The sequence below is a fragment of the Kangiella japonica genome, assembly GCF_039523535.1.
GTDB lineage: Bacteria > Pseudomonadota > Gammaproteobacteria > Enterobacterales > Kangiellaceae > Kangiella > Kangiella japonica.
Genome location: NZ_BAAAFM010000001.1, coordinates 57,672 through 115,342 on the forward strand (window position 1 = coordinate 57,672; position 57,671 = coordinate 115,342).

General features: G+C 43.1%; 58 protein-coding genes, 1 tRNA gene, 2 other RNA genes and 1 other annotated feature (2 of these 62 cut by a window edge). Of the genes, 18 read left to right on the forward strand and 43 right to left on the reverse strand.

Annotation, left to right across the window (positions count from 1 at the left end; all coding sequences use genetic code 11):
* The 3 genes from ABD128_RS00220 to ABD128_RS00230 form a co-directional block, all read left to right on the forward strand.
* Positions 1-516: the final stretch of a cupin domain-containing protein gene (locus ABD128_RS00220; protein ID WP_343985042.1), read on the forward strand. 636 nt of this gene lie to the left of the window's left edge; 516 of the gene's 1,152 nt are visible here — the last part of the coding sequence; the start codon falls outside the window, past its left edge; the stop codon is at positions 514-516.
* A gap of 42 nt (positions 517-558) precedes the next feature.
* On the forward strand, positions 559-1,923 hold the full coding sequence (locus ABD128_RS00225) for an MATE family efflux transporter (protein WP_343985044.1): 1,365 nt from the start codon (positions 559-561) through the stop codon (positions 1,921-1,923).
* 181 nt (positions 1,924-2,104) lie between these two features.
* Positions 2,105-2,707 carry an epoxyqueuosine reductase QueH gene (locus ABD128_RS00230; protein ID WP_343986520.1) on the forward strand — a complete coding sequence of 201 codons (603 nt, stop codon included), beginning with the start codon at positions 2,105-2,107 and terminating at the stop codon, positions 2,705-2,707.
* A gap of 49 nt (positions 2,708-2,756) precedes the next feature.
* Here ABD128_RS00230 and ABD128_RS00235 read toward each other — a convergent pair whose 3' ends face one another.
* From ABD128_RS00235 to ffs, 14 genes are all read right to left on the reverse strand, one after another.
* Complete coding sequence (locus ABD128_RS00235; RefSeq protein ID WP_343985046.1) at positions 2,757-3,479, reverse strand: Slp family lipoprotein; 723 nt, start codon at positions 3,477-3,479, stop codon at positions 2,757-2,759.
* A 118-nt stretch (positions 3,480-3,597) separates the two neighbouring features.
* Positions 3,598-4,293 (reverse strand): tRNA (adenosine(37)-N6)-threonylcarbamoyltransferase complex dimerization subunit type 1 TsaB, encoded by a 696-nt coding sequence (gene tsaB, locus ABD128_RS00240; RefSeq protein ID WP_343985048.1) that lies wholly within the window; start codon positions 4,291-4,293, stop codon positions 3,598-3,600.
* Between the two features lie 7 nt (positions 4,294-4,300).
* Positions 4,301-6,289: a DNA repair helicase YoaA gene (gene yoaA / locus ABD128_RS00245; RefSeq protein ID WP_343985050.1), complete on the reverse strand. Its 1,989-nt coding sequence runs from the start codon at positions 6,287-6,289 to the stop codon at positions 4,301-4,303.
* A 22-nt stretch (positions 6,290-6,311) separates the two neighbouring features.
* Positions 6,312-7,304 (reverse strand): ferrochelatase, encoded by a 993-nt coding sequence (gene hemH, locus ABD128_RS00250; RefSeq protein WP_343985052.1) that lies wholly within the window; start codon positions 7,302-7,304, stop codon positions 6,312-6,314.
* A 36-nt stretch (positions 7,305-7,340) separates the two neighbouring features.
* Positions 7,341-7,997, reverse strand: a complete 657-nt coding sequence (gene adk, locus ABD128_RS00255; RefSeq protein ID WP_343985054.1) for an adenylate kinase — start codon at positions 7,995-7,997, stop codon at positions 7,341-7,343.
* A 231-nt stretch (positions 7,998-8,228) separates the two neighbouring features.
* On the reverse strand, positions 8,229-8,603 hold the full coding sequence (locus tag ABD128_RS00260) for a VanZ family protein (protein ID WP_343985056.1): 375 nt from the start codon (positions 8,601-8,603) through the stop codon (positions 8,229-8,231).
* A 106-nt stretch (positions 8,604-8,709) separates the two neighbouring features.
* The gene (locus ABD128_RS00265) at positions 8,710-9,135 is read right to left on the reverse strand and encodes a hypothetical protein (protein WP_343985058.1); all 426 of its coding nucleotides are present in this window, start codon (positions 9,133-9,135) and stop codon (positions 8,710-8,712) included.
* A 173-nt stretch (positions 9,136-9,308) separates the two neighbouring features.
* Positions 9,309-11,210: a molecular chaperone HtpG gene (htpG, locus tag ABD128_RS00270; protein ID WP_343985060.1), complete on the reverse strand. Its 1,902-nt coding sequence runs from the start codon at positions 11,208-11,210 to the stop codon at positions 9,309-9,311.
* 129 nt (positions 11,211-11,339) lie between these two features.
* Positions 11,340-11,720, reverse strand: coding sequence for a hypothetical protein (locus tag ABD128_RS00275; protein ID WP_343985062.1), 381 nt, complete (start codon positions 11,718-11,720; stop codon positions 11,340-11,342).
* Complete coding sequence (locus tag ABD128_RS00280) at positions 11,713-13,332, reverse strand: S41 family peptidase (RefSeq protein WP_343985064.1); 1,620 nt, start codon at positions 13,330-13,332, stop codon at positions 11,713-11,715. The genes ABD128_RS00275 and ABD128_RS00280 overlap by 8 nt, the downstream gene beginning before the upstream one ends.
* A 125-nt stretch (positions 13,333-13,457) precedes the next feature.
* On the reverse strand, positions 13,458-14,057 hold the full coding sequence (recR, locus tag ABD128_RS00285; RefSeq protein ID WP_343985066.1) for a recombination mediator RecR: 600 nt from the start codon (positions 14,055-14,057) through the stop codon (positions 13,458-13,460).
* A 231-nt stretch (positions 14,058-14,288) separates the two neighbouring features.
* On the reverse strand, positions 14,289-14,618 hold the full coding sequence (locus tag ABD128_RS00290; protein ID WP_343985068.1) for a YbaB/EbfC family nucleoid-associated protein: 330 nt from the start codon (positions 14,616-14,618) through the stop codon (positions 14,289-14,291).
* Positions 14,619-14,668: 50 nt separating this feature from the next.
* Positions 14,669-17,116: a DNA polymerase III subunit gamma/tau gene (gene dnaX / locus ABD128_RS00295; RefSeq protein ID WP_343985070.1), complete on the reverse strand. Its 2,448-nt coding sequence runs from the start codon at positions 17,114-17,116 to the stop codon at positions 14,669-14,671.
* A 241-nt stretch (positions 17,117-17,357) separates the two neighbouring features.
* An RNA gene (gene ffs, locus ABD128_RS00300) (signal recognition particle sRNA small type) lies at positions 17,358-17,454 on the reverse strand.
* A 275-nt stretch (positions 17,455-17,729) separates the two neighbouring features.
* On the opposite strand from ffs, the gene rimK reads away from it, so the two are divergent.
* Both rimK and ABD128_RS00310 read left to right on the forward strand, forming a co-directional pair.
* On the forward strand, positions 17,730-18,644 hold the full coding sequence (rimK, locus tag ABD128_RS00305; protein ID WP_343985072.1) for a 30S ribosomal protein S6--L-glutamate ligase: 915 nt from the start codon (positions 17,730-17,732) through the stop codon (positions 18,642-18,644).
* Between the two features lie 51 nt (positions 18,645-18,695).
* On the forward strand, positions 18,696-19,109 hold the full coding sequence (locus ABD128_RS00310) for an ATP-dependent zinc protease family protein (protein ID WP_343986523.1): 414 nt from the start codon (positions 18,696-18,698) through the stop codon (positions 19,107-19,109).
* 33 nt (positions 19,110-19,142) lie between these two features.
* Here the strand turns inward: ABD128_RS00310 and ABD128_RS00315 are convergent, their stop codons facing one another.
* From ABD128_RS00315 to ABD128_RS00325, 3 genes are read right to left on the reverse strand one after another with little or no spacing between them, the layout of a single operon-like run.
* Complete coding sequence (locus ABD128_RS00315) at positions 19,143-19,286, reverse strand: hypothetical protein (RefSeq protein WP_343985074.1); 144 nt, start codon at positions 19,284-19,286, stop codon at positions 19,143-19,145.
* A gap of 25 nt (positions 19,287-19,311) precedes the next feature.
* Positions 19,312-19,452 (reverse strand): hypothetical protein, encoded by a 141-nt coding sequence (locus ABD128_RS00320; protein WP_343985076.1) that lies wholly within the window; start codon positions 19,450-19,452, stop codon positions 19,312-19,314.
* A 25-nt stretch (positions 19,453-19,477) separates the two neighbouring features.
* Positions 19,478-19,618: a hypothetical protein gene (locus ABD128_RS00325; RefSeq protein WP_343985076.1), complete on the reverse strand. Its 141-nt coding sequence runs from the start codon at positions 19,616-19,618 to the stop codon at positions 19,478-19,480.
* A 34-nt stretch (positions 19,619-19,652) separates the two neighbouring features.
* On the opposite strand from ABD128_RS00325, the gene ABD128_RS00330 reads away from it, so the two are divergent.
* Positions 19,653-19,743, forward strand: a tRNA-Ser gene (locus tag ABD128_RS00330).
* Between the two features lie 26 nt (positions 19,744-19,769).
* A non-coding RNA gene (locus ABD128_RS00335) (RtT sRNA) lies at positions 19,770-19,908 on the forward strand.
* Positions 19,909-19,966: 58 nt separating this feature from the next.
* On the opposite strand, the gene egtD is transcribed toward ABD128_RS00335, so the two are convergent.
* From egtD to cysK, 4 genes are all read right to left on the reverse strand, one after another.
* On the reverse strand, positions 19,967-20,902 hold the full coding sequence (egtD, locus tag ABD128_RS00340; protein ID WP_343985078.1) for an L-histidine N(alpha)-methyltransferase: 936 nt from the start codon (positions 20,900-20,902) through the stop codon (positions 19,967-19,969).
* A 9-nt stretch (positions 20,903-20,911) separates the two neighbouring features.
* Positions 20,912-22,237, reverse strand: a complete 1,326-nt coding sequence (gene egtB, locus ABD128_RS00345) for an ergothioneine biosynthesis protein EgtB (protein ID WP_343985080.1) — start codon at positions 22,235-22,237, stop codon at positions 20,912-20,914.
* A gap of 36 nt (positions 22,238-22,273) precedes the next feature.
* Positions 22,274-23,077: a PhzF family phenazine biosynthesis protein gene (locus ABD128_RS00350; protein ID WP_343985082.1), complete on the reverse strand. Its 804-nt coding sequence runs from the start codon at positions 23,075-23,077 to the stop codon at positions 22,274-22,276.
* 131 nt (positions 23,078-23,208) lie between these two features.
* Positions 23,209-24,174, reverse strand: a complete 966-nt coding sequence (gene cysK / locus ABD128_RS00355) for a cysteine synthase A (protein WP_343985084.1) — start codon at positions 24,172-24,174, stop codon at positions 23,209-23,211.
* Positions 24,175-24,410: 236 nt separating this feature from the next.
* Between cysK and ABD128_RS00360 the strand changes: the two genes are divergently transcribed.
* Positions 24,411-25,421, forward strand: coding sequence for a LysR substrate-binding domain-containing protein (locus ABD128_RS00360; protein WP_343985086.1), 1,011 nt, complete (start codon positions 24,411-24,413; stop codon positions 25,419-25,421).
* A gap of 128 nt (positions 25,422-25,549) precedes the next feature.
* Here ABD128_RS00360 and ABD128_RS00365 read toward each other — a convergent pair whose 3' ends face one another.
* A complete protein-coding gene (locus tag ABD128_RS00365) occupies positions 25,550-26,326 on the reverse strand; it encodes a ferredoxin--NADP reductase (protein ID WP_343985088.1) in 777 nt (258 codons plus the stop codon).
* A 350-nt stretch (positions 26,327-26,676) separates the two neighbouring features.
* Here ABD128_RS00365 and metJ point away from each other — a divergent pair, with 350 nt between their 5' ends.
* Positions 26,677-26,985, forward strand: a complete 309-nt coding sequence (gene metJ, locus ABD128_RS00370; RefSeq protein ID WP_343985090.1) for a met regulon transcriptional regulator MetJ — start codon at positions 26,677-26,679, stop codon at positions 26,983-26,985.
* A gap of 58 nt (positions 26,986-27,043) precedes the next feature.
* Here metJ and ABD128_RS00375 read toward each other — a convergent pair whose 3' ends face one another.
* The 4 genes from ABD128_RS00375 to ABD128_RS00390 form a co-directional block, all read right to left on the reverse strand.
* Positions 27,044-27,877, reverse strand: a complete 834-nt coding sequence (locus ABD128_RS00375; protein ID WP_425545669.1) for a class I SAM-dependent methyltransferase — start codon at positions 27,875-27,877, stop codon at positions 27,044-27,046.
* 122 nt (positions 27,878-27,999) lie between these two features.
* A complete protein-coding gene (gene nadA, locus ABD128_RS00380) occupies positions 28,000-29,055 on the reverse strand; it encodes a quinolinate synthase NadA (protein ID WP_343985095.1) in 1,056 nt (351 codons plus the stop codon).
* A 176-nt stretch (positions 29,056-29,231) separates the two neighbouring features.
* Positions 29,232-30,359, reverse strand: a complete 1,128-nt coding sequence (locus ABD128_RS00385) for a M14 family metallopeptidase (protein ID WP_343985097.1) — start codon at positions 30,357-30,359, stop codon at positions 29,232-29,234.
* An 83-nt stretch (positions 30,360-30,442) separates the two neighbouring features.
* A complete protein-coding gene (locus ABD128_RS00390; protein WP_343985099.1) occupies positions 30,443-31,696 on the reverse strand; it encodes a chalcone isomerase family protein in 1,254 nt (417 codons plus the stop codon).
* Positions 31,697-31,971: 275 nt separating this feature from the next.
* Between ABD128_RS00390 and ABD128_RS00395 the strand changes: the two genes are divergently transcribed.
* Together ABD128_RS00395 and ABD128_RS00400 are read left to right on the forward strand one after the other, a co-directional pair.
* A complete protein-coding gene (locus ABD128_RS00395; protein WP_343985101.1) occupies positions 31,972-32,661 on the forward strand; it encodes a winged helix-turn-helix domain-containing protein in 690 nt (229 codons plus the stop codon).
* Positions 32,661-34,100: a sensor histidine kinase gene (locus ABD128_RS00400; RefSeq protein ID WP_343985103.1), complete on the forward strand. Its 1,440-nt coding sequence runs from the start codon at positions 32,661-32,663 to the stop codon at positions 34,098-34,100. The genes ABD128_RS00395 and ABD128_RS00400 overlap by 1 nt, the downstream gene beginning before the upstream one ends.
* Here ABD128_RS00400 and ABD128_RS00405 read toward each other — a convergent pair.
* From ABD128_RS00405 to dapA, 3 genes are read right to left on the reverse strand one after another with little or no spacing between them, the layout of a single operon-like run.
* Positions 34,097-34,861, reverse strand: a complete 765-nt coding sequence (locus ABD128_RS00405; RefSeq protein WP_343985105.1) for an MBL fold metallo-hydrolase — start codon at positions 34,859-34,861, stop codon at positions 34,097-34,099. The two genes, ABD128_RS00400 and ABD128_RS00405, sit on opposite strands and share 4 nt — an antisense overlap.
* Positions 34,861-35,943: an NlpB/DapX family lipoprotein gene (gene bamC / locus ABD128_RS00410; protein WP_343985107.1), complete on the reverse strand. Its 1,083-nt coding sequence runs from the start codon at positions 35,941-35,943 to the stop codon at positions 34,861-34,863. Before bamC ends, ABD128_RS00405 begins: the two co-directional genes overlap by 1 nt.
* The gene (gene dapA, locus ABD128_RS00415) at positions 35,918-36,808 is read right to left on the reverse strand and encodes a 4-hydroxy-tetrahydrodipicolinate synthase (protein ID WP_343985109.1); all 891 of its coding nucleotides are present in this window, start codon (positions 36,806-36,808) and stop codon (positions 35,918-35,920) included. The genes bamC and dapA overlap by 26 nt, the downstream gene beginning before the upstream one ends.
* 230 nt (positions 36,809-37,038) lie before the next feature.
* Between dapA and ABD128_RS00420 the strand changes: the two genes are divergently transcribed.
* Both ABD128_RS00420 and ABD128_RS00425 read left to right on the forward strand, forming a co-directional pair.
* Complete coding sequence (locus tag ABD128_RS00420) at positions 37,039-37,506, forward strand: peroxiredoxin (protein ID WP_343985111.1); 468 nt, start codon at positions 37,039-37,041, stop codon at positions 37,504-37,506.
* A 42-nt stretch (positions 37,507-37,548) separates the two neighbouring features.
* On the forward strand, positions 37,549-38,973 hold the full coding sequence (locus ABD128_RS00425) for a PhoH family protein (protein WP_343985113.1): 1,425 nt from the start codon (positions 37,549-37,551) through the stop codon (positions 38,971-38,973).
* Positions 38,974-39,050: 77 nt separating this feature from the next.
* Here ABD128_RS00425 and ABD128_RS00430 read toward each other — a convergent pair whose 3' ends face one another.
* The gene (locus ABD128_RS00430; protein WP_343985115.1) at positions 39,051-40,172 is read right to left on the reverse strand and encodes an AI-2E family transporter; all 1,122 of its coding nucleotides are present in this window, start codon (positions 40,170-40,172) and stop codon (positions 39,051-39,053) included.
* Positions 40,173-40,311: 139 nt separating this feature from the next.
* Here ABD128_RS00430 and ABD128_RS00435 point away from each other — a divergent pair, with 139 nt between their 5' ends.
* Positions 40,312-41,805, forward strand: coding sequence for a M48 family metalloprotease (locus ABD128_RS00435; protein ID WP_343985117.1), 1,494 nt, complete (start codon positions 40,312-40,314; stop codon positions 41,803-41,805).
* Between the two features lie 45 nt (positions 41,806-41,850).
* On the opposite strand, the gene ABD128_RS00440 is transcribed toward ABD128_RS00435, so the two are convergent.
* Positions 41,851-42,321: a TlpA family protein disulfide reductase gene (locus ABD128_RS00440; protein ID WP_343985119.1), complete on the reverse strand. Its 471-nt coding sequence runs from the start codon at positions 42,319-42,321 to the stop codon at positions 41,851-41,853.
* A gap of 168 nt (positions 42,322-42,489) precedes the next feature.
* On the opposite strand from ABD128_RS00440, the gene ABD128_RS00445 reads away from it, so the two are divergent.
* Positions 42,490-44,076 (forward strand): hypothetical protein, encoded by a 1,587-nt coding sequence (locus ABD128_RS00445; RefSeq protein ID WP_343985121.1) that lies wholly within the window; start codon positions 42,490-42,492, stop codon positions 44,074-44,076.
* On the opposite strand, the gene ABD128_RS00450 is transcribed toward ABD128_RS00445, so the two are convergent.
* Positions 44,035-45,249: a YihY family inner membrane protein gene (locus ABD128_RS00450; protein ID WP_343985123.1), complete on the reverse strand. Its 1,215-nt coding sequence runs from the start codon at positions 45,247-45,249 to the stop codon at positions 44,035-44,037. The two genes, ABD128_RS00445 and ABD128_RS00450, sit on opposite strands and share 42 nt — an antisense overlap.
* 47 nt (positions 45,250-45,296) lie before the next feature.
* Here ABD128_RS00450 and arsC point away from each other — a divergent pair, with 47 nt between their 5' ends.
* From arsC to ABD128_RS00465, 3 genes are read left to right on the forward strand one after another with little or no spacing between them, the layout of a single operon-like run.
* Complete coding sequence (gene arsC, locus ABD128_RS00455; RefSeq protein ID WP_343985125.1) at positions 45,297-45,650, forward strand: arsenate reductase (glutaredoxin); 354 nt, start codon at positions 45,297-45,299, stop codon at positions 45,648-45,650.
* Positions 45,651-45,660: 10 nt separating this feature from the next.
* Complete coding sequence (gene wrbA / locus ABD128_RS00460) at positions 45,661-46,254, forward strand: NAD(P)H:quinone oxidoreductase (RefSeq protein ID WP_343985127.1); 594 nt, start codon at positions 45,661-45,663, stop codon at positions 46,252-46,254.
* Between the two features lie 41 nt (positions 46,255-46,295).
* On the forward strand, positions 46,296-46,697 hold the full coding sequence (locus ABD128_RS00465) for a DUF2069 domain-containing protein (protein ID WP_343985129.1): 402 nt from the start codon (positions 46,296-46,298) through the stop codon (positions 46,695-46,697).
* A gap of 102 nt (positions 46,698-46,799) precedes the next feature.
* Here the strand turns inward: ABD128_RS00465 and aroC are convergent, their stop codons facing one another.
* The 11 genes from aroC to ABD128_RS00520 form a co-directional block, all read right to left on the reverse strand.
* On the reverse strand, positions 46,800-47,894 hold the full coding sequence (aroC, locus tag ABD128_RS00470) for a chorismate synthase (RefSeq protein ID WP_343985131.1): 1,095 nt from the start codon (positions 47,892-47,894) through the stop codon (positions 46,800-46,802).
* A gap of 67 nt (positions 47,895-47,961) precedes the next feature.
* Positions 47,962-49,239, reverse strand: a complete 1,278-nt coding sequence (gene aroA, locus ABD128_RS00475; RefSeq protein WP_343985133.1) for a 3-phosphoshikimate 1-carboxyvinyltransferase — start codon at positions 49,237-49,239, stop codon at positions 47,962-47,964.
* 39 nt (positions 49,240-49,278) lie between these two features.
* Positions 49,279-49,521 carry a hypothetical protein gene (locus ABD128_RS00480; RefSeq protein ID WP_343985135.1) on the reverse strand — a complete coding sequence of 81 codons (243 nt, stop codon included), beginning with the start codon at positions 49,519-49,521 and terminating at the stop codon, positions 49,279-49,281.
* A 42-nt stretch (positions 49,522-49,563) separates the two neighbouring features.
* Positions 49,564-50,388 carry a tryptophan synthase subunit alpha gene (gene trpA, locus ABD128_RS00485; RefSeq protein ID WP_343986526.1) on the reverse strand — a complete coding sequence of 275 codons (825 nt, stop codon included), beginning with the start codon at positions 50,386-50,388 and terminating at the stop codon, positions 49,564-49,566.
* On the reverse strand, positions 50,375-51,625 hold the full coding sequence (gene trpB, locus ABD128_RS00490; RefSeq protein WP_343985137.1) for a tryptophan synthase subunit beta: 1,251 nt from the start codon (positions 51,623-51,625) through the stop codon (positions 50,375-50,377). Before trpB ends, trpA begins: the two co-directional genes overlap by 14 nt.
* An 8-nt stretch (positions 51,626-51,633) precedes the next feature.
* Complete coding sequence (gene trpCF, locus ABD128_RS00495) at positions 51,634-52,998, reverse strand: bifunctional indole-3-glycerol-phosphate synthase TrpC/phosphoribosylanthranilate isomerase TrpF (protein WP_343985139.1); 1,365 nt, start codon at positions 52,996-52,998, stop codon at positions 51,634-51,636.
* On the reverse strand, positions 52,991-53,998 hold the full coding sequence (trpD, locus tag ABD128_RS00500; RefSeq protein WP_343985141.1) for an anthranilate phosphoribosyltransferase: 1,008 nt from the start codon (positions 53,996-53,998) through the stop codon (positions 52,991-52,993). Before trpD ends, trpCF begins: the two co-directional genes overlap by 8 nt.
* Positions 53,982-54,590: an anthranilate synthase component II gene (locus ABD128_RS00505; RefSeq protein WP_343985143.1), complete on the reverse strand. Its 609-nt coding sequence runs from the start codon at positions 54,588-54,590 to the stop codon at positions 53,982-53,984. The genes trpD and ABD128_RS00505 overlap by 17 nt, the downstream gene beginning before the upstream one ends.
* Positions 54,587-56,155 (reverse strand): anthranilate synthase component 1, encoded by a 1,569-nt coding sequence (locus ABD128_RS00510; protein WP_343985145.1) that lies wholly within the window; start codon positions 56,153-56,155, stop codon positions 54,587-54,589. Before ABD128_RS00510 ends, ABD128_RS00505 begins: the two co-directional genes overlap by 4 nt.
* A complete protein-coding gene (aroF, locus tag ABD128_RS00515) occupies positions 56,145-57,179 on the reverse strand; it encodes a 3-deoxy-7-phosphoheptulonate synthase (protein ID WP_343985147.1) in 1,035 nt (344 codons plus the stop codon). The genes ABD128_RS00510 and aroF overlap by 11 nt, the downstream gene beginning before the upstream one ends.
* A 230-nt stretch (positions 57,180-57,409) precedes the next feature.
* Positions 57,410-57,507, reverse strand: a sequence feature (Trp leader region).
* Positions 57,508-57,578: 71 nt separating this feature from the next.
* On the reverse strand, positions 57,579-57,671 hold the 3' portion of the coding sequence (locus tag ABD128_RS00520; protein ID WP_343985149.1) for an AAA family ATPase. The gene runs 618 nt beyond the window's last position; only the last 93 of its 711 coding nucleotides appear in the window; the start codon falls outside the window, past its right edge — the gene reads right to left on this strand; it ends in the stop codon at positions 57,579-57,581.

Genomic DNA, 57,671 nt, shown 5'->3' on the forward strand with positions numbered 1-57,671 from the left:
CCCAATATTGGTTCTATTTTAGATTCTATATTAAGCTCCGCTTCGCTAGAATTTGATAGTTTATGGCACGACGAAGGTAAGCTGAAAAAGTATCATGCTTTAGGGGCGCTTCACTCAGAGCTTCCAGAGTGGTCACAGCAGGAACTCGCAAAGCTGCTGAATAAAAGGGAACTGTTGATTGCAGCGGGGAAAACTGTGACTGAGCTAAAATACCCTGAAATGCTCGAAACCGTTAGTCTTGCTAAGTCACAAGAGTTATCCGAAGTAGCCATGTCTGAGGGCGTTGTTCTACACCCTCTGGCTAGGATTGCTTATTTTGAATACGAGCAAGCCCTACTAACCTTCATCAATGGTATTTACTTTCAGTTCCCAAAAGGGCTCGCAGAAGCTATACAAAAACTTAATCAAAACCTAGTATTAAGTAAGAATGAATTAGAAGAGCTGCCTCGGCTACCACTAGGCGAGTTCTTGACCCACGGCTTTGCCCTTGGCGCACTAAGCTTGCCTGAAGCTTAGTTTCATAAGCGTTGATAGCAACCAAACCATAGAAGAACCATCATGGAAAAACATTCATTACGCCAAATTGGTGAAGAAAGTAGCGCCCTAATAAAAGTCGCAATACCTGCTATTCTCGCCCAGTTAGCACAAATGACATTAGGCGTAGTGGACACCTTGATGGCTGGTAACTACAGTAAACATGCTTTGGCTGCAGTGGGTACTGGCGCCAATACATTTATGATTGTTTTCTCTTTATATCTTGGCCTGAGCTTCGCTTTAAACCCAATGGTTTCACACTTTAATGGCCAGGGGCAATACAAAGAAATCGGCAAAACCTTTCAGATGGGACAATTTATCGGTCTTATCTTTGGCATTATCGTCTTTTTCATTTTACGGAACATGGAAGCACCTTTGTTAATCATGGGCGTAACTCCAGATATTGCAGGGCTTACGGCAGAATATCTGCATGCCTTAAGCTGGGGTGCTTTATCGGCTTTCTTATTTCTAGCACTTAGGGCTTCTAATGAGGGGCTTTTCTCGACTAAAGCGATTATGGTGTGTTCGTTCTGCGTGATCCCGTTTAATATTTTATTTAATAGCTGGTTTATCTATGGGGGCTTTGGCGTTCCAGCAATGGGCGCTGTCGGGGTAGGCTATGCCACCAGCCTGGTCTGGACCATTCTCTTTTTATTCTTACTGCTCTACACCTACAAAAATCACCGCTATGAACACCTGGACATCTTCAAAAACATCCAGTGGCCAAAATGGAGCTTGGTTAAGGAATATTTCTCCATTGGCTCGCCTATCGCTGTGGGTATGTTCATGGAAGTGAGTCTGTTTGGCATGATCGGTATTATGGTCGCCCGCTATGGTGTGGACTTAACCGGTGCCCATCAAATTGCCATGAACATCGCTACGGTCGCCTTTATGGTGCCGCTTGGCCTCTCTGTCGCCATTACGGCGCGTGTGGGATTTTGGCAAGGCAAACAAAACTACCGTCAAATGCGCCTTGCAGGCTTTTGTGGCATAGGTCTTAGCGTTTTCTTTCAAGCAGTCTCAGTGACGCTAATGCTGCTCTTTAGGCATGATTTTGTGGGCTTTTACACCGACAACCCTGAACTTATTAATTTAGCCGCTAGCTTGATATTCTTAGCGGCAATCTTCCAGTTCTCCGACGGTTTACAAATAAACAGCGCTGGAGCACTTCGTGGCATGAAAGATACCAAATGGCCTATGATTTACATGACGGTGGCTTATTGGATATTCGGCTTCCCCATTGGCTACTATTTGGCTGAACATCAAGGGCTTAAAGTAGAAGGCTTTTGGATTGGTATTATTGTTGGCTTATCCATAGCTGCTGTTTTGTTACTTTTAAGGTTTGTCCGACGCTCACGCCAAGCCATTATTTACGATTTAAGGCAGTGATACTTAGACGATGTACGTCGAGCGAGCTTGCGTCGATTAGCACTTAAGTTTACCATTACGGCCTAGATAGCCAGTTATAGAACGAGTTTGACAACTCTTGGAGTTAAGTGTGAACCCCTATTCCGTAGACAATTACGAACGTCCAGCATTAGAAACGCCAAATGGCGAAGATAAAGTTCTAATGCACTCTTGCTGTGCACCTTGTGCAGCGGAAGTGATGGAAGCTGTTCATGCATCGGGGATTCAGCAAACGGTGTTTTTCTACAATCCAAATATCCACCCCATCGAAGAGTACGAAATTCGTAAAAACGAGAACAAGCGTTTTTGCGACAAACTGGGGATTGAGTTTATTGATGCTGACTACGATAAAGACAACTGGTTTGATCGCGTTAAAGGGCTAGAAAACGAGCCTGAGCGCGGTGCACGCTGTACAGTATGCTTTGATATGCGTTTTGAGCGAACGGCTTTGTACGCTGCAGAAAATGGCTTTGACTTAATCACAAGTACACTGGGTATTTCACGCTGGAAGAACATGCAGCAAATCAACGACTGTGGTGTTAGAGCTGCCGATCGTTATGATGATGTTCGCTACTGGACCTTCAACTGGCGCAAGAAAGGTGGCGCCCAGCGTATGATTGAGATTTCAAAGCGCGAAGAGTTCTATCAACAGGAATATTGCGGCTGTGTTTACTCTTTAAGAGATACGAACCGCTGGCGCCAATCGAATGGCCGAGACCGAATTAAGCGAAATATTAAATTCTATGGCCACGATAAGCCTGAATAGTATATTTCAAGTATAAAAAAAGGAGCTTTTTTGCTCCTTTTTTATTTGCTTACTTTTGCTGTACCGTTCGGCTCGACTGGTTTACATTGCCTTGAACCGCTCTGTTGGTAGTTCTAACTCTTGGAGCTGGGTCTCTTACGGCGGGTTCAGTTGGTACACCTCGATAATTTTCTCGAGCTGGGTTCTCCGCATCACGATTCATCTGTCGACGACGGTCGTAGTGGTGATCATGACGGATGACACGATATCGATAGTTGTACGGCCAGTAGTAAGGACGGTGATAGAACCAGTAAGGGTCCCATACCGAGTAAACTTCAACATACTCATAGTTAGGGCGTTCTTTCCATAACTGATGGCCTCGCGCATCAACTACTGGGAAGTTAATTTTATGCTCCCCTACTTTGCCAGGCATTGGCTCAGCTAGCATACCCACAACAGTTATCTCTTTGCCTTGAGTGTAAATCATCGGATCTAGGAAACCTGGGATACGCGCGATAAAACGGCCGCCCGTTTCTTGACTTGCTACAGGGCGAGCTTGACGACCTAAAGGAAGATTGACCACCTCTATGAGAGTATCGTTCTCCAAATTCTCTACCCGAGCCACAATACCACCCCAACGAACTTCTTTTTCCGAATAGGCGCTAGGATTTTGAGCAACCTGCGTAAAGCTTATATTGGGCTGCTCAAATTGAATCTGCGCTGGCGTTGAAGCACAGCCTGCCAAAACAGCGCCTGCCACCAAGACCAGTGAAAGCTTTAATAGTTTAACCATTAAATTTCTCCTAAATTATCCCTTACCATTATCCAGTTGCTCAAAAATTCATGTTACTTATATTTCAGCTTACTTAAAAGCGCGTGAATCTAAGCTGAATGACGAATATACATCACTATTATTGATGCTTAGCCTTTTTCGCTACGTTATCTCGCAGATAAACAGGAACGGCCTGCTCAGCTGGAATGGCCTGCCCTTGCTCGAACAACCTTTCCGCCATTGGCAACATATATTCAGCAAACGGATATAGTGGCTCAGTATGTATAACTGTTGGCAAGTTAAGTGTCGCAGACAACTCACTTGCATAGGTTTTCCAACCAGTACCAACCCCATTATAAACTATAGACGCATTGGGGGCGGAAACTGTGACAAGTTCAGGAGAGCAAACAGTTTCTGAGCCCACAAGGGTCATCACATTATCCCATAGCTCATACTGGCCCCAATAAACCTCACCCATGCGGGCGTCGATTGCAGCCAATGCATGTTTCTCTTTTCGCTGACTATATAAGCCTTGAGCCATCGCTTGTAAGCTCGAAATACCAATAACAGGTAAGCCAGCTCCAAAAGCCAGTCCTTGTACCACGCTGATACAGATTCTGAGTCCAGTAAAAGCTCCAGGACCTTGCCCATAAACGATTGCATCAAGATCTGTCAGCTTTACTTTGGCCTCTTTTAGAACCTCATCCACCATAGGCAGAATCAACTCACCATGCTCACGAGGGGCTATTTTCGAACGGGTGAAAACTTGCTGGTTAAAGACTAGGGCAACTGAGCAAGCTTCCGTCGCCGTATCTATTGCTAATAAGTTAGGCATAAATTGCTTAATCGTTATTTTTGATATCTTGGTTTAGAGATAATAAGAATTCTATCACAACATTTTGCTCACGGGTGCGTCTCATTGGTGGCAAGCTTTTCAGAAAAGTTTGCCCGTATTTGTTAGCAATCAAACGTGGATCACATAGTACCAACACACCACTATCCTTATAGTCTCGAATAAGTCGCCCTGCCCCCTGTTTTAAGCTGATAATAGCTTCAGGAATCTGGATATCGAAGAAAGGGTTTTTACCACTTTTGCGTGCAGCCTGAATCTTAGCCTCAATCAATGGTTCATCTGGCGCAGAGAAAGGTAGTTTATCAATCACCACAAGACTCAGGGCCATGCCCTTAACGTCAACCCCTTCCCAAAAGCTCGATGTGGCGAGTAGTACCGCATCACCCTTTTCACGAAATTGTTCAATCAGCTCGTTCTTAGGTAATTCGCCCTGGGCAAAAACCTTTTTATCATGGAGCTTTTCTTGCCAAAGGTCTTTAACCTTATTCAAAGCAGCGTAGCTTGTAAACAACACAAAAGTGCCGCCAGGATTAGCTTCAATCAGAGGTAATACTTGCGCTTGCCATTTCTCAACATAACTCCTATCTCGCGGGTCAGGTAATCCGCGAGGGATATGAAGAATCGCTTGTGAGGCATAATCAAAGGGACTGGGCAAAACTAAGTCTTTAGCTTTTTCTAGCCCCAGCTCTTTTTTAAATAAGCCAAAATCATCGGCTTGGGTTAAGGTGGCAGAAGTAAAAACCCAACTTTTTGCGGCATGCTCATTACGACTTCGAGAAAAAGACTCTGAAACATTGAGAGGCGTCTCAAGGACTGCAAAGCCATTGCGATAGGTTTCTACCCAGCGCACTGCAGGATAAGCTTTTTCATCATTGCTCGGACTAAAGGTGCTATTGAAAAGTACTAAAGTTTGTAATGACTCTTCACAACGTCTATGACAACTGTCTAGACCTTTCGAACGGCTCGCATGGCGCTCTAAACGCTCACACAAAGCTGTTACCTCTTTTTCTAGGTCTTTGAGCTTAGCTTGTAATGCTGGTGTGGCAATAAGTTGCCAGTTAACTTTTCGCCCAGACTCGCCAAACTCAAGTCGGACTTCATTTACAGCCCCTTCTACTCGACGCACACCAACACTTAATTGTCGGTCATCTCTTGCCGTAGTTAGCGCCTCTAACTCAGTATCTCTGCACAACTCCATTAACTGACGGCTAGTTAATCGCTGCCCATAAAAACTATGGGCAATATCTGTCAGCTGGTGTGCTTCATCAACAATTACCGTGTCTGCATCAGGCAGTAGCTCGCCAAAGCCATCATCTTTAAGCACCATATCCGCTAATAAAAGGTGATGGTTGACCACAACCACATCAGCAGTAGTTGCTTTTTGACGCGCTTTAGCAACATAACAGTCCGCAAAATCAGGGCACTCAACCCCAAGGCAGTTATCATTGGTCGAGGTCACATAAGGCCAGAGGGGATCGTTGTCCGAAAGGTCTTTACACTGAGTTAAGTCACCACTTTGCGTCTGACTCGACCAAGACTTAACTTTAGCAAGCGTATCGACCATAGAACGACTTTGGAATTGACCAGAATCAAGGCTTTGATCCATGCGGTAAGTACATAAGTAGTTATTACGCCCTTTGAGTAAAGCGATTTTTGGCGACACCGACAAAGCATCGCGCATATTTGGCAAGTCTCGATAAAAGAGCTGGTCTTGTAGATTCTTAGTGCCAGTAGAGACTATGATTTTTTTGTCGTGGAGATACCAAGCTTTCAAAGCTGGAACTAAATAACCAAAAGTTTTACCGGTTCCGGTTCCAGCTTCGATGCAGATGGATTCATCTGACTCAATAACGGCTTCAATGGACTGCGCCATCTGCAACTGCTCAATACGCTGCTTAAAGCCTTTAAAGACCTTTGATAAAGGGCCTTCTGAAGAGAAAAGCTCAGTGAGTTCTAGGTTTTGAGAAGATTCCGACACAAATACAGAGTTCAGGTATGCACTAAGTTAACAATCGCTGCTCAATGAGCTGTAGCATAAGTTCTATATGCCCACGGTCGTCGTTTAAAGCTGGAATGTATTGATATTCGCTACCACCATTTTCAATGAAAGTATCGCGATTTTCTATAGCCAGCTCTTCTAAGGTTTCCAAACAGTCTGCACTAAAAGCAGGACTAATGACCTGTACTGATTCTACGCCCTCTTTGGCCCAACTTGTTAGAAGCTCATCGGTGTAAGGCTTAATCCACTCCTCTTTCCCAAATCTTGACTGGAAAGATACAGCATAATCATCCTCGCCTAGACCCAAACCTTTAACTACTAACTCCGCAGTCTTGCGACACTGGGACTCGTAAGGATCGCCTTTTTTAGAAAATCTTTCAGGAACGCCATGGAATGAGAATAGTAACTTTTGCGAATCGCCATGCTGCTCGCGAAATCGTTCTACAGAGCGAACCAGCGAGTGAATATAGTGAGGATGATCATGATAATCACCAACATAAGTGATTTCAGGAACATAGAATTCATTTTTAAAGTGCTTTGCAACGCGATCGAAGATCGACGCTGTAGTAGCGGACGAATACTGAGGGTAAAGCGGTAGTACGATAATGCGTTCACAGCCCTGGTTTTTTAAGGCTTGCAAACCGCTTGAAATCGATGGGTTGCCATACGCCATGGCGATCTCTACCGGCACATGCTTTCCATAGCGCTGATCGACGAAGCGCTCATTGATTTCATTTTGAAGTTTTTGGCGTTGCTTTTGAGTGATAACTAATAAAGGTGAACCTTCTTTTAGCCAAATCTTCTTATAAGCCTTAGCGACTTTCGCTGGTCTAACTCTTAAAACAATACCATGAAGGATAATGCACCAAATCCAGCGAGAAATAGATACAACACGTTTATCATGCAAAAACTCCGCTAAATAACGACGAACTGCTTCCGGCGTTGGTTCATCTGGAGTCCCCAAGTTACACAACAAAACACCTTGTTTTTTCAATCTATTTCTCACTTCATTGTTAGCTAGTTTAGATCTTTATTTTTCTAATCCAGCAAAAATTGCGTCACGAATATCTTCCACTGAGCCTACGCCTTTCACGCTGACATATTGTGGCGCATTCTCAGCATCACGCTCAGCCCACTCGGAATAATAAGCAACCAAAGGACGCGTCTGTTCTTCGTATACTGCTAGGCGACGGCGAACTGTATCTTCTTGATCATCATCACGTTGAATTAAAGGTTCACCAGAAACATCATCCCTGCCTTCTTCTTTAGGCGGATTATAAGTTACGTGGTAAACACGACCTGATTCTGGGTGAACTCGACGACCACTAAGGCGCTTTACGATTTCTTCATGGTCAACATCGATTTCAACAACGTAATCAACATTAATATTGTTTTCACGCATAGCATCGGCTTGAGGAATAGTGCGAGGGAAACCGTCTAATAAATAACCATTTCGGCAATCATCTTCTTTGACTCGCTCTTTAACGATACCAATGATGATGTCATCTGACACTAATTCGCCAGCATCCATTTTCTGCTTGGCTTGTAGCCCCATTTCTGTTCCTGCTTTAACGGCTGCGCGAAGCATATCGCCTGTTGAAATCTGCGGGATATTGTATTTTTCTTTGATAAATTGAGCCTGAGTGCCTTTACCTGCGCCTGGTGCACCCAACAAAATAATTCGCATGAGCGAAGTCTCCTAGCCTTATTGGTAAATATTGCCTTTGTAGGCGGTAAAGATACTTGGAATAGCCTAGTATCTCAAGTAAAAATTAAGCAATATGAGGTCATAGCACATCATGACTACAAGCTGCCCGCAGTAATGAACGAGGCCTCCTGTTTGCTTTACAGCATAGATATTCAGTATAGATATCGAAAACTTTTAAGGCAGAATACTGAAAGGATTCACCTACTCCCACTAATACGTGCGCATGAGCCTGCGCTTTTTTAGGTAGTGCTTAATAGGGATAGCACACAAGGTTCCAGCCAGAACTCCTAAGCTATTTGCCAATAAGTCAGGCCACTCAAACCCCCTATTCGGAATGTACATTTGAGCGATTTCGATAAGAAAAGAAAAAGCGATACAAGCCACAATTAACAGCCAGGTTGGCCTCTTATCAGAGCCCATGCGAGCAAGAAAGGCGAGACCAAAATAACCAATGAAGTGCAAAGCTTTATCCCAAGGGAGATTGCTTGGCAGCTGCTTTCCAGGCATAACTGAGCCTATGAAAATAGCTAGTACACCTATAGCAAACAACACCTTGAATAAGGTGCTTGATAAAAATTTCTTCATAAAAAAACCGCCTTTGGCGGTAACTATCAGTTCTGTTACTTAAATTCTAGCAACTAGAAAGATTAGAGGCTAGGGGTAACTAGATTAATAATATGAAAACCGATTATCAGCTCACAGAGCTTTTCCAGATTAGCCCTAAGCTTAGGAAACACAGTACTGTTGCGTAAATACCATAAAAACCCCACCCCCATAATCCTTCTTTCAGTTCAATTGGTCGTTCTTTAAACCATTCTATTGGATAAATTGAATTGTCTAGGTCTAGTTTATTGTTTAGCTTCACTTGGACGTTTCTTAAACGAAGGTACTCTTTATGACAATTAGCGAAGTGATATAGTGAAGAAACCCAAATAATTACCAAGAATATTGAAATGACAAACTGCCATACATAACCAACATTAAGCTCTTTTACTGTAAGTACTACCAATAAAGCAAAGTGAAGTGCAGAAGTAAAGGTAAGTACACGTATGGGCCAGTCTCGATACCTTGCAATATCATTGGTTATTATTTTGTATAGCTCCCAGTTATTATCCATGTCGCTCCCAATATTGATTAAAACTACTAGTCTAAATAACTTTACTTATATAATTCACGAAATTCTAGTAACAAGAATACCTCTTTCATACCACAACTATAACGATTCACTCTAAACACCCTTAAAAAATGCCGCAATAAATGCGGCATTTAGATTTCAATTGCACTTTAAAATTAACTTGCGAGTTTCAAAAGTAATTTATTGAGTTTGCTCGCAAAACTTGCTGGGTCGTCTAATTGACCTTGCTCTGCCAATAGAGCCTGATCAAACAGGACATCAACCCACTCTGCAAACTGTTCATCGCCCTGCTCTTTTTCCACAAGGTTAATCAGAGCGTGCTCAGGGTTGATTTCGAACACTGGCTTTACGTCAGGCACATCCTGGCCAGCAGCTTGAAGCATTTTAACCATTTGCAGTGGCATATCGCCTTGACCTGCGACAATACAAGCTGGCGTATTGGTCAATCGCATGGTCACTTTCACATCAGCAACTTTGTCGCCAAGCACTGTTTTGATGCGCTCTACGAGCTCTTTATGCTCTTCTGACGCTTTCTCTTGGGCTTTTTTGTCTTCTGCATCTTCAAGGTTACCTAAGTCCAAATCGCCTTGTGTCACAGAAACAAACTGCTTGCCTTCGTATTCGTTCAAGTGCGAGATTGTCCACTCGTCAATGCGATCGTGCATTAGCAAGACTTCAATGCCTTTCTTACGGAAAACCTCAAGATGCGGGCTATTTTTAGCGGCAAGGAAGCTATCTGTAGCAATATAGTAAATCTTTTCTTGCTCAGGCTTCATGCGCTCAATGTATTCGTCAAGCGAGACAGTTTGCTCTTTGCTATCAGTATGCGTGGAGCTAAAGCGGAACAACTTGGCAATTTTCTCTTTGTTTGCAAAGTCTTCGCCCGTACCCTCTTTGAGAACCTGACCGAACTCGTTCCAGAACTGTTGATACTTCTCTTTGTCTTTTTTCGCCAATTGCTCAAGCATTTTCAGAATACGCGAAACCGTTGCGTTTCTTAAAGACTGAGTGACTTTTGAATCTTGCAATATTTCTCGCGAGACGTTTAGTGGCAAGTCGTTAGAGTCGATCAGTCCGCGTACAAATCGTAAGTATACAGGCAAGAACTGCTCGGCGTCGTCCATAATGAAAACACGCTGCACGTATAATTTCACACCACGTACACGGTCACGGTTCCACAAATCGAACGGAGCTTTTGAAGGAATATAGAGTAAGCTTGTGTACTCCTGATTACCTTCAACTTGGTTATGGCTCCAAGTTAAAGCGTCCTGGAAGTCGTGCGAAATATGCTTATAGAATTCCTGATACTCGTCAACAGAAATATCAGATTTGCTGCGAGTCCAAAGCGCTGTGGCTTTATTTACTGCTTCAAACTCTTCCTTTTCAGCCTTATCATCTTCCCCGCTCGCCATCTTCTTCATCTCTACTGGCAAGGAAATATGGTCTGAATATTTACCAATGATATTGCGTAGGCGGAACTCTTCCAGAAACTCTTCTTCGCCTTCTTTTAAATGAAGAATTATATCAGTACCACGATTTTCTTTTTCGGTCTGCTCGATGGTGAATTCACCGTCGCCAGCTGACTCCCAAATCACAGCTCCGTTGATTCCAGCAGCCGCTCCTCGAGTCACAACTGTAACCTTGTCGGCAACGATAAATGCAGAATAGAAACCCACACCAAACTGACCAATGAGTTTAGAGTCCTTCTTCTGATCGCCAGTCAACTGCTGTATAAAATCAGCCGTTCCTGATTTAGCGATCGTACCTAAGTTATTGATAACTTCTTGCTCGGTCATACCGATGCCGTTATCCGAAATAGTCAGCGTCTTGGCGTCTTTATCAGTTGTGATACGGATCTTCAAATCTGCATCATCGCCATATAGGCTACTATCTTTCAGCGCTTTGAAACGTAGCTTATCCGCCGCATCGGCCGCGTTTGAAATAAGCTCGCGCAAAAAGATTTCTTTATTGGAATACAGAGAGTGCACCATCAAGTGCAACAACTGTTTTACTTCGGTTTGAAAAGAATGCGTTTTTTTAGTTGCTGTTTCTGACATATTCTTACTTTCAATAGGTTAACTGACAGTACCTCTAGAATGGGGTTGAGTTACAATTTTTCAATAGAATATTTTTGTCTAAACACAAAAAAGCCAGCGGGAAGCTGGCTTTTCATGATAAGACTTACTTTACCCCATAGGCTTGCAGGATACAGTCTCAAGGATAAAGATATCGCTCGACTTTGAATCCACCAGAAAGCAGGTGTCTTCTAAGTGATAAAGCTCAAATTTGCGCGGCATTTCGGTAATTCGTCCCTGTGCCGGGTTACCGTCTACCATCACTGGCTTGCGTTGAATAAAAAGACGATTGTCTGTGCTAAATATATCATCCGCAAGAGCGACATTAGCACCTGGCATAATTTGATTAATAATACCGGCGATTTCGTCCTTAGCTTCTTTTTCAAAGCCTACAACTGTAGCGGGCAAGGCTTTCTCCTTGTCCCACTCGGTCGTTTTGCAACCCATTAATCCTAGTGTAAAGGCCACTAATCCAATCCAAAGTTTATTCATTCATTAGCTCCTTAGGGATCTCTAAGAACTTACTTTGCTCGATAAATAAGCGTTGCTGGACTCTTTCTGAATTTAACAGAGACTCAGGCGAAACGTAGGCTTTTTGAGCATGGCGCTTAGCTTGTTTGTTCGCAGTTCCTGATGGACAAGCTCCTGTTGCTTGGTACTCTAACGCAGCCGCAAGTAACGCTTCATCTGGGTCGCCTAAAAGATGATTGAAGTCATCTTCAAGCACACACCCTTTTACGAAGTCTTGTCCATTATCCGTTGAAGAAGGTACGAAACCGTCGGCATATTCACCAAATCCTTTATCATTTTCGCCACTAAACTGGATTGTGAAATAAGTCGTACCACAATTATCCGTTGGGTAGAAACCATAAGGCTTACCGCAAGTCGTATCACCAATTAAGATAACTTCGACATCAATACCACGAAGGCCATTAATAAATGCTTCACTGGCGGAGCAAGTCCCTGGCATGGATAACACAAAAACACGATTTAAGTTCAAGCTTGGTAGGACTCCACCTGGAGCTGTCGCCTCGTCAGAAGTCGTGCTGTAAAACGATGTGGGCTGCAGTGCCTCTCCAGTTACTGGGTTAAAATTGGGGTGTTGATCATTCCAAACCGTTTCCTCGAAGACACGACCTGTAGTTTGCGCATCGCCCGCAACCATGTAAGCAAGCTGGCTTGAAATAAACAAGAAACCGCCACCGTTGTAGCGCAAGTCAACCACTAAGTCTTGAACGCCTTGGTTAGAGAAGTTTACAAAGGCATCAATAAGCTCCTGCTCGGCAGTTCGTGTACCAAAGGTATTAAACTGCATATACCCGACATCGCCACTGGCTGTGTTAAATATTGTTTCATTTTGCACAGGATCTGAAGTCACTATCTCAGATGTTAGGGAGACAGTTCGTTCACTGTTGATTCCTAAATCGCGAATAACAAACTCGTGGGTCTCACCTTCTTCAGCAGGAAATAGACCTGCGTTCAGAATATTGGCGTCACCATCAACGACCGCAGCACCGTCAATTTCAATAATTTCAGCCCCACGGGTTATATTTGCTGCTGATGCTGGAGAGTTTGGCTCTGTATAAACGACGATTATTTGGCGTGGAGGAGCGGCACTGACCAGCTTAATGCGGAAGCCATACCCAGACGAAGCACCAGTAGATGCTTGTTGCTGATAGTCATCAGTATCCATAAAGAAGTGGAAGTTGTCTTTATTGTTTCCTGAATTAGTTGTCGCCGTGGTTTTTAAAACTTCAAAGTATTCGGTTGGTAAGCCGAAATTTGCAGGGTTTTGATCCTGAATTTCATCATACCAAAGGTAGGTATTGTTGCTCCAAGAGCGGAGCCAGTGCTTTTCGTACAAATGGCTACCTTGCTGATCTGGCCATGGATTACCGTTGATATCACGGCCAGAGCGCGGGTTTTCACATCGCGCTTCAAAGTTAGATTCGTCCTCATAGACTCCCGCAGTCCAGGTTGGAGCCTCACTAACAGGCGGCTCTGGCTCTTCCGAACCTGAACTACCACCACCCCCACAGGCAGTTAACAACAAGCCTAATGCACCAAGCGTAAACACTTTTAGTTTTATAAATTCTTTTTTCATAGCACTACCTTTGCAAATTAGATGATTACAGCAAAACTAATATACACCAAAAGCAGAGCATTAGTAAAAAGTATCAAATTGTATCAAAAGTCGGCTAAATGTTACGAAAATTAGAGCTTACGTCGCTAAGAAGCGTAAGGTTTACGGCCTGAGAAGGAGTGCATTAAGGTTCCACCGTCAATATATTCCAGCTCTCCTCCAAGCGGTACGCCTGAAGCTATCCTGGATAATTCAATGCTAGTTCCTTTGAGCAATTCAGCGATGAAATGTGCGGTGGCCTCCCCCTCTACCGTGGAGTTTGTAGCTAGAATCACCTCCGAAGGCAACTCTTCATCAATTAATCGTTTTAACTGATCGAGGCCAATATCTTCAGGGCCAATTCCATCGAGTGGTGATAAATGCCCCATTAGAACAAAATAAGTCCCCTGAAAGCCGCCTGTTGCCTCGATAGCAATAACATCCGCAGGACTTTCAACAATACAAAGCAAAGACTTATCACGACGTTCTGACTGACAGATCCCGCATAAAGTGGATTCTGTAAAGTCACGACACCGCTGGCAATGATGAACGCCCTCCATTGCAGCTTGGAGTGCTGACGATAAATGCATGCCACCATCACGATTGCGCTCAAGCAAGTTATAAGTCATACGCTGCGCCGACTTAGGGCCGACGCCTGGTAAGCAGGTAAACGCATCTATCAACTTTTTTATCAATGGAGACTGCATATTTAATCTTATGTCATTTTCTTTAAGGTCAGCTTTAACGCAGAATATTTGAGCTTTCTTCTAGGCGCATTAATCAAAAAAATTCAGCCGCTAAAATGCTTAGAAAGACAGTTATTTTTGCTCAAGTTCAAGGCAAAACTACGCGCAGAGGCTGAGTGTATAATAATACATAATGACTCGAGCATAGTTTTAACGTCGAAATTGAGCAAAAAGAGCATCTTAATTAGCTTTTTAAAAAGGAAGGTTCATACCTGGAGGGAGATTAATCCCCTCAGTCGCCCCACTCATCTTCTCTTTTGTCGCTTCTTCAACTTTACGCACCGCTGCATTTGTTGCTGCAGCAACTAAGTCTTCTAGCAATTCTTTGTCGTCATCCATCAAGCTTGGATCGATTTCAACGCGCCTAACGTCGTGGCGACCCGTCATCGTCACTTTCACCATTCCTGCACCAGCTTCACCGGTAACCTCTAGGTTCGCGATTTCCTCTTGCGCTTGTTTCATTTTTTCTTGCATTTGCTGGGCTTGCTTCATCATATTGCCCAAACCGCCTTTACCAAACATGGCTATACCTCAATGTTTCATTAATTTTTAACAATAACTAGAGAAAGAATCTAGTCGTTTAAATAGACAACTGACTGACGATCAAGTTTAGCGCCAAACTGTTTCTGAAGCTCTTGGCTAAACGGATGTTGATTTAAGTCCTCGCAAGCTTTTTGTAACCTGAGTTTTGCTTGATGTTGCCAAATCTCTGCCGGAGTTTCCATGCTTGGCTGTTTCAGTTGCCAATCAATGGTTACCTCTTTACCTAAATATGTCGAAAGTGAGCTACGCACACTTTTTTTGGCACTATCGGTTAACAAAATCTCTTGTTCAGGCGCTAACTCTAAGGTTAGCGTTTGATCAGATGACCATATAGCACTACTGCTCTGAGCTATTTGGTGGTAAGTGCCATCTAATTCAAGCTTTTTCACCAAATTTGCCCATTCCATTGCTTCTTCTGAAACGTCTAACTCAGGGATAAACTCAGGCTCAGCATCATCAGGCTGTAAATTTTGTGTTTGATATTCGTTGAGAGTCGAGTTCTGAGCCGTAGGCTCTTCTTGCGGCTGCTGATCGAAGTCATGCTTTGCCTGCATCAATCTTTCAATATCGCTATCATAGCTCACTGGCTCTGGTTCGTCGTCATCAGCTTCCTGTGAGTGCGGTTCACTGGCGTTTTGGTCAACTAGAGCTTGATGATGTAGGTCTTGTGGTGTTTTAGGGTTTTCTTCTTGAAATACTGGTTCTTTAGACTCGACAGCTATAGAGCCGGCTGACTTTGGTGTTTCCACTTGCGGCTTGGGCTCTGTTCCAGTTAGGTTTAAGCCCAAAGCTGAATGTAAGCTTGCTAATGCTTCATCGTCACCGCTGTTATCTTCTTTTTCAGACACTTGTGGTTTTTCAATAACCGGCGGCTGCTCAAAACCTAAGATCGACAGTTCTTCTTGATCCTCTTCATCTTGCTGAATGAATTGTTCATAACCCGAAAAATCGTCAACGGAAGAAGACTTGCTTTGTTCATCAGAAACGGCGCTAGTTGTTTCTTCGATGTTATCTTTTGAAATGGCTTGAGATTGCGCTTTAACACTTTCATCAAGATTAGTTTGCTCTTTGCTATCAGGTTGAGCAACAGGAGGTTTAGGAACTGACTGCTGACTAGACACAACCTCTGCTATAGTTTCTTTCTTGCTAGCGTCAACTTCATCGCTTACTACATCAGCCTTAGTGCCACTCGAAGGCTGATTAACGAGCTGCTCGACTTCACTCAACTCCTTATTCGGTGACTCTACTGTTTGCGATTCTATTTTAGATTGGGATTGTCCATCAGCCTCATGCGCTGTTTCTTGGCTCTGCTTTTGCGCTTGATTAACTGTAGTTGAGGAGCTCGAGCTTATACTAACTTTTTTTTTTGGTGCCTGTGGCCCCTTTTGCTCAGAGCCTGTATCAATTTGGAATGCTAACATTCGTAACAAAGCCATCTCTAGGCCTTGTCTCGCCGTTGGGGCCCATTCGAGATCTCGACGAGCATGCAAACCAAGTTGATAATACATCTGCAAATCAGCGGCTTCAAAAACCTCTGCGAATTCAGACACATAGGACGCGGCGCTATCGAGAAGCACTTGTGTTGATTGGTAAACAGCAATCTGATGAATACGGCTGAGCAGCTCTTTCAAGGCATCAGCAAAGTCCACTGGATAATGGCTCATATCATCCACCGCTTTTATCGCCATGACACTATCGCGGCTTGCTAAAGCTTCCAGCAGACGCACCATGAATTTATGATCAATAGTGCCTAGCATGGTTCGAATATCTTCTTCGAGAACCTTACCCTGACCATAAGCAATCGCTTGATCAAGCAAGCTCAAAGCATCTCGCATACTACCTTCCGCAGACTGCGCGATCAGTTGTAATGCAACGCTTTCGAAGTTAATCGATTCTTGCTCAAGAATAAAGGTTAGGTGATTCGCTATCGTTTCTTCGTCCATGTGTTTAAGATGGAACTGTAAACAGCGAGACAAAACCGTTACCGGAAGCTTTTGAGGATCCGTCGTCGCCAATAAGAAAATCACATGCTCAGGCGGTTCTTCAAGAGTTTTCAAAAGCGCATTAAAAGAGCTGTTAGAGAGCATATGGACTTCGTCTATCAGATAGACTTTATAGCGGCCACGAGTAGGACGATACTGAACGTTTTCAAGGAGTTCGCGCGTGTCATCGACTTTTGTTCGAGAAGCTGCGTCCACCTCAATTAAATCAACAAAACGACCTTCATCAATTTCCGTACAACTTCCACACTGACCACAAGGCGTTGCAGTAATACCTTCTGCCTCACAGTTCAAACACTTAGAGAGAATACGTGCGATAGTAGTTTTACCAACACCACGAGTGCCTGTAAAAAGGTAGGCATGGTGTAGACGACCACTTTCGATCGCGTTAACTAAAGCGCGACTGACGTGTTCTTGACCACGCAATTCTTGAAAGTTTTTTGGACGCCATTTACGGGCGAGCACTTGATAGCTCATAAAGTAATCAGTTCAGATATGCTTATCGTTTTAATGCAGAAACCATAGCACACTTTGATCAAATGGAAAATCTCTTTGTCGATACGAAAACTGAAGGGAATAGGTTTATAACCTTTTAAATCAATAGGATAGAAGGGTTTTACCCACGTAACCTCAACCCACGGACAATAAAAAACCGCTGAGTGTTGCCACTAGCGGTTTTTGGAATCTTAGTACAACTTTTTATGTAGAAGCTGTAAGGCCCAGCTAGCCACACCCCGGCACACGAGTCGGCTGCTACCGTTGCTCCCTTCCGGGCCTGGCGGGATTCACAACGTATCGTTGCGGGGGGACCAGCTGAGTTGCGCGCATTATCGCTCAAACGTTATGAATAATAAAGCCCTCTTCAATAAAATATTTATAGTTTGAAAAAAACGTCAGCTCTAACCAACTGTGTAATTACCGTTGAACACTGCATTTGCCCTTAATAATTGTTCATTTTTTCTTTAGTAAGTTATAGGAGCTAACTATAACTAGGCTCATACTATGATTATTAGCTATAAGATTTAATTAGGCGTGTGTTATATTAGCCGCTGTAAAACAAGCACAATCACTTTTAATTTCAAGGTAGCCCATGAAAATCGGTATTCTCTCGCGTAACGCAAAACTTTACTCGACTCGTAGACTGGTAGAAGCAGCTAAAGAGCACGGCCATGAACCACAGGTTGTTGATGTTCTAAAATGCTTTATGAACATCACTGCTAATCGACCTACGGTTCACAGTAAAGTTAAAGGCGAAGTAACTCAGCTAAATTTTGATGCTGTTATTCCAAGAATTGGCGCCTCTGTTACCGCTTACGGTACTGCCGTATTACGCCAGTTTGAAGTTGGCGGCGTCTATTCTGTCAATGAATCCATCGCCATCACGCGTTCACGCGATAAGCTACGAGCACACCAGTTGCTAGCTCGTAAGGGTGTCGGTATGCCAATCACAAGTTACGCACATGCCGTAGATGCTACTGATGAAATCATCCAGTCAGTGGGGGGGGCACCTTTAATAGTAAAAATTATTGAAAGCACTCATGGCAATGGTGTTGTTCTTGCAGAAACCAATAAAGCCGCAGAAAGTTTAATCAACGCCTTTAGAAGTTTAAACGCAGACTTCTTAGTTCAAGAGTTTATTAAAGAATCTGGTGGCTCCGACGTTCGCTGCTTTGTGGTAGGCGATAAAGTTATTGCCGCCATGCAACGTAGCGCCAAAGAAGGCGAGTTTCGTTCAAACTTACACCGTGGTGGTAGTGCCGAAGTCACTAAACTTAAGCCAGAGGAAAGAGCTCTTGCAGTCAAAGCTGCCAAAGTCATGGGCTTAGACGTAGCTGGTGTTGATTTGCTTCGGTCAGCTCACGGTCCTTTGGTTATTGAAGTAAATTCTTCGCCAGGGCTAGAAGGAATCGAAAAAGCTACGGGGAAAGATGTCGCGGGAGCTATCATAAAATACATTGAAAAAGACTCTTTAAAAGGTCCTAACAAGCCTAAAGGCAAGGGCTAATTAATAGATAATGATTTATGACCAATCAATGAGGAATGACTCGTGAGCAAAATGACAGTGGGCTGGAAAGAAGAAGCCAAACTCTCTGAACTCAACATAGACCCGATAAAAGTCAAAGTCGACACAGGGGCAAAAACGTCAAGTTTACACGCGTTTGACATCCAATCCTTCGAAGAAGGCGGGGTCACGTACGTTAAATTTAAGACTTGTCCTTATAAACGACACCCAAAGCAAACTATTAAGTGCAAGTGTGAAGTTATTGATTACCGAAAGATTAAAAGTTCAAATGGCCAAACACAATTACGGTACGTAATCAGAACACCAATCACTATTGGTAATAAAACTTGGGATATCGATGTTACTTTAGCGGATCGCAAGAAAATGCGTTATAAAATGCTGCTCGGCCGAGAAGCCATGAAGAACATCATTGTGTCACCCCACGAAGCCTATATCCAATCTGAATAAGCAAACTTGCCAAGCGACACAGTTTCCGCTATCTTACGCGCCTGCGGTGAAGTGGCCGAGTGGCTGACAAACCGAAGGTTTGAACACTGGCACTTGTGACAGTGGCCCGCTAGGGCGAGAAAGCAACGCTTTCGAGTAACGCGCACGCATTAGTGCGCCGTGTTGACAGAGAAACATTAGCTGTCCATGCACATATAAAGTTTTAAAAAACGGTGAAGTGCCCGAGTGGCTGACAAACCGAAGGTTTGAACACTGGCACTTGTGATAGTGGCCCGCTAGGGCGAGAAAGCAGCGCTTTCGAGTAACGCGCACGCATTAGTGCGCCGTGTTGACAGAGAAACATTAGCTGTCCATGCACATATAAAGTTTTAAAAAACGGTGAAGTGCCCGAGTGGCTGACAAACCGAAGGTTTGAACACTGGCACTTGTGACAGTGGCCCGCTAGGGCGAGAAAGCAGCGCTTTCGAGTAACGCGCACGCATTAGTGCGCCGTGTTGACAGAGAAACATTAGCTGTCCATACACATATAAAGTTTTAAAAAACGGTGAAGTGGCCGAGTGGCTGAAGGCGCACGCCTGGAAAGTGTGTATACGTTAATCGCGTATCGAGGGTTCGAATCCCTCCTTCACCGCCAAATAAAGAAACCTGCCTTGCGCAGGTTTTTTATTGGCTGTAGGAGCTGATGAGAAGCCTCAAGGGTTCGAGCCGAGTAGCGTTAGCTACGAGACAGCATCGGAGCCATGCGACGATGACCCGCAGGGCAAGCGCACAGCGCGCAGTAATCCCTCCTGCACTGCCATACATTAAATACCCGCCTTGTGCGGGTGTTTCTGTTCTTACAGCAGGAAGATAATATCTTATTTAGCTCGCAAGTAATTAACACTGAAAAGTTCATCGTCATCTAACCAGCTTTGCTCTAGCTTAAATCCTGACTTATTAGCCAGCTCAGCAATTCCATCAAGAGTATATTTGTAGGAATGCTCTGTATGAATCAGCTCACCTTTTTCAAAACTGACTGTTTCACCTAGCACCTCGTAACTAGCACTCTCTAGGCTTTTTAAGTACATTTCTATTCGTTTCTTTTGTGAGTTATATAGAGCTAGATGCTCGAAGGCTTCCAGTTTGAAGTTCGCCCCTAAGATTTGGTTGATGTGCGCCAAGGTATTAAGGTTGAATTCTGCTGTAACTCCACTTTTATCGTTATAAGCTGCGTGCAGCGTTTCGTTATCTTTATGTAAGTCGACGCCTAAAATCATTCCACCAGCCTCTCCTACTAGCTGTCGCATTTGACTCAAAAAATGTTGTGCATCGTCAGGTTCGAAGTTGCCAATAGTTGAGCCTGGGTAGAATACATATTTTGTCAGGTTAGATACTTCTGCTGGGAGCTCAATCGGATCTGAAAAGTCACTAACAACAGGGCTAACAGTTAACCAAGGGTAATCTTCCGATAATCGCTCTGCGGATCGTTTTAAGAATTCCTCCGACACATCTTGTGGCACATAAATGTTCGGGTGAATGGCTTCCAGTAAGTATTCAATTTTTTTACAACTACCAGCCCCTGGCTCGACAATTAGCGACTGCTTGTCAATATACTTCGCAATTGCGCCTGCACGGGACTGTAGAATTAATCGCTCTGTTCGAGTTGGATAGTATTCATCCAATTGAGTGATTTTTTCGAATAGCTTCGAGCCACGGTGATTATAAAAAAACTTTGGGTTAATAAATTTTTGCTCGGCTTGTAAGCCTGTTAATATTTCCGCTTGCTCAGTATCTAACGAAGTTTTATTGATCACGCTCTCTCCTTATAGGCTTCTGGCTAAACGAAGGCCAGAAAATTGCCAACGAGCTTCTGGATAAAAGAAGTTACGGTAGGTTGCACGAATATGATCGTCGGATGTGACACAGGACCCACCCCTAAGAACGAATTGGTTCGCCATAAATTTACCATTATATTCGCCAACAGCCCCTGCTAGTGGTGAATAGCCAGGGTAAGGGCTGTAGCTGCTCGATGTCCACTCCCACACATCACCGAATAACTGCTTAAGCGCTTTTTTCTCAGTTGCTGCGACCGGCCTGAAAGTTTTGCTTGAGAGTAAATTACCGCTGACAGGTTGTTCTTTGGCCGCTAATTCCCACTCTTGTTCCGTCGGTAATCGCGCGCCAGCCCAGGTTGCAAAGGCATCGGCTTCGTAATAACTAATGTGCGACACCGGCTCGTTTGGATCGACTTTTATGTTCCCTGTTAGCGTATATTGATACCAACAGCCATCTTGATGATACCAATACAAAGGCGCCTGCCAGGCTGCTTCATTTTTCATTGACCAGCCATCGCTCAACCAATAGTTAGGCTCGTCATAGCCTCCAGCTTCGATAAACTCTATATACTCGCCATTAGTAATTAGTCGATCTGATAATTCAAAAGTCGGAATAAAGCATTGGTGCCTTGGTGACTCGTTATCAAAAACAAAATCCGCACTGACACCATCCCCTAGCTCTTTGCCTATAGCAACGAGTCCTTTATCAAATGTAATCCAGTTTAGAGTTTGTTTAGCGGTGAGCTTATCTGGTCGCTTCCTCTCAAGTGTTTCTGATAAAGGTAAATAAGCTGGAAGTAATGGATTTTGATAAAGGTTGTACTTGATGTCCGTTAGCAGTAACTCTTGATGCTGCTGCTCATGATTGATACCAAGGACAACCAGAGGCGCTATTTTATCAAGCTGATTATTGTTCTTTATAAGCGCTATCATCCTTTGAGTAATATCCTGACGGTAACGGTATATTTCGCTTACCGTAGGACGTGATAAAAGGTGGCGGTTCGCGCGCGAAAACTGCTCACCAATTGTGTTGTAGTAGGAGTTAAATAAATATTCATATTGGGAATTAAAGGGAGTGAAGTTCTCCTCAAAAGACTTCAAAATAAAGGTCTCAAAAAACCAACTGGTGTGAGCCAGGTGCCACTTTCCGGGACTTGTCTCCGCCACCGCTTGTAAATTCAAGTCTTCAACACCCAAAGGCTCGCAGAGTGCTTCCGTAACTTGTCTGACCGTCAAGAAGCGCTCACCGAGCGAACGAATATCGTCATTTACCATGCTGTCTTGTAGCGAGCTGAGGTCCACTTTATCTAACATGAATTACCTTAAAGTTTATTGATAATTAGTTTTAGCTTACTCCAGAATCGATACAGCGCCAGATATCCAAACTTTGCCAACATCATAACGTCCTATCATCTCGGCCCCTGCATTAGAGAGCTGGAGAGCTTTAACGTTACATTTATTTAAGCGTTTGTTCCAGTAACTGACTAACACCCTGTGAGCTGATCCTGTAGCTTTATCTTCTACGACACCATGCTGTGGTGCAAAATACCTAAAACAGTAGTCGTATTCAGGAAGAGTGGTTTTGCAAGTGGCAATAAGGGCCCTGTCCGTGTGCTTAGTCAATTCAGTGGGATTTAAAGTTAACGACTTAAGATTAAAGCCATCAGGCCACTGCATAACAAAATAACCATCGCTGTCACCAACGGTAAATACCGCATCCGGCAACTCGTTAAAGACTTTGTTTGACCAAGACGGAGGCTGTGAAGCTATTATTGACGTATCATCAAAGATTAGCCAAACCTGATTATCAGATCTATCACTCTCAGACTCACAAGCGACTTTTACAACTTGTGATTTCGTTGACAATGAAAAGTTTTTAACACCCAAGCGAGCTATAATTTTAGCAGTTGCCAAAAGGCCATGACCACATAGCTGAATTTCTTGAGAAGCATTAAAGCAACGAACGCAATAAGTATTGGCTTTGAGCTGATAGAAAAAACAGGTCGCCGGGGCTCCTTCTTCGCCCGCGATTGCTTGCAACTGGTTTGACGGGGTAGCTTTTCCCAATTGATAAACAACCGCGGAAGTCCCTTTTAGTGTCGGTGTCGAAAAAACACTAACCTCTTTTCGGCTTATAATACTTGGTTGCTTCACTACTCCCCCAGTTCCACTAAGATAAAATTATTATGCTAAGGTTTACTCTTAACATCAAATAATAAAAAGCCCGCTTTAGGCGGGCTTATGAAAACTTCTAGGGATGCTACAAATACTAGGTTATGAAGCGATTACGCATCCAAGCTAGCTAAGATTTCATCATCAGAGCCTTCCTCAATATCCTCAAACAAGAAAGTGCTCAAATAACGCTCTCCCGTATCAGGCAACATAGCTAAGATATTAGAACCCTCTGGAGCTTCATGCGCCGTTTCTAGTGCCGCTGCAAAAGTCGCGCCCGAGGATATGCCACAGAAAATACCTTCGTTTCGAGCTAAAGCCAAAGAAGTATCACGCGCCACTTCGTCGGAAATAGGTATTACCTTGTCGTAAACTTCACGACTCATAACGTCTGCTATAAAGTCTGGCGTCCAACCTTGAATCTTGTGTGGTTGCCACTCTTTGCCTTGCAATAAAGCAGCACCTTCTGGTTCTGTGGCTATGATTTTAATATCAGGCCGGGCTAATTTTAAAACCTCGCCAACACCGGTAATAGTGCCTCCTGTACCATAGCCACTGACAAAATAATCTAAGTTTTGGTTAGCAAAAGCGCTCAGGATTTCAGGCCCAGTAGTGTTCCTGTGATATGCAGGATTGGCCAGGTTCTCAAACTGACGAGCTAAAAACCAACCATTTTTTTCTGCAAGTTGCTCTGCCACTTTAACCATGCCAACGCCACGCTCAGCTGCCGGCGTAAGAACGACTTTAGCTCCTAATGCACGCATGATTTTACGGCGCTCAACAGAAAAAGTTTCAGTCATAACTGCTACAAAAGGATAGCCTTTCGCGGCACAAACCATAGCCAATGCGATTCCTGTGTTGCCAGATGTTGCCTCGACAACGGTTTGCCCAGGTTTTAATGCACCACGACTTTCGGCATCATTGATAATCGCGTTTGCCAGCCTGTCTTTAACTGATGATAAGGGGTTGAAGTATTCAGCTTTAACAAATAGGTTTACGTGCTTAGGGCCTAAGCGATTGATCTTCACAATTGGCGTATTACCAATAGTGTCTAATATTGAATCGTATATTTTGCTCATTCTAGAGTTCGCCTCATTACACTTTATTCAACACCAGACACAGACGCCAATTAAAACTGGGGCTTCAAGCTGATGTATCATAATAAACTTTTAAAGATACTAAGTATTTAAACACTTACGGTTATAATGCGTAAATAATATGCCTTAAATCTTTATAACTAAATGGAATAAAAGCTTGATCTTAGACCTCACTGGTCATAACATCAACCCATAAACGATATTAAGCACCCATCACCATGAAGCTACAGCAACTCATTTACCTTATAGCGATTGCTGACAATAACCTAAGTATTACTAAGGCTGCTGAAAAACTTTTCACTTCGCAACCGGGGATCAGCAAACAATTACGCTTATTAGAAAGCGAGTTAGAAACCAAGATCTTTATCCGCAACGGTAAACAGCTAGTAGGGGTGAGTGAGTTAGGCGAGGAAATTATTAACCGCGCACGTAAGGTGCTGCATGAAATTAACCACATTAAAAATATTAGCAATCTAGCCAACGAAAGTGAATCAGGTAACTTTTCTATCGCTACAACGCAAACTCAAGCGCAATATGCATTGCCCAAGGTGTTTGCAAACTTTCATAAGCGTTACCCACAATTAACCATTGATCTACAACAAGGAACTTCAGAGCAAATTCTGTCGCAATTACAGAAGCAAGAAGTCGATTTCGCCATTGCTTCAGGTAATATTGAGCTAGGTGCAAACATCGTGAAAATCCCATGTTTTCAATGGGACAGAACGGTACTATTCCCGCAGGATCACCCTCTTGGGGATTTAAGAAAGATTACTCTAGAAGATTTAGCAAAATACCCAATCGTTACTTACCCGTCGATGGGTCCTGCTGAGAAATCCAGCTTAAAAGATGCATTCAACAAGGTGAAGTTGGAGCCTAATATTGTCTTTACAGCACGCGATGCAGACGTCATTAAAACTTATGTACGTAATGGCTTTGGCATTGGAATCGTGGCCAGCATGGCCTTCTCACCAAAGCAGGATCGTGACTTGCTAGGCTATTCCACTAAAGATATCTTACCAAGATGCACCACTTGGCTAGCCTTTAATAAAAACATGTTCTTAAAAAAGTACATGAAAGATTTTATTAACGACTTTGCTCCCCATATCAGTAAGGAGCAACTGAGTCGCTACCTGCATCAGGACTATACTTCGTCTCTCCAACTGGCAAACAGTATCGAAAAAAATGAAGATGATGCTTCGTTACCAATGCATCAAATGTGGCACATCTAGACTTTAAATACAGATACAAGCTTTATTCAAATGAATTATTGAACAATAATTAGTAGCTGTTTAAAAAAAAAGCCCCAATAAAGGGGCTTTTTAACTTTTTAAACAAGCTATGCTCTTTAAAAGTTTGATTATCCTACAAACGCACGCTCAATAACGTAATCACCTTGGATACCCATCTTAGGACTAATTTCAAACCCTTTGTCATTCAGCATTTTGGATAAGTCGTCTAGCATTGCTTGACTACCACAGATCATCGCACGATCGTGCTTAGGATCTAACCTATCAAGACCGAGGGTTTCTTCAACCTTACCCTCTTCGAGCGCATGAGTTAATCGACCTTGGTTTTGGAACGGCTCACGAGTCACCGTTGGGTAATAGAGCAATTTTTCAGAAATAATATCGCCTAGGTACTCATGATTAGGCAATTCTTCCATAATTTTTTGCTGATAGCATAGTTCACTAACGAATCTCACACCATGACAGAGAATAACCTTGTCGAACTTCTCATAAGTCTCAGGACACTGAATAATGCTCATAAACGGTGCTAAGCCAGTACCTGTGGCGAGTAAATAGAGGTTACGACCACTTTTAACATCGTCTACTACTAAGGTTCCCGTAGGCTTTTTGCTTACCATCACCTCATCGCCAGGCTTTAAATGCTGTAGCCGAGAAGTTAACTTCCCATCAGGCACTTTGATACTGAAAAACTCTAGATTCTCTTCATAATTAGGGCTAGCGATACTATAGGCGCGCATCACTTTCTTACCGTCCTCTAGTGGCAAACCGATCATAATAAATTCGCCATTTCTAAAGCGTAAGCTTTGATCTCGAGTGGTTTGGAAAGTAAATAGAGTGTCGTTCCAGTGCTTTACTGATAGTACTTTTTCAATATTAATATTACTCATAAGCTCCACCTAGAGGAGGATTTAGCCGAATTATATAAGAACAAAAACTTATTGCAAACGATTCTCATTAAGTCGACAGGCGCCTTTGGATTACTAAAAGTAATGGCAAAAAATAATCCGCATCAGTTCTATCAGTAAATAAAAAAATTTATCCTAGTAAGTATTATAAATAAGCCCTTTAACCCTATAGAATCTATGTGAATTATCGCTTATTATTACCTCCAAAATTAACGCTTTGTAACGACTCGAGCGACAAGAAGATAACTAAAACAAGCAGCTGCCGTAAGAGCTAAATAGCGTTGATTAAGGTATTATCACCCAATAAGTTGAACAACAATTCTGAGGCTAATATGAGTAAGAAATGGAATGGGGAATTTATTAATCCTTATGTCGAACATGGCGAAAAAAAAGATAAGGTTAAAAAGATAACTGTTTCTATACCCTACTCTGTGCTAAAAATACTAACCGATGAACGGACTCGCAGACAAGTCAATAATTTACGTCACGCCACCAACAGTGAGCTACTGTGTGAAGCTTTCCTGCATGCCTATACAGGTCAGCCATTACCGACCGACGATGACCTTCAGAAAAATAAAGATGACTATGTAAAAGCCATGTTAGAACTGAGTCAGCAAGTTAAAGAATCCAACGAAGAATAAAAAAGGCTCCATAGGGAGCCTTTTTTATTCTTGCAAAACTATTGAGTCAAGGTCACTTCTACTCTTTAGCCGGCTTTACAAACTTCAAAGTCATGCGATCGCTTTCACCAATAGACATATACTTTTCTCTATCTTCATCACCTAAACGCAACCCTGGCGGTAAAGACCAAACACCTTTAGGGTGATCAGCAGTATCTTTAGGATTAGCGTTAATTTCAGACGTTGCGACTAATTTAAAGCCAGCTTCTTGAGCGACACTAATCACAAAATCTTGGTGCATATACCCTGATGAAGCTTTTTCGTCTTGCTTCATGTCTTTTGGCAATCGGTGCTCTACGACACCCAGTACGCCACCAGGCTTTAGAACGTCATACATGGCTTTAAAGCTATCAACTGTCGCTTCTCGACCGCCTCGTAGCCAGTTGTGCACATTTCTAAAAGTCACTACTGCATCAGCCGAGTTTTCTGCTGCCATATCAAAAAGCTCTGGTGGCTGGAAAATGGTGATTTCAACATTAGCGTATAGATCTGCATCAGAAGCAATTTTATTGCTGAATTTTTCACGGCTATTGCGGTAGTACTCAACGGTGCTACTTGGGTCATAATGTGCTGCGTATAGCTTGCCTTCTTTGCCTAGTAATGGCGACAAAATTTCTGTATACCAGCCTCCGCCAGGTGCAATTTCAACCACGGTCATGCCAGGCTCAATGCCAAAGAATGACAAAGTTTCTTGTGGATGACGGTACTGATCTCGCTGTTTGTTTTTATCTGAACGGTGCTCAGAATTTAAAATGCTATTCCACAAACTTTCAATCTCGCTGGATTCAGTAGTCTCTGTATTTGAACTTTTAACGATTTCAGTTTTAACCTCTGTTTTAACTTCGTCCTTCACAGTAGTTTCGTTTTTAGCTTGCTCAGACGCGTCCGTACACCCCAGTGTGGACATAGCCAAGACGATAGCGCTTGCTGTTAATACTCGCATTCAGACTCCTTATAATGAATTATAATGTTCGGTTATATATTGCTTTTAACTTCTGACTGTATGGTATTTGCAAAGTTCACCATTTTTTCTAATGGAATCAATGCTTTTTTAGCCAACTCCTCATCGACAAAAATCTCCTTATCATCGCCTTCGAATACCTCTGAAAGCACATGTAAGGCGTTCATCTTCATCCACGGGCAGTGAGCACAGCTTCGACATGTAGCACCTTCACCAGCGGTTGGTGCGATAATCAGCTCTTTGTTCGGAGCCTTTTGTTGCATTTTATAGAAGATGCCTTTATCCGTCGCCACAATCATCTTTTTATGAGGCAACTCATTAGCGGCTTTAATCAACTGAGACGTAGAGCCGACAAAGTCAGCAAGGTCGACAACGCTTTGGGGCGATTCTGGATGAACTAAAACAGCGGCATCAGGATGCAATGCCATTGTTTGCTCTAAAGCATTGGTTTTGAACTCGTCATGAACAATACAAGCGCCCTGCCATAACAACATATCTGCACCTGTTTGCTGCTGAATATAGCGCCCTAGATGCTTGTCCGGGCCCCAAATGATTTTTTTGTCTTGCTCTGCAAGATGCTCTAAAACATCGACGGCAATACTTGAAGTAACTACCCAGTCGGCACGTGCCTTAACAGCCGCCGACGTATTGGCGTATACCACAACTTCACGATCAGGATGTTGATCACAAAATTTGCTAAACTCTTCGATTGGGCAGCCGAGATCAAGCGAACAGGTTGCTTCTAGAGTTGGCATCAAAATACGCTTTTCAGGGCTTAAGATTTTAGCGGTTTCCCCCATAAACTTAACTCCCGCAATAATGAGAGTTTCAGCTTCATGGCGAGCGCCAAACTTAGCCATTTCTAAAGAGTCACCTACAAAGCCACCGGTTTCTTCAGCTAAAGCTTGAATCTCAGGATCGGTATAGTAATGCGCGATTAATACGGCATTATGCTTCACTAGCAAATCTTTAATTTTCGCTGTGTGGCTATCTTTTTGTTCAGGGCTTAAATTAACTGGAGGTTTTGGAAATGGTACGTCAATTTCGACTGAGGTAACTACATTGGACATTGCAATTAATAAGTTTTAGATCGTTAGAGTATTATATATCAAATGAATGCTAACTGATAAGCAATTCTTAGAGTGTTGATTTATAAAGGTAATTCCATACATCCTAAGGAATCAGCCACAAAAAAACACCCGAAGGTGCTTTTTTGTGGCGTCTTAAGACTAATTCAAAACGATGGCTATCTTAATTTATCAACCAACTGATAAAGTGGGTTAAGCAACGTTTGTCCTAAGATATAACTGCGCTCAGAAGACCAACCTGTCTCTTTATTTGGCAAATTAGCGTTATCTTTAAAAGGCATCTCTAGAGTGTATGACAAGCAGTTGAACTCCTCACCAACCCACGAGTTTGCAACCGTCATATTGGCTTTGCCTGGCTCGTCTTTGTCATAACCAAACTCGTCTTGGAAGTCAGGGTTCACCGACATCAACACTGACTTAAACTCATCTTCTAATGACTTGATCCGATCAGAGTAACTCGGTACACCTTCTGTGCCTGCCACAAAAACGTAAGGCAAGGCTTCATCGCCGTGCAAATCTAGATAAGCGTCGACGCCCGTTTCTTTCATCTTTGCTCTAACGTGATACACCTCAGGACTTTTCTCTAGTGAAGGAGCTTGCCACTCACGGTTTAAATTAGCCCCAGCAGCATTTGAGCGTAAGTTACCGCGATAACTACCATCAACGTTCATGTTAGGAACGACATAGAAAACAGCTTTATCTAATAAACTTCTAGATAGCGCATCGTTTTGATCAAGCAAACGGTCAATTAAGCCTTCAGCACACCACTCAGCCATAGTTTCACCTGGGTGCTGACGCGCTGTAACCCAAATTTTGCGTTCTTTAGATTCATCGCCAATCACTAAAAGGTCTATATCACGGCCATCGACTGTAGAGCCTAATACGCGGTGCTCGCATAAATCAGAAAGCTGAGACACCTGAACTAGGTTCTGATGGCGCTCGTATGAGTATGGCTCGAAATAAGCAAAGTAAATAGTCGACTGCTCTAACTGCTTACTAAACTTAAGTGTTTTGTCGGCAGTGAACTCCGTATCCACTCGAAACCAATACTGTCTGTCGTAAGAAGCAACAACTTGATAATCTTCCCAACCGTCTACGTAAGAGCAGTCTTTGGCGTTTAAAATTTCAAAACCAACCGTTTGGCCAGTGTTACCGTGTAATTTAAAGTGGAACCACTGTTTAAACTCGCTGTTGGAGTCAGTAACAATGTTCAATGTGATATTTTTTGGATCGTCGGAAGAAACAACTTCGATGTTTCCGCTATCGAATGAACTGTTTATTTTCATAAGCTCTGAATGACCCTCTGTCACTATTTATAATCAATACAATAAAAAGGGGCCCATAGGCCCCTTTGAGACTTACATTAATTCTACATTTGTGGTGCAGGAATTGAAATACTTACCGTCGTTTTAAATGTTTCACCCGGTAAATCTTCTGGCATTGCAGGGAAAGGTACAGAATCGAATAATGCATTCATCACCGCATCATCCAAAATTTTCTCGCCTGAACTACTAACCAGAGCACCACCAACTAAGTCGCCTTCGCGATCAACCTCAATGCTGATAGAAACATCACCATGCGTTTTTCCTTTACGAGGGCGCATAAGTGCAGACTTACCGTGACGACGTAATATATCGCGTTGTGGATATTCAAAATAAGGAACGTAATGTGCACCTAGCTGATCTGAGTATTTTGCACGTATTGCAGCTATTTCAGCTTCTGTAGGACCTGCGGCAGCTTCTGCAGCGGCCTGTTGCTCCGCTAATAGGCGTCTAGCTTCTTCAAGCTCACGTCTTAAACGCTCAGCCTCGGCAACTTCTTCAGCTTTTTGTGCTTGCTCTGCCAGTGCTTTTTGCTCTTCTTCAAGCTTTTGCTGTTCTTGAAGTTTCTTCTGTTCTTCTTGCTTTTTACGTTCTTCTTCTTCACGCTTTTTGCGTTCTTCTTCTTCGCGCTTCTTACGCTCTTCTTCTTCACGTGCTTGAACTGCTGCTTTATCAAACATCGCAATACGAGCTTGGCTTGGCTGTACCGCGCTTAAACGAGTAATAAGTTCTGAGCGTTGAACGCTAGAAACATCGCCTAAAATAGCATCTTTAAACTCTGAGCTTGGAGGTCTATCGCCAACCCAAGTTCTTAAAATCAAAGGGAAAGCAGCTACATCTGTGCGACCGATTTCTGAGCCATTAATGCTGACAACAGTAGCGGATGGTAATGCATCGATAGTAACGATATCGCCTGCAACAAGATCGTTATCCATCAAATTTGCAAAGTCACGAACCGATTTGGCGTTAGAAAGAACACTACTCGCTTCATTGTTATTTTTAATTCTTTCGATCCAGAATCGTTTTAATCGTCGGCCAGATAGATTCTCCGCTAAAACTCTAAGCTCCATGCGTTTCACGCCTGAAGAGCTAACAGCATCTTCTGCATCATCAGTCTTTGTTGTTAAATACAGTGCGTTGAGGAACCACTCCTTTCTCAATTCGCTGTGAACACCAACCCCGTTCAACTCAAGGTTAGAACCTGCAACAGTAGTCTGCTCAGCGGCAACAGATACTTGCGGTTGGGTTAAAAGTGCTACAGTGGAAAGAAAGTAAGTTAGTATTAGTATAAGTTTTTTCATTAAATAGCAGCCATTGTTAGTCAAGTAACGTAATTATTGTCAAAAATTATGACACAGTTCATATTGTAAGAGTTTAAAGCTTAATTGCAAGTTTCAATCACAACTGTAAGCCATTGATTTAAATAGACTTAATTATGTTTAAAAAAAATAAATTCAAATCTATTTTATAAAAACCTTAAACTTTTCTTTATACTGCATAACTTAATTGATTGACCTAACACAGTAAATAAGGCAATTTATCTTACTCTTGGGGAACACTCACATAAATTATTATTATGAATGACACTATTTTTCTGGTCGAAGATGACGAGAAGCTTTCTGGTTTGATCGCAGACTTTTTAAGAACGCATAACTTTAACGTTTTAATAGAAAGCAATGGCAGTAGAGCTATTGAGTATATTCAGAAAAGTCAGCCTCGTGCTGTAATTTTGGATGTAATGCTACCTGGCGCTGATGGTTTTACCATTTGCCGCACCGTCCGCCCTGACTATCAAGGCCCAATCTTGATGTTGACATCCCTAAGCGATGAAATTGACGAGATTGCCGGGCTTGAAAATGGTGCTGATGATTACTTAAGCAAACCGGTTAAATCACACGTATTACTCGCCCACTTACGAGCTCTATTACGTCGAATTGAATCTGAGGAGCCGGTCAACAATCAAGCCAAAGTCATCACCGCAGGGAATATTTCAATTAATGCTCAAAACCGTAGCGTTAGTTGCAAGGGGCAAGAAGTTCACCTCACTACGGCAGAATACAACTTGTTATGGCTATTGGCTGAGCGGTCTGGTGAAGTGGTTAGCCGTGAAGAGTTGCATCGCAAAACCTTTAAGCTTGAATATGACGGGACTGATCGAAGTATTGATTTGCGCATATCAAGACTCAGACGTAAACTTGGTGATGACCCAAGATTACCCTACATCATCAAGACCATTCGAGGTGAAGGTTACCTTCTAGCAGTTTAATGAAACGAAGCATTGCCTTACTTTTAATTCTGGTTTCCATTAACTTTTGTGGCTTTATCGCCATGTACTATGTCTATTTACCTTGGGTAAATAAACTGGACAATCGGCAGTTAACAGAATCTATCTTGTCTGACGTTCGTTACCTTAACGTCAGACTCTCCCTGTTAGATTACAGTTATTCACCACAGACAATAGCCAAAGCCGAACATGAGTTAAAAGTAAAAATTGCGACGACAACACAAGAGCAATTGGGTATCGACAACGCGAGCTTCGAGACCTTAAGAAATAACCGCTACGGCATAAATATGAAGCGCCCAGATGGGCCTGTCGCCTACCTCCTTCTTAATGACAACAAAACTATTTTAACGCTAGGTCCCTACCCTGTTATAGACAGCGGAATTAGCGCCAGAGACTGGTTAGCCTATCTGTTCATCATCTTGATCGCCAACTTTATAGTGGTGTTAATAGTATATCGCCACGTTAACGAGTATTTAAAAGTAGCCATCAGGGCGATAAAGGAATTGGATTTAGGCGGCTTGCGCTTAAAGCCGATAAAGTCTCCTCTGACTAATATTGCGGTTAACACCCCTAGAATTGTCAATCATATCAATGGCTTAAAAAGACAACATCAACAAAGTCTGTATAACCAACGTGACTTAATGCATGCTGTTGCTCATGAGTTTCGTGGGCCCATGGCGCGCCTCAGTTTCGCCTTAGATTTATTCAGTCAAACAGATGCCGAAGATCGCCGCAAACAACTGGCCAATGACATGGACGAGGCACTAGTCGAGCTCGACCAATTAGTTAATGAAGTGTTAGGATATTCACGCTTAAAAGATGGTCGATTCCCATTAGAGTTAGAGCATTTTGACCTGAGAAAAATCGCCAATAGTGTGATAGAAAAAGTAAAAACCATTTATCCCGACAAACAGTTCGTTCTATATTCTGAACCATCTAAATCTATACCACTTTATGCAGACTGCAATTTAATCGATCGAGTCATGATCAATCTAATTCGAAACGCAGCACGTTTTTCAAAATCAAAAGTCAAAGTTGCTTTGGTACGCTTCAAAGAAAGCATCGAGATTCGGGTAGAAGATGACGGGCCAGGCATTCCTCCTGGTAAAAGAATCAGGGTTTTTGAACCCTTCACTCGTCTAGACTTTAGCCGCAATAGAGACTCTGGTGGCGCTGGTTTGGGCTTAGCCATTGCTAAAGGTATTATAAACCGTCATAAAGGAACTATATGGGCTGAAGATAGCAGAGAGCTTGGCGGCGCAGTCTTTACTATTCACATGCCACTTAAACAAAACTCGGCACAAAATAAAGGTGAAGACCCTCAGGCTTCATTAGGTTCAAGAGGAAACCCTAACTCCCCTTTACAAAAATTGCGAGAGCACAAGCGGGCTACTGATAAAGCTAATAAGAATAAATTTTAGTCTAAAGTAAACCAGCCGAACCCTTCATTTTGTTGTGCTATAATCACCTCTTCTTCTGGCCAGCCGATTGACTCTGCCACTGAGGTTTGCACTAATTTAGGGCAGTTATTTTGTTCACTAATATGGCTCGCTATTAACAGCTTTAGGCGGTCGTTCATGACACTTTTAAGAAGCTCAATGGCTTGGCGATTGCTCATATGACCCAAGGGTCCACCCACTCGTTGTTTCAAGCTTCTGGGGTACGGACCTTGCCACAACATCTCTTCGTCGTGATTACACTCAAGCAACAACCCATCACAGGTGCTAAGTGTAGCTACGATTTCGGGCGTATAGGAGCCCAAATCGGTTAGTATAGCCAATCGCTTTCCAGCCACCTCAAACATATACTGACAGGGCTCTCGCGCGTCGTGAGGAACCGATATAGGCATCACTTTAAGGTCAGCAATATGAAAGTCTTGAAAACCTTCAATAATTGAATAGCGCTCCAACCTGCCACACTTACCGGAAAGCAAGCTACCGCGTGTAGACCATACAGGAATATCAAATTTTCGACTTAGAGGACCTATGCCGCTAATATGGTCCTGGTGCTCGTGAGTGACCAGTAGTGCGTCTAGTTCAGTCGGCGCAACCTCAAGGCGTTCTAAACGTTTTAAGGTTTCTTTTAAAGTAAAGCCACAGTCAACCATGACCGTGGCTTCTTTACTTGATATGAGTGTTGAGTTGCCTTTGCTTCCAGAACCCAGCGAAGCGACTTTTATCACTAATTGGTGCCCTTCCCACGCTTAAATTCCGCAGAGACTTCAGGGTAAATTCGAGTGATAATATTTGATTCAAGTAAGTTACCTTCAGCACCATAGAAGTTCATGCTCGTACCACCAGCGCTCAACTCAAATAACTTAATTTGGTAACTACCGGGATCTAGTTCTACTTTTGCTGCGTCTTCATCATCACCAAACCATGACCAAAAACCATCATCAGGCTCTTTAACGTTGAAATAATAGGTTCTCTCCGAACGATCATGATCGGTTATCTCAAGGTTTAGCGCAGTCAATACTCTTGGCAACTGTTCCCAAACCGCTAACACTTCACGCTCAGTAATTAGCGCTAAAGAACCTTGGTCGTTATAACCGAGTTCCACATCGATTTTGGCTTGTTGCAGAATTCTTTCACGAGCTTCGCGAGTTCGCTCCGAATCATAATAGCCAACGAAGTAATTCAAGAACTGTTTAGCCACACGTTCGGAAGTATCAACATCAACCCACTGCTCATCCTTTTCTTGCTGATAAGCAAGGTGTTTAGCCTGTAGGGCTACTTCATTCGGCTTCTTGTCCACAATATTCAAACTAAACTTATGACGCTGATTATCGACGTGATAGGGACCTAAACGCTCTGAGATTTTGCTTTCACCATCAGTAACTACCCATTCAGTTGAAATGCTATCGTTACTTGGCTCTTGGTAGGCAATGCTTTGTGAGTTCATAAAACGCTCAATATAAGCAATCAATTCGCTCTCGGATGCACGAATCCAAACTGTTGGTTCAGCACGCTCCGTATCCACCCATACGCCATCACCTGCTATCAACAGCAACTGAGGTGGCTCTAAACTAAGCTTTTTCCCCTTGGCATCTCGCTGCGTAATAACCGCTCCTTCTGGCACACGATAACTATCAGTGGCTTTGATTTCGGAGTTTCCTGGTGGTAATTGAAGTTGTGGCCCTTTTGGGCTTTTCATGTAGCTATCATCAATGTCTTCCGTACCATCAGAAGTCGCACAAGCTGATACAAATAAAGCCGAAGCTATTGATAGTGATAAAATTTTAATTGTTTTTTGATAATTCAACATTCGCCTGTTCCAGTGCAGTTGTAACTTGTGAGTGGAAGTTTTTATCCAATTCGGTTAATGGTAAACGAATACCGCGCCCCATTTTATTCATTCGGTTTAGCGCCCACTTCACAGGAATTGGGTTTGCTTCAACAAAAAGCTTCTCGTTTAAGCCGGTCAGTTTATCGTTGATTAACGCTGCTTGCTTCCAGTTTTGTGCTTCCGCTAACTGACACATCTTACTCATCAAGGCTGGCGCGACATTAGCCGTAACCGAAATTACGCCGTGACCACCAAGCTTCATGAAGTCATATGCCGTAGCATCGTCACCACTTAATATGGTGATTGGAGTTTCCAGTAAGCGATTTAGTTCCGTAACTCTTGAGACGTCACCAGTGGCATCTTTAATCGCTACAATGTTATCGATATTTGCCAGTTTCGCAGTGGTCTCAGGAAGCAAGTCCACCGCCGTTCGGCCAGGCACATTGTATAAAATAATCGGCAGTTCGCAATTGTTGGCTACCAACTGAAAGTGCTTATAAAGCCCCTTTTGAGTTGGTTTACAGTAATAAGGCGTCACAACTAACGCGCCGTCAGCACCAAGATTCTTTACTTTGTTAGTAAGCTCGATCGTTTTATCGGTACTCATAGCACCGCTACCGGCGATGACTTTAATCTTACCATCAGCTTGCGACACCACAGTTTCAATCACAGAAATATATTCGTCTTCTGTGACCGTACCAGACTCACCTGTTGTGCCCATCACAACGATGCCGTCGGTGCCTTCATCAATGTGCCAATCGACTAAGTCACGCAAAGCGTTTAAATCAATCTCACCGCTATCAGTCATCGGTGTAACAATCGCAACAATACTACCTGAAAACATATCTATTTCCTCTTTATACGCAGCGCTATGTTAGCTAGCAAAAGGTTTGAAAACAACCATAAATAGAAAAAACGCTGTGATAGCTTGCGGCATTAAAATTTCTGACGTACAGTGATACTAAGCTCTATTTATACCCTAAAAAGAGCAATTCAGAATTTAAAAAATGCATACAGTGCAAAATATAAACAATTAACACTCAATTAGTATAAAAATCATACAGGAGGCTGAAATTGAGCCAACCGCAGTTGAATAAGAAAGCACCAAACTTTGATTTACCTGCAACTGGAGAGAAAAACCTTTCCCTGAAAGACTTCAAAGATAAAAATCTTGTTATTTACTTTTACCCTAAAGATAACACACCAGGCTGCATCACCGAAGGTCAAAACTTCCGCGATCTCTACGCTGAGTTTCAAAAACACGATACTGAAATTGTTGGAGTTTCCCGAGATAGCGTGCGCGTTCACGAAGGATTCAAGAAAAAACAAGAGTTTCCTTTTGAACTCCTCAGCGATAAGGATGAAGAAATGTGTAAAGCCTACGACGTTATCAAACTTAAAAAAATGTTCGGCAAAGAGTACATGGGCATTGAGCGCAGTACTTTCTTGATCGATAAAAGTGGCAAACTACGTCAAGAATGGCGCAAAGTTAAGGTAAAGGGACATGCGGAAGAAGTTCTTGAAGCAGTAAAATCGCTATAACTATAGGTCCTTATTGAAAAGGAACCGACTCAAGGAGCCCAAATGGTAAAACCTAAAATTGATGGTAAACGTCTTTTTGTTTTAGATACCAATGTGCTGATGCACGATCCAACCGCCCTCTTTCGCTTTGAGGAACACGATATACTGATACCTATGGTAGTCCTCGAAGAGTTAGATGCCGGGAAGAAAGGGCTCTCGGAGGTGGCCCGAAACGTGAGGCAAGTTAGCCGTTATCTTGATGACCTTCTTTCCATCTCTGAGGATGATAAAGATCCGATGAAAGAAGGCATTCCGATTGGAATGCTTCCGCAAATACAAGATCCCACAAAACACGGCAAAATATACTTTCAAACCAAAGACCATATCGACCGCCTTCCAGATTCACTTCCTAGTAGTAAAGCTGATAATACTATTCTTAACGTGGCGCTGGCTCTACAGGCAAACGAATCAAGCAAAACCGTAACCCTCGTCTCGAAAGATATTAACTTGCGTATTAAAGCGAATATTGTCGGGGTCCATTCAGAAGATTATTTCAACGACAAAGTATTAGACGATGTTGAACAGCTTCAAACAGGTCATTACGAACTACCTGAAGACTTCTGGGATACTCATAGTCGTGATATCGATTCGTGGCAAGAAGAAGGTCATACTTACTATAAAATCAAAGGGCCGTTGGTTAGCGAATGGTCTGTAAATCTATGCCTGTACCAACCTAATGACAATTTTGAAGCCATCGTTCGAGAAATTGAAGATGAGGATTCTGACTCGCCGACAGCTTTAATCGAGCTACTGACCGATTACCGCAACGACAGCCATAATATTTGGGGCATTACCGCTAGAAACCGTGAACAGAGCTTTGCCTTGAACTTATTGATGGATCCTGAGATTGATTTCGTCACCCTACAAGGCCCAGCAGGTACGGGTAAAACCCTCCTTGCCCTCGCTGCAGCATTGGAGCAAGCGATTGAGCTCAAACGTTATAAGGAAATTATTGTTACCCGCGTAACCGTTTCGGTCGGCGAAGATATAGGTTTTCTACCGGGAACTGAAGAAGAGAAAATGACACCGTGGATGGGGGCATTGATGGACAATTTAGAAGTCCTCTCTCCAACCGATAACGATGAATGGGGAGTCGCCGCCACTCATGATCTCTTAAGAAAGTGGATCAAGGTTCGCTCTCTTAATTTTATGCGCGGTAGAACCTTCTTGAATAAATTCATCATCATCGATGAAGCTCAAAACTTAACCTCGAAACAGATGAAAACCTTAATCACGCGTGCTGGCCCTGGCACAAAAGTGGTCTGTATGGGGAATGTGGCGCAAATTGATACGCCTTATTTAACGGAAACGACTTCGGGCATAACCTTTGTAGTGGATCGCTTTAAAAACTGGCGCCATTCAGGGCACATCACTCTGAAGCGTGGCGAACGCTCGCGTCTGGCGGATTACGCTACTGAACTACTCTAAACATTTATCCTTCACAAACAAAAAGCCCCGCTTTAAGCAGGGCTTTTTTTATAAAAAGTACTCAATCAGCCTTTGTACTAGTCGGCATCAACGTGCTGCTCAATAGCCAAGGTTTCATCAGCCTTAGAGTCATCATGCTCGCTTTGATACTCTTTGTGTTCTTTAACGGCACTCAAGGTTGCGTTAACGAGTATCGCCAAGGGTATAGCGAAGAAAACACCCCAGAAGCCCCACAAGCCGCCAAAGAGTAGTATGGCACCAATAATAGCCACAGGATGCAGGTTCACGGCTTCTGAGAAAATAAGTGGAACCAGAACGTTACCGTCAAGGATTTGGATGATTAAATACACCGCCATCAAAATATAGAAGTCCTGCCCCAGCCCCCATTGGAAAAAACCAATTAATGCTACAGGAATGGTGACTAACGCAGCCCCCACATAGGGAATCAGCACAGACAAGCCCACACAAACGGCAAGTAATAGCGCATAGTTGAGCCCCATGATTGCAAATGCGATGTAAGATGCTACACCTACGATAATGATTTCAAGCACCTTACCGCGGATATAATTACCTATTTGGCGATTAACTTCGCTCCAAACGCTTTCTGCTAAGTGACGTTCTTTAGGTAGCCATTGACTACACCAGCCGAAAATTATTTGTCGGTCTTTTAAGAAGAAGAAAACAAGTAGTGGCACTAAAACGATATAGACCAATAAGCTTGCAACACTCATCAATGAGCTAAATGAAGCAGTAAGAATGGCTTCCCCCATGCTACCCAACTCGGTATTAAGACTAGTGATAAAAGCATCCACCTGCTCGGTAGTTACAAAGTTTGGGTATTTATCGGGGAGCTCTAACACTTGCTCTTTGAGTTTTAACATGATGTTAGGCAGCTCAGTAATTAGCCGCGTACCTTGCTTCCAAATAATTGGGATTAAGCCAAGAAAGATCACGATGGAAATACCAATAAAGCCCGAAAACACAATTAAGACCGAACTTAAGCGACCGACCTTGTGTTTTTGCAGGGAACTCACTGCCCACTCTAACAAATACGCAATCACAAGCGCCCACAAAATCGGTGCCAAAATGTCACCAACCGTTAAAATCACAAATAAGCCGACAATGATCAGCATTGTCAAAACAACAGTCGCTGGGCTAGAAAAGTTTCGTTGGAACCAGCGAGTAAAGATTGAATTCATTCATCTCTCACTATCGAAGGCAAACCACTATTTGCAATGGTTTGATTATAATTTAGGCAACTTTAAGCTGCTATAGATGGAAAGCCGTATTTTGATTGAACTTTTATCATACTAGCCCCATCATATACAGTAACTTTACATGTATTTTATCAAAATGGGCAGAAGCACTCTTAATAAACTTTCCATGATTGCTGCGAGCACTTTGCTTGCGGTGAGTTCTGCGTGTGTACAAATGTCGGCACATGCAGATGAAATCAGCCTGCCCAAACTTGGTGACGCCGCTGGTTCTACCCTTTCCGTTGCCCAAGAGCAACAGATTGGGGATGATATTATGCGCCAAATTCGTCGCAGCGAATTTCTAATGAAAGACCCCATCGTGACTGATTATATTCAACATTTAGGTTACCGCTTAGTAGCAGCTAACCCGGATGCATTGGGCCGCCAGTTTCAATTTTTCGTCATCCAAGAAAACTCTATCAACGCCTTCGCACTTCCTGGTGGCTACGTAGGAATTCACTCAGGCTTAATAACTGCATCGCGAAGTGAAAGCGAGTTAGCGTCAGTTCTAGGACACGAAGTGGCTCACGTTACTCAGCGACATTTAGCACGCAGACTAGAGCGACAGAACGACTTGACCTTGCCTTCAATTTTGGGGCTAATTGCGTCCGTCTTAGTCGCGACTCAAGACCCTGAAGCAGGCATGGCCGGAGTGGCAGCGACTCAGGCGGCTGGCCAACAAAGCATTATTAATCACACTCGTGATAACGAAAAAGAAGCCGACAGGATCGGGATCACCATGCTATCCGCAGCGGGCTTTGATGTCAGTGCTGCCGCCGACTTCTTTGAAACCTTGCAACAAGCGAGCCGTTATACCTTCAAACCGCCAGAGATTTTATTGACTCACCCCTTATCGAGAAATCGTATTGCGGCAGCAAGAGAACGAGCCGAGTTATACCCTAAGATTGATTACCAAGACTCAATCGACTATTTTTTGGTGAAGTCGCGAGTCCGTAGCCAAAATCTCATCAATGATAAAGAAGCCTTTCGTGAACTAGAGTCTCGCTTTAACAAAAGCCAGTTAAATAGTCTTGAAGAGCTTTATCTTTATGCTGAACTTCTAAAAATGCGTGGCAACAACTCATTAGCGATTAAAGTGCTATCGAATCTCTATCAAGAGCACTCAAGCAATCAACTACTTCTGTTTAGTTTAGCTGAAGCCCACCTTGCTCACGGCAGTGGTCAAGAAATGCTTCCTTTATTGGAGTCCCAGCTAAGCAAAACCCCTGACTCTACCAAGTTACTTTTAGCAACCTCAGAAATCTATATCCGTAGCGGTCAACCGACCAAAGCTGAAAGTTTACTGCTGCGCTATGCTGACGTTCATCAAAAGAACCCTAGCTACCTAAAGTTACTGGCAAAAGCCCAAGCTGACGCCGGCAACACGCCTGAAATGTACGAAACTACAGGCCAGTACTTGATGTTACTCGGTGATTTGCGCTCCGCTAAAAAACATTATGAGAGAGCTTTGAATGCAACCTCAAAAGACCCCTATGCCCAAACCAGAATCCAGGCACGGTTAGACGATGTGCGCCAGAAAATGAGAGCGGTACTAAAAGCCCAGTCTGAGCGGTAGATTTTTAATAAGTAGTATTGGTCGCCTAGCCTGTAGAAGCCCCCATTAACTTGAGACTTCTGTGTTTTCTATTTTATTGATGATTTCAAGAATTTTAGAACGGTCAACTTTACCTAAAATAGGCCCCATGGCTTGTCCACTAGGGCTAATTAGATATGTTCCAGGTAAACTTTGTGGTTTCTCCACAGGCAGAAACGGCATCGGCTCTGTTGCGATTATCGGATAGCTGATATCGTACTTTTCGACTAGCTGCTGCAACTCATGGTTAGACAGTTTATCGTAACTAACGCCAATGACCGCAATTTCGGGGTTTTCTAATGCTAGTTTGCCAAGCTCAGGAATTTCCTCAAGACACGGAGGACACCATTCAGCCCAGAAATTTATCACTAGCCATTGACCTTTATAGTCTTCAATGGTCTTTTCTTCCCCTGATAATAATTGAAAGCTATTTTCATTAGAGCAAGCAGCGAGCAGACTTAATGCTGTTAACAATGCAGCTAGCAGAAGTTTCTTCATAAGATATCAACCTAAATCAATTACTTAAATGTTATTGTGTGAATAGTTGTTGATGCTATCAAGCCCGTTAAATAAGTAGACTAAGCCATCCTTTTTCGGCATTATTATACTAACAAAGCCAATAAAGCTTAAAGCAATAACAGTGAATCATCGGCTTAAGGAATAATAATGGACTCGATACAATTAACTTACCCGACGACCCAACAGGGTCAAAAGTTTATGATGGACAATAAGCCGAGCGCTGTAAAGCAGTGGCTGTCACATCTTACATTTTCAGACGTTAATAAGTCCTTAGAACAATTACTACAAGCCTTAAAAACTTCTAATCGAACCGAGTATAAATTAGCCCACCGCGAAGAAAACCTTGCAACTCTTGAAAAAGGCTATTTGCGTTTAAGCCACCATTTCCGTGAGCATAACGATGAGCGCCAGATAATCCCAACCGATAATCAGCTAAAGCTTCTAAGCGCTTTAACCTCCGAGATGGCCTATGGCTATAAGCGCGTAGTCCATGAGTTAACAGAGCAACGGGTACTATTGAATAAAAGCTCACGTTTAGCAAAAGCGATCAACCAGGCACAACACTTTCTTGGCTTACACTTGATTGAGCACTATCAGCAGTACTCCCCAGTCCCAAGTTATATTTGGCATGAGTTACATAAGCTTTATCTCTTTTCAGAGCAGGAAAAGCTGCATAAGGTTAAAATTAAAAGCTCTAATGACTGCCTCACTGCATTAAATACTATTGAAAATACCTATAAACGAAACTGTTTGATGTCGGTGATAAACCCTTACCATGTTGAAGATAATCAACATTGGCATCTCTTTAAATACTTTAGCCAGTGGGGCCACAAGGCCATTATTTCGGCGGATCTTAAAAAGTACTCCAAGAGTGAGTGTTTTGTCATCGATCTTACTAGTTCTCACCGACCTGAATATGCAGAGTCCGATAAGGAATATGAAGAACATACGTTTTATAGACTTCTAATAACCAGTAAGCTTTTGGACGAACTTGATAAGCATTTATTTGCCTATGAAGAAAAAAAAGTTTTACCTAAAGATAGCTTCTATTCCGCAATCGACAAAACCGTCGCTTTTAAACTGCTCCAACAAATCTACGCTTATTGCGATCATCATATCGAGCGTAAAGATGCACGCTATCCTGTTATTAGTAATGTAAGCCTTGTGTTTGGCCTAGGAAATGTGGTCAGAGTATTGCTTGACGAAAACACCTCCGACAGCAGTGAGCAATTAGATCTCGCCTTAAAAGAGTTGCTGGGAAAAGATTATCACCATCAAACTAAATGGCTGGCTGTGAATTACAGCAACGGTGGTATTTGTGTCCGCCAATCGAAGGAGGACGTAACTCAACTTAAAATTGGTAGTCTTGTTCTGCTTAAAAGAAACATTAACAACAAGCCACAAAAAAGCTGGCAGCTCGGAATCATCAGATGGTTAAGTGGTAAACGCAATACTGGAGCAACTATTGGCGTTGAATATATTCATGGACAAAAGATTCCTGCTCGATATTTAACCAAAAATAAAGAAGGTGAGCTTATTAAGCATAAGGTTTTGTTGGTCTCCCCTTTTAATAATCAAGAAACCCTCATGATAGCTCCTAAAAATTTACTCGGAGACAACAAAACCATAGCACTTGAATACAACAACACTGTCGTTGATCATCAAGTGCTCCACACAGAAGAATCTAACTCATTAATCTCGATCTTTACTATCAGCAGAAGTGACGTCAACTGAGGTAATTGGAACATCCAATGCCTCATTGATAGCAGCGTTGGCTGACTCTAAATGCTCCGCGAAGAAAGTATCTTTATCAATAGCTAAAGTCTGATTATTATTCGGTAAGCGCCAATTCCCTTGTCGATAGACACGCCCAATAGTGAGATCATCGGCATTAAGCTTTAAGCAATATTCGCCACTCTCTAATTTAGCGACATAGTTTAATGACTGTAATTGATTGACTAGTTGCCTTAAGGTTTGACCGTGTAAGTAAGAAAACTTACTACGTAACTGATCGATACTAATAGAGCTTTCACTGGACTGAGCTTGAGCAAGAAACTGCAATATCTTCAAGATCGATATAAAGTCATGTTCGGTTTTTTCGCGCTTCATCTCGAATCGATGCAAGGCAAAACAGATCACCACCCCTAGCATCAAAATTAACCATGAAAAAAATACCCATAGGAAAAACAAAGGGATTGCCGTTATCGCACCGTAAATCACTTCATAGGTAGAAAATTTGGCTACAAATATGGCAAAACCATATTTTGCCAGTTCAAACAATAACGCTGTGATGGTCGCTGCAATCAACGCTTTTGTGAATTTAACATGGCTAAAAGGGGTCACCATATAAAGCGTCGTAAAGGCTAAAACTATTAAAAGGAACGGCAAACCAAAGGTTAGAACACCATTAATGCTAGATACCAGTGGCAGGGTCGCGAAATAAGACGATGCTGCCAAGCTAGCGGCAATTAATATCGGGGCTAACGTGAGCATTGCCCAATATGAAACCCACTTATGAATGCCTCGGCGCTGATTCTTGGTTTCCCAAACCGTATTGATAGCACGGTCAATTGCACGCATCAGCATCATCGAGGTCAAGAATAAAAATGCAAATCCCACTGCGGAGAGATTTTTAGACTTTGAGACATACTCGTTTAAGTGCTCTTGTACAGCTAAACCTGTTTCTGGCATAAAGTTCTTAAAGATCAGCTCCTGCACCTGAACATTCAAGTTATCAAAAGCAGGAAATATAGCCATTAAACTGACAGCCACAGTCATCAGTGGCACCAATGCCAACATAGTGTTTAACGTCAATTCAGCCGCCATTGAGCTGCTATTTTTTTTCGCAAACTCGCTAAACACGAACTTAACAAAGGCTTTTAGCCATTTAACCCTTTTTTCTAACATCAATTATGCCTAGAATAGTCACATCAATTTTTAAACTTTAAACTATTATGAATGATTTTAACATCTTACATAACCCTCGTTGCTCAAAATCTCGCCAAACTTTGGAATTGCTTCAAGAAAATGGTGTAGAGCCGACAATTATTAAATACCTAGAAACCCCACCTTCAGCCTCGACGCTTCAGTCTATCGTTAAAAACCTTGGCGTCAGTCCGCGTGAAATTCTACGCACTAAAGAAGCCGAATATAAAGAAGCTGGGCTCGACAACAAAGAGCTTAGTGATGACCAAGTTATAGACTTGATGACACAATACCCGAAGGTTATAGAACGCCCTATAGTGTTTAACGACTCAGTAGCTGCGGTTGGCCGCCCGCCTGAAAATGTTTTAAAGCTAATTAAGTAACTAAACCTCAATGATTACTGTTTTAGTTCTTTATTATTCGCGCCATGGCAATACACGCTCGATGGCACGATTGATTGCGCGTGGTATTGAGCAAGAAGGTTGCCAAGCCATGTTGCGCACAGTACCGCCCATCAGCGCCAACCACGAAGCGACCTCTGAAGCGATTCCTAGCGAAGGCGAACCTTACGTTACTCTAGAAGACTTAGAGCAATGCGGCGGTCTAGTACTAGGCAGTCCAACACGTTTTGGAAACATGGCCGCACCCTTGAAGTATTTCCTAGAAACAACCTCATCACAGTGGCTATCTGGCAAACTTACTGGCAAACCTGCGAGCGTCTTTACCTCAACCAGTTCAATGCATGGCGGTCAAGAGTCAACCCTACTGACCATGATGGTTCCTTTGTTGCATCATGGTATGGTTATTATGGGCATCCCCTATTCAGAAACTGAGCTAGTCACAACAACCACCGGCGGAACCCCTTACGGTGCATCTCACGTCGCTGGAGCGGATAGCGATTACCAAATTAGTGACTCGGAGAAAGCACTCTGTATCGCCCAAGGCAAACGTATGGCAGTATTAGCAAAAAAACTAAGCCAAGCGTAAAGAGTCAATCGCAAAAAAGAAATGATGAGTTAAATCAAACTATGAATATCCACTTAAAAAAAGCACTTAGAGCAAGACTCATTGCCGTAGCCAGTTTCCTCGCTATCGTTATCATTCTTCCGGTATTCATCTGGCTGAATCATGAAAAACCTGCGCTAAGATGGTTGTCATTGGCCATTTGGTGGGCTCCGCTTTTGCTAGCGGTACCAGGCATGTTTAAAGGCAAAACCTACACCTACGGCTGGACAGGGTTTATTATCTTACTGCCCTTCTTCTACGCCTTCTTTTACATTACCGAGCCAACAAAAGTTGTCTGGGCATCGGTTATTGTGGTGCTTTCGGTAATTTATTTCTTAATGTCCGTTAGCTATGTAAAACAATTTGCCTTATCGCAAGGCGTGAAAACCAATGCCGATGCGAAGAAAGCGAAAGGGATAGAGTAATCATATATTCGTAAGCTAACGCGACATAAAAGTTTTGACGTTTAAAAGCAAAAGGTTGGGAAATCCCAACCTTTTTTATTGATAAAACGAACAATATAGCCTTTAGCAATCAAAAAGGTTTTTATAAGCTCTAAAACGTAAGAAGTGATCGCATAATACTAGTGCAGCCATAGCTTCTACGATAGGTACGGCTCTTGGCAAAACACAAGGATCGTGGCGCCCTCGCCCATGAAATACAACATCCTCGCCCGCTAGATTTACCGTTTCCTGCTCTCTGATAATGGTGGGTGTTGGCTTAAAAGCCACTCGGAATACTACTGGCATGCCGTTTGAAATACCGCCCTGTACACCACCCGAATGGTTGGTTTTCGTGCTCACAGTACCACTGTCATCGAAGAAAACATCGTTGTGAGTTGAGCCTTGCATAAAGGTACCGCCAAATCCTGAGCCAATTTCAAAGCCCTTGCTGGCGTTAATCGACAACATAGCTTTGGCCAAGTCTGCCTCTAATTTATCAAACACAGGCTCACCTAAGCCAACAGGCACGTTTCGTAGCTGACACTCGACCACTCCACCTAGAGAATCCCCGGATTTACGCGCAGCTTCTATCTTGCTAACCATATTTTGTGCAAGCTCTTCATCAGGACAACGAACAAGATTAGTTTCTATTAACTCAGGTCGAATATCTTCAGGCGCAACTTTTAACTCTAAGTCTTGGACGCTTTTTACATAACCAATAATATCCACACCCAAAGCTTTTTTCAGGACTTTTCGAGCGACAGCGCCTGCGGCTACATGCCCTGCGGTAACTCGAGCAGAACTTCGACCACCGCCTGCGACGTCTCTAATACCGTACTTTTTCTGATAGGTAAAATCGGCATGGCTTGGACGATATAGCTTCGCCATTTCCGAGTAGTCTTTGCTTTTTTGATCTTTGTTGCGAATGTAGAGCGTTAATGCTGTGCCGGTGGTCACACCATCGACAGTACCCGATAGAATCTCAACAGCATCGGCTTCATCGCGACGTGTCGTAATCGAGCTTTGGCCCGGGCGACGCTTATCCAAAAATGGTTGGATATCTTCTTCCGACAATGGCATTCCTGCTGGGCAGCCCTCAACCACAACTCCAATCCCTTTACCATGGGATTCGCCCCAATTAGTGATTTTGAATAATTTACCGAAGCTGTCACCCGCCATTGTATGAACTCCCATTCATAAATATTTTGTTAATCAATTAAGCTTGAGCTCAAGTGATTAGCTTAAATTATAGTTCTACGCTCTTTACACCAATCTTTTCAAGAAATTCCCAGTATAAGGGAAACGATTTTTCGACTGCTTGCGCATCTTCAACCACAACGCCTGGAAGGCGAATACCAATTAACGCGAAGCTCATGGCAAGTCTATGATCGTGACAACTGGACAACAAATTACTAAGCTGTAAGTCCTGACCTCCAGTGACATGAATACTGTCGTCTGAGTATTCAATATTAGCACCCAAACGATTCAGCTGATCACACAAATCAACGATTCGATTCGACTCTTTAAAAGCCAAATGAGCAATGTTGGTAATATTCGTCTTACCTTCCGCAAATAACGCCAATACCACTAACGTTGGCACCACATCTGGCATATCACCCATATCGACATCAATGCCTTTTAATGGGCCCTTATAGCGAACCACAAGACTTGCAGCTTGCTTTACAACCTCGGCGCCCATCTTTTCGAGCACCCTATAAAACTTAGACTCGCCTTGAGGTGACTCAAAGTCAAAAGATTCTAGTCGGATGCTTGTCTTCGCTAAAAGTCCAGCCGCCATAAAATAGCTACTGCTAACCACATCACTGGCAACGTTAATATCAGCGGCGCGAAGCTGTTGTTTCGCTGGAATCAACAGTTCAGTATCGGAAACCTCAGAAACAACGCCACCAAAGCGCGCTATAGCATCTTTGGTCAACTGTATGTAACTCGAAGAGACAGTTTTGCCTTTAAGTCGAATTCGAGTATCCGACTCAGCTCGCAAACAAGCAATTAATAACCCACTTAAATACTGACTACTACGGCTGGTATCAAGCTCAACCACACCACCTTGGATTGGCCCACGCAACCGAATAGGTAACTTATCGCTATCGACAGAAACACCCAACTCACGCAAGCTCTGCGACACCTCATCCATAGGACGCTGCTTCATTTGCTCACTGGCATCAATCACAACATCAGATGTCATATTGCTGGCTACAGCAGTAATAAAGCGACTCAAAGTACCACTATCACGGCAGTTGATTGTGATGTCACTATTGAGCTGAAAGTTGGTGACACCTTCGATTTCAACCACGCCGTCGTCAACATAGCTAACTCGTGCGCCTAACTGACTCACAGCTTCGAGCGCTGCCTCAATGTCATCATTCTTTGGCAAGTTCCGCAGCGTGGTCACACCCTCAGCAATCGCGGCGATAACAATATAACGATTAGCTAGGTATTTACTTCCCGGAACCGTTACAGTTGGCGCTTGGATAGAGTGTGAAATTACTTTTCTAGTGGCCATTTAGGATACTTTTACCCAAAGATTTAGTTATAGTTAAAATTAAGGTTGTAACTCTTCCAACAGCTCAGAAAGCATTTCAACGTCACGATCGCTAAGTCCATCTGATTCAACGGCATCTTCTACAAACAAGGCAAACTCAGCAAACCATTGCTCATCCGTTAAATCATCAACAGGAATCAAATCCACCATAGGAATGAGGTATCCAACTAGAAATAGCTTCTCTTCTTCAACCGTTTGTTCAAGATCTAATAAATTTTGTTTAATTCTGTCAGCGATCGGCATATAACAAACTCTCTTTGTGCTCAAATAATCGAGATACCCGCATTAAGTGGCGTAGGTATGCTCCGTGTGTGCCGCTTGAGCGATACTAGTTACGTAATCCGCAATCTGCTCAAGCATGATTTGAGGGTTATTATAATGTTGATTGATTAAGTTAACTATGGCTGATCCGGTAATAATTCCATCAACGCCTGCATTTGCTGCATCAAATACGTGTTTTGGCTCGGATATTCCAAAGCCTTGCACCAATGGCGGGCTTTGATACTGTTTGAGTTTCTGCAAAAAGTCGGTTTTGGCCTTGCTCGCGGCCACCTCTGTACCCGTAATTCCTTTACGGCTTAGGACATAGGTATAGCCCTTGCTCTTTTCTGCCGTAACTTTTAAGGTGGCATCGTCGGCATCGGGCGGAGCAATAAACACAAGGTCAATATTGTTCTTTTTAGCATCCGCCTCAAACAACTCAGATTCTTTCACAGGACAATCTGCTACTAATACAGAATCAATACCTTGGGCTTTGCACTTGCCGAAAAATACATCAATACCCTGAGCAAAGACTAAATTCGCATACGTCAGCAAACCAATCGGTAACTCTGGATATTTCTGGCGCACTTGCCCAATAAGGTTCAACCCTGCTTCGATAGAGAACTGATTCGCTAGCGGTCTAAGCGTAGCCTGTTGTATCACAGGCCCATCGGCCACAGGATCAGAAAATGCTAATCCAAGTTCTAGCCCATCAGCGCCGTTTGCTACTAAGGTATCAATAATCTTTAGAGATAACTCCGCGTCTGGATCACCCACAATAACAAAAGGAATATAAGCAAGCTGGCCTTTGGCTGAAACCTTGTCGAACATATTTTTATAACGCATCAGTAACACCCTGTTGTTCACTTTCTTCTAAAATACTCATAACGTGGCTCAGGTCTTTATCGCCTCGGCCCGATAAATTCACCAGCAAGGTGGTTGGCTTAGTCGCTTCTTGTGCTAATTTTTTGGCGTAAGCTAAAGCATGTGAAGACTCTAGAGCAGGAATAATGCCTTCCGTTTTGGATAACTCTTGAAATGCTTCCAACGCCTCCTCATCAGTAATTCCCACATACTCGGCGCGACCGCTGGTCATGAGGTGAACATGCTCGGGGCCTACAGCTGGATAATCTAGGCCTGCTGAAATCGAGTGCGACTCTTTAATCTGCCCTTCTTCGGTTTGCAAAATATGAGTACGTGAGCCGTGAATAATACCCTCAGTTCCGCGCAATAAAGTAGCACCATGCGCTTCCGAGTCTAGGCCGTGTCCTGCTGGCTCTACGCCAATCAACTTAACGCCTTCTTCTTTAATAAAGTCCGCAAAGATACCAATGGCATTCGAGCCTCCACCAACACAGGCAATCACGGCAGCAGGAAGTTGCCCAGTTTGCTCAAGAATTTGCTTCTTCGCTTCTTCGCCAATTACTTGCTGGAAACGTTTCACCATTTTAGGAAATGGCGCAGGACCCGCAGCTGTTCCTAATAAATAGTGCGTATCCTCATAACTAGAAGCCCAGTCACGTAACGCCTCGTTAATGGCATCTTTCAAACTGGCACTACCATTATCGACAGAAATGACTTCCGCCCCCATCAGCTTCATTCTAAAAACATTGGGCGCTTGGCGATCACAATCTTTTTTGCCCATATAAATAGTGGCTTTCAAGCCTAATAGCGAACATGCCAAGGCAGTGGCAACACCATGTTGTCCAGCACCAGTTTCGGCAATAATACGATGCTTTCCCATACGCTTAGCGAGTAAAGCTTGGGCCAAAACCTGATTGGTTTTGTGAGCACCACCATGCAACAAATCCTCGCGCTTCAAGAAGATACGGCAATGCTCAGTACGCCCGAAGGTTGAGCATTCGGTCAATGGCGTTGGTCGCCCTGCATAATCATTCAGCAACCGATTGAGCTCACCTATAAACTCATCATCAATAATCGCAGCTTCAAAAGCTTCCTCAAGCTGCTCCAATGCTGGCACCAATATTTGTGGTACAAATTGACCACCATATTGCCCTATATAAGCACCCTGATACTCGTATTGACTGTTATCGGATACTTGATCGATACGTTCTTTTAAAGACATAACTACCTCTAGCGACTTCTGCCAGACACTACGCGAGCATTGGCAAAAAGTTGGTTAATTTTTTCTGACGATTTAACGCCTGGCTCGGACTCAACACCACCGTTAACGTCAATGGCGCTAACTTGGTGTGACTTTAACTGACGAATATTGTCAGGAGTGATCCCACCGGCAACTCGAAAACGGTATTGTGGGTAACGCTTTTTAACTTCTTGAATCATTGACCAATCGAATGCTTTACCTGTGCCGCCTTTAGAGCTACCGACCTGAGTATCCAATAAAATTTCCGCCACTGAATACTCAGGAATTAACGGTAGACCATCCCCTTCTCGGATAGATATCACCTTCGTGACTTCACACGATTGTGGTAATTTCGACTGTAGCTCATGAACATAATCAACAGATTCGTCGCCATGTAACTGAATAACTTTAAGCTGATAATTCTTCTGAGCCTTTAATACTTGGTCAATATCATGATTTTGAAATACGCCAACGGTCTTTAAGTTGCTCGAAACCTTGTCACTAGCCACTCGACGCGGTGACTTATCGACAAAAATCATACCTAATGATGATGCAGGGCTATCCACCAAATCAGCATTAGCCTGATCTTTAATGCCACACACTTTAATGTCACCATAGACCAGCTGTTTAGCAGCAGTCTCTAAGTCAAGCTGAGACATTAAGCTACTACCCACCAAACAAGCATCAGCCAGTGGCGACAGGGCTAACACGTCATCATGGTTATTAATGCCAGACTCGGTAACCACGACCACATCATTAGGTATATTCTTGGCTAGCTTAGCGGTATGACTTAAATCAGTGCTCAAGTTTTTCAGGTTACGATTATTAATACCGATAATCTTCGCACCTAGATTTAAGGCACGCTCAAGCTCTTCTTCGCTATGAACTTCAGTTAAAATATCTAGCTGATATTTGTCAGCTTCTTGTTGGCAAGTTTTATATTCAGCATCATTCAACACCGACAACATTAATAATATAGCGTCAGCCCCATAATAACGTGCTTGGCGAACCTGCTTTGGCTCTAAAATAAAGTCCTTGCACAAAACAGGTTTATCGGTGTTTTCGCTGACATATTTTAAGTTGGCATAACTTCCACGAAAAAAACGATCTTCGGTCAACACCGATATAGCATCTGCATACTGGTTATATATCGGCACTATTTCCTCAAGATTAAAATCTTCACGAATTAAACCCTTCGATGGCGAAGCCATTTTGCACTCCATAATAAACCCAAAGTGTGGCTTTTTGAGCGCCTTATAAAGACTCTTCGTGCTTGGTTTGAGATCGCTTACGTCAGCACTATTCGCTAGTGTTTGCCTGCGATGCTCAACAATAGCCTGCAATACATTAACCATGCGACAGCTCCTTAATTTTTTCTAGGTGAGCTAAGCCTTTACCGCTTTGAATAATATCTTTTGCCATCTGATAGCCCTCCTTATAATCAGCAGCAATATCATTCAACACTAACAATGCCGAGCAGTTGACCGCAACCATATCCACATGGGCCTCTGGAGCTTTACCACTTAATAAGTCCAATGCTGCTTGCTTGTTATCCACGCCGTCTAGGACTTGTATCGAGCTGAGCTCATGCTGTTTAGCAGAAAAGTCTTGTGGAGACAGCTCTAATGACTCGATTTGCCCATTATTTAAACTAACTGCATTAGTGGTTCCATGCACAGCGATTTCATCTAAGCCGGAACCATGAACAATCAAAGCTCGTTTAGCCCCTAGCAATTTGAGAATTTCAGCAAAAGGCACTAAATACTGCTCGTCATAAACACCAAGTAATTGGGTATCGGGTAAAGCTGGGTTAGCCAAAGGTCCAATAAGATTAAAAATGGTGCGAGTTTTTAGTGATTGCCTCACAGGCATCACGTGTTTCACGCCTTGATGATAGTCTGGAGCAAATAAAAAGCAGAAATTAGCAGCATCCAATAGAGCTTTGCTTTGCTCATTAGGCATGTTAATTTTTACGCCCAGTTGCTCCATCAGATCAGCAGAGCCACAGTTCGATGAGACCGAACGATTGCCATGTTTAACAATTTTCACGCCCGCGCAAGCTGCAACAATCGCCACTAAAGTTGAGACGTTAATGGTATTTAGCCCATCGCCACCTGTGCCACAGCAATCGCTAACCGAGTAGTCCGTTGTCGGAAAATACTGCGCTTCCTGACGAAGTGCAGCCGCCGCACCGGCGATTTCCTCCACCGTTTCGCCCTTAGTTTTTAAAGCTGCCAACATAGCGGCTACTACCGGCACTTCAATACTGCCCTTAAGCACTTCACGAAATGATAAGCTCGCTTGCTCAAAGTTTAGGTTTTGACCTTGATACACAGTTTCAAGCAAATTCAACATGACGCTCTCCTTGTGCTCTAAACTCTTTCGCTAATTGAACAAAATTGCTCAATATTTTATTGCCAGCTTTTGTCATGATGCTCTCTGGGTGAAACTGTAGCCCATAAATTGGATATTGATTATGTGAAACCGCCATAACTTCCCCATCATGGCTGACAGCATCTATGCGCAAGTCTGCACTCAGCTGCTGTGCGGCTAAAGAGTGGTAGCGTGCAACTGTTAAGCGTGCTTCTAGCCCCTTTAGCAATCCAGTTTGATTAGACTCAACCACACAAGCTTTGCCATGCACGATACTTTTCGCCTTACCAACACGGCCACCGAAAGCCTCTACAATGACTTGATGACCAAGGCAAACTCCAAGAATAGGGAGTGTAGGAGCTAATTCACCCACCAGCTTTAGGCAGTGTCCGGCGTCACTAGGTGCACCAGGGCCAGGAGACAAGACGATAGCATCGCTAGATGTTGCGAAACTCGCTAATTCCGAGTATTCAATATCATTGCGGCAAACCACAACCTCGTTGCCACCAAGCTCTAGCTCATACTTTAAGTTGTAGATAAAGGAGTCATAATTATCAATTAATAAAATTTTCATACTAATAACTCCGATTTAGGTTCATTTGCGCGACAGGCATCGATAACGGCTTTTGCCTTGTTTAATGTTTCCAGCGCTTCAAGCTGTGGTTCGGAATCATGTACCACACCAGCGCCGGCCGAGATTTTAGCGATACCGTCCTCGACAACTGCCGAACGAATAATAATAGCGCTATCAAACTCGTCATTAGCATTTAGCGTACAGACAGCGCCACCGTAATAACCACGGCCAGAGGTTTCTTGTTCACGGATAATCTCCATAGCCTTAATCTTTGGCGCGCCTGTTAAAGTTCCCATGTTCGCGCAGGCACGATAAGCCACTAAAGAGTCGATGCTCGGTTGTAATATACCCTTAACCTCTGACACCATATGCTGCACATGCGAGTACTTAACTATGCGTTTCAGCTGAGTGATTTCACGACTACCAGGATTAACAACTTTAGCTAAATCGTTCCTCGCCAAATCGACTAGCATCATGTGTTCAGCACCTTCTTTCTCGTCTGCAATAAGCTCAAACTCGACTCTAGCATCTTGCTCATGGTCAACATTACCAGTTACAGGATCGAGCATTCTTTTACGCGTACCTGCGATAGGATATAAAAAGACTTCCCGCTTACGATTAACCTTTAGCGCGCTTTCTGGACTTGCACCAAAAAGCTCTTTACCACCAAAATTAATGTAATACATATAAGGTGAAGGGTTAGATGTTCTGAGATTACCGTAAGCTTGGTAGGCATTGTTACATGTAATGCTAAAAGTCCGAGCAAGAACTACTTGAAAGATATCACCTTCGATAATTCGCTCTTTCGCAGTCTCGACTAATTGATAATAATCAGTATCTGAAACACTTACAGAGAGCTCAGGATTCACATTAGAAGACTTAAACACCAAAGGTTTAATTGAGGATGTATTGGTTAGAGTTTGGTAAATCCTGTCTAGCTCAACACCAAGTCTAACGGTACTGTCAGCATTTTCAGCAAAGCCTTTAACTACAATTTTTGCTGACTGGCTATCGCGCTGCTGGATAATCAACTGATCGGCCACATAGAAGCAGTAGTCCTCTTGGCTCTTATCAATATTCGGAAGCTTCTCGTATTGCTCCACCACCTCATAACTAAAAGCACCGATTAAGAGTGACGTTTCATTATCCGGCTCATTATTAGTCTTAAGGACGTCACGAATGACCTGCAAAACAGTTACTGACGTTGGCTCTGTTAATCGAACACTTTCATCGTTCGAGTCAAGTTGCGGCAGTAAGTTGAGAGATAACCTACCTTCAGAAGACGTTAACTCGAAGTTGTCATTCAACACATTGTTCGATTTAAGCGTACCAATAAGAGCATTACCGTTTGAGTTTAACGAAATTAACTCTACAGACTTGTCCAAAGCCGTCAGCTTTAATGCCGCAGAAAGCATAATGACACTTTTTTGATGATTGTTAGTTCCAGCCTCAGCGGTTTCTAACAAGGCTGTGTGCTCTGTATTGCCATTATTAGTCAGCGCACCGTAGGCTTGGTATGGGTTTAAGCTTAGCGGTAGCTTCCTTGAGAGAGTCTTAACCTGCATACTCAACCTCCTTGTAAGTGCGCCCACTGGCTTTAATAAAGGGAATAAGTTGCTGCATTAGTTGACTGAAATCATCAGCGGATAAAGCCTGCGCTGCATCAGAAACAGATTCGCGAGGATTGCGATGAGATTCTATAATCAAGCCATCTGCGCCACAGGCGACGCCCGCTTTCGCCATTGGTCCAACTAAAGTTCGAACACCAGTGCCGTGCGAAGGATCAACAATAACGGGTAAGTGACTTTTCTCTTTAATAAAAGCCACAGCATTTAAATCAAGAGTATTTCTAGTCGCTGTCTCGAAAGTCCTAATGCCACGCTCACAAATCATCACGTTCGGATTGCCAGTAGCTACAATATATTCCGCAGCCAATAACAACTCCTCGATGGTGGCCGACAAACCGCGCTTAAGTAGTACCGGGTGCTTTGTCTCGCCCACCGCCTTTAACAGGGTGTAGTTCTGCATATTCCTTGCACCAATCTGAAATGCTGATGTGTAGCGAGCGACATCATCCAAGTCGTTAACGTCCATGATTTCAGTGATAGTGTCCATGCCGACCTCTTTGCCCACTTGCTCCATTATCTTTAAACCCTCCACTCCTAGTCCCTGGAAAGAGTATGGACTTGTGCGCGGCTTAAATGCCCCTCCTCTAAGTACTGTTGCACCGGCGGCTTTAACTTGTTTTGCGGTTTCTAAAAGTTGATCGTAACTTTCGATGGCGCATGGTCCAGCCATAATCGCAAAACGATCACCCCCAACGGGTGTATTCCCTACATCAATGACCGTATCGTGTGGGTAAATTTCACGACTCACTAATTTATATTTACTCAGTACAGGCTTTAAATGCTCCACCTGTGGGTAGTTATCAAAATGTAACGACTGTAATACTCGTTCGTCTCCCAGCGCACCGATAACGGTTCGCTCAACGCCCGGCATGTGCAAAGGTTTTAGCCCCGCCTCTTCAATCTTGTTGAGAATCTCCTGGGCATCAGCCTTAGTAGCAGAAGGTTTTAAAATAATAATCATGGTCAATTCCTTAAGTTTAAATCTAATAAATTCGGTATCATTCAGACACAAAAAAGCCCGCACGAAGGCGGGCTTGTCATATTACAAAGACAATAACCCGCCCTAGCAGATCCACCACCATTGATGAGTAGTTGTAGCTGTTGCTGAGTAGATAATTGTCATATTTAATTTCTCTTGGTTTACTGTTTAAAAGGTTTCAATAATGTTGCTTTGGGTAAAATATTATCGATAAAAAAAAGCCCGCAAAATGCGGGCTTTTCATAAAATATATTTTTAATATATACGCAAAAGTGCCCGCTACTTATGTAACGTGCCACCACCAAATGTTGTTTGCGTTTAAATTTTTCATGCAGATAAATTAATTCAATTACACTTTAGCGTCAAGCAAAAAGTAGTAATTTATTTTCCTTTTACAAACTTTTCAACTTGAGCTTCAGTTTTTAGACGGCTAACTGGTTGTTTCGTAAGAAGTCTTTCAATATTGGAAGTTAA

Coding starts and splice junctions, on each gene's coding strand:
- ABD128_RS00450 (WP_343985123.1), bottom strand. CDS start 45,249: ATGTTAGAAAAAAGGGTTAAATGGCTAAAAGCCTTTGTTAAGTTCGTG.
- ABD128_RS00465 (WP_343985129.1), top strand. CDS start 46,296: ATGAATATCCACTTAAAAAAAGCACTTAGAGCAAGACTCATTGCCGTA.
- metJ (WP_343985090.1), top strand. CDS start 26,677: ATGAGTAAGAAATGGAATGGGGAATTTATTAATCCTTATGTCGAACAT.
- ABD128_RS00325 (WP_343985076.1), bottom strand. CDS start 19,618: ATGTTTCTCTGTCAACACGGCGCACTAATGCGTGCGCGTTACTCGAAA.
- ABD128_RS00365 (WP_343985088.1), bottom strand. CDS start 26,326: ATGAGTAATATTAATATTGAAAAAGTACTATCAGTAAAGCACTGGAAC.
- trpCF (WP_343985139.1), bottom strand. CDS start 52,998: ATGGTTAATGTATTGCAGGCTATTGTTGAGCATCGCAGGCAAACACTA.
- wrbA (WP_343985127.1), top strand. CDS start 45,661: ATGATTACTGTTTTAGTTCTTTATTATTCGCGCCATGGCAATACACGC.
- ABD128_RS00360 (WP_343985086.1), top strand. CDS start 24,411: ATGAAGCTACAGCAACTCATTTACCTTATAGCGATTGCTGACAATAAC.
- trpD (WP_343985141.1), bottom strand. CDS start 53,998: ATGTTGAATTTGCTTGAAACTGTGTATCAAGGTCAAAACCTAAACTTT.
- aroA (WP_343985133.1), bottom strand. CDS start 49,239: ATGGCCACTAGAAAAGTAATTTCACACTCTATCCAAGCGCCAACTGTA.
- egtB (WP_343985080.1), bottom strand. CDS start 22,237: ATGTTAGATAAAGTGGACCTCAGCTCGCTACAAGACAGCATGGTAAAT.
- recR (WP_343985066.1), bottom strand. CDS start 14,057: ATGCAGTCTCCATTGATAAAAAAGTTGATAGATGCGTTTACCTGCTTA.
- ABD128_RS00290 (WP_343985068.1), bottom strand. CDS start 14,618: ATGTTTGGTAAAGGCGGTTTGGGCAATATGATGAAGCAAGCCCAGCAA.
- trpB (WP_343985137.1), bottom strand. CDS start 51,625: ATGTCTTTAAAAGAACGTATCGATCAAGTATCCGATAACAGTCAATAC.
- ABD128_RS00315 (WP_343985074.1), bottom strand. CDS start 19,286: ATGTTTCTCTGTCAACACGGCGCACTAATGCGTGCGCGTTACTCGAAA.
- aroC (WP_343985131.1), bottom strand. CDS start 47,894: ATGGCGGGTGACAGCTTCGGTAAATTATTCAAAATCACTAATTGGGGC.
- tsaB (WP_343985048.1), bottom strand. CDS start 4,293: ATGCCTAACTTATTAGCAATAGATACGGCGACGGAAGCTTGCTCAGTT.
- ABD128_RS00400 (WP_343985103.1), top strand. CDS start 32,661: ATGAAACGAAGCATTGCCTTACTTTTAATTCTGGTTTCCATTAACTTT.
- ABD128_RS00510 (WP_343985145.1), bottom strand. CDS start 56,155: ATGCAGGTTAAGACTCTCTCAAGGAAGCTACCGCTAAGCTTAAACCCA.
- ABD128_RS00320 (WP_343985076.1), bottom strand. CDS start 19,452: ATGTTTCTCTGTCAACACGGCGCACTAATGCGTGCGCGTTACTCGAAA.
- ABD128_RS00430 (WP_343985115.1), bottom strand. CDS start 40,172: ATGAATTCAATCTTTACTCGCTGGTTCCAACGAAACTTTTCTAGCCCA.
- ABD128_RS00275 (WP_343985062.1), bottom strand. CDS start 11,720: ATGAATAAACTTTGGATTGGATTAGTGGCCTTTACACTAGGATTAATG.
- rimK (WP_343985072.1), top strand. CDS start 17,730: ATGAAAATCGGTATTCTCTCGCGTAACGCAAAACTTTACTCGACTCGT.
- ABD128_RS00260 (WP_343985056.1), bottom strand. CDS start 8,603: ATGAAGAAATTTTTATCAAGCACCTTATTCAAGGTGTTGTTTGCTATA.
- ABD128_RS00440 (WP_343985119.1), bottom strand. CDS start 42,321: ATGAAGAAACTTCTGCTAGCTGCATTGTTAACAGCATTAAGTCTGCTC.
- ABD128_RS00235 (WP_343985046.1), bottom strand. CDS start 3,479: ATGGTTAAACTATTAAAGCTTTCACTGGTCTTGGTGGCAGGCGCTGTT.
- dnaX (WP_343985070.1), bottom strand. CDS start 17,116: ATGAGCTATCAAGTGCTCGCCCGTAAATGGCGTCCAAAAAACTTTCAA.
- ABD128_RS00445 (WP_343985121.1), top strand. CDS start 42,490: ATGGACTCGATACAATTAACTTACCCGACGACCCAACAGGGTCAAAAG.
- aroF (WP_343985147.1), bottom strand. CDS start 57,179: ATGATTATTATTTTAAAACCTTCTGCTACTAAGGCTGATGCCCAGGAG.
- ABD128_RS00230 (WP_343986520.1), top strand. CDS start 2,105: ATGCACTCTTGCTGTGCACCTTGTGCAGCGGAAGTGATGGAAGCTGTT.
- arsC (WP_343985125.1), top strand. CDS start 45,297: ATGAATGATTTTAACATCTTACATAACCCTCGTTGCTCAAAATCTCGC.
- htpG (WP_343985060.1), bottom strand. CDS start 11,210: ATGTCAGAAACAGCAACTAAAAAAACGCATTCTTTTCAAACCGAAGTA.
- ABD128_RS00265 (WP_343985058.1), bottom strand. CDS start 9,135: ATGGATAATAACTGGGAGCTATACAAAATAATAACCAATGATATTGCA.
- ABD128_RS00385 (WP_343985097.1), bottom strand. CDS start 30,359: ATGAAAATAAACAGTTCATTCGATAGCGGAAACATCGAAGTTGTTTCT.
- ABD128_RS00310 (WP_343986523.1), top strand. CDS start 18,696: ATGACAGTGGGCTGGAAAGAAGAAGCCAAACTCTCTGAACTCAACATA.
- ABD128_RS00280 (WP_343985064.1), bottom strand. CDS start 13,332: ATGAAAAAAGAATTTATAAAACTAAAAGTGTTTACGCTTGGTGCATTA.
- ABD128_RS00505 (WP_343985143.1), bottom strand. CDS start 54,590: ATGAAAATTTTATTAATTGATAATTATGACTCCTTTATCTACAACTTA.
- ABD128_RS00425 (WP_343985113.1), top strand. CDS start 37,549: ATGGTAAAACCTAAAATTGATGGTAAACGTCTTTTTGTTTTAGATACC.
- ABD128_RS00390 (WP_343985099.1), bottom strand. CDS start 31,696: ATGAAAAAACTTATACTAATACTAACTTACTTTCTTTCCACTGTAGCA.
- nadA (WP_343985095.1), bottom strand. CDS start 29,055: ATGTCCAATGTAGTTACCTCAGTCGAAATTGACGTACCATTTCCAAAA.
- bamC (WP_343985107.1), bottom strand. CDS start 35,943: ATGTTGAATTATCAAAAAACAATTAAAATTTTATCACTATCAATAGCT.
- ABD128_RS00435 (WP_343985117.1), top strand. CDS start 40,312: ATGTATTTTATCAAAATGGGCAGAAGCACTCTTAATAAACTTTCCATG.
- adk (WP_343985054.1), bottom strand. CDS start 7,997: ATGCGAATTATTTTGTTGGGTGCACCAGGCGCAGGTAAAGGCACTCAG.
- cysK (WP_343985084.1), bottom strand. CDS start 24,174: ATGAGCAAAATATACGATTCAATATTAGACACTATTGGTAATACGCCA.
- dapA (WP_343985109.1), bottom strand. CDS start 36,808: ATGTTTTCAGGTAGTATTGTTGCGATTGTTACACCGATGACTGATAGC.
- ABD128_RS00480 (WP_343985135.1), bottom strand. CDS start 49,521: ATGCCGATCGCTGACAGAATTAAACAAAATTTATTAGATCTTGAACAA.
- ABD128_RS00395 (WP_343985101.1), top strand. CDS start 31,972: ATGAATGACACTATTTTTCTGGTCGAAGATGACGAGAAGCTTTCTGGT.
- ABD128_RS00225 (WP_343985044.1), top strand. CDS start 559: ATGGAAAAACATTCATTACGCCAAATTGGTGAAGAAAGTAGCGCCCTA.